At 34.0% G+C, this 57671-nt stretch carries 53 protein-coding genes and 2 tRNA genes (2 of these 55 cut by a window edge); 21 read left to right on the forward strand and 34 right to left on the reverse strand.

From position 1 onward, the window contains the following. A protein-coding gene (locus tag BM024_RS09295; protein ID WP_090679553.1) for a tRNA1(Val) (adenine(37)-N6)-methyltransferase crosses the window boundary here: on the forward strand, positions 1-103 show its 3' portion. The gene continues 605 nt to the left of window position 1, outside the view; the window shows 103 of its 708 coding nt (coding positions 606-708); the start codon falls outside the window, past its left edge; the stop codon is at positions 101-103. Positions 104-155: 52 nt separating this feature from the next. On the opposite strand, the gene BM024_RS13735 is transcribed toward BM024_RS09295, so the two are convergent. Beyond that, positions 156-326 (reverse strand): hypothetical protein, encoded by a 171-nt coding sequence (locus BM024_RS13735; RefSeq protein ID WP_177190196.1) that lies wholly within the window; start codon positions 324-326, stop codon positions 156-158. A gap of 44 nt (positions 327-370) precedes the next feature. On the opposite strand from BM024_RS13735, the gene BM024_RS09300 reads away from it, so the two are divergent. From BM024_RS09300 to BM024_RS09310, 3 genes are all read left to right on the forward strand, one after another. Continuing rightward, positions 371-1549, forward strand: a complete 1179-nt coding sequence (locus BM024_RS09300; RefSeq protein ID WP_090679555.1) for an acyl-CoA dehydrogenase family protein — start codon at positions 371-373, stop codon at positions 1547-1549. 76 nt (positions 1550-1625) lie between these two features. Further along, the gene (locus BM024_RS09305) at positions 1626-2405 is read left to right on the forward strand and encodes a DUF3050 domain-containing protein (protein WP_090679558.1); all 780 of its coding nucleotides are present in this window, start codon (positions 1626-1628) and stop codon (positions 2403-2405) included. Between the two features lie 61 nt (positions 2406-2466). Then, positions 2467-3183, forward strand: coding sequence for a 3-ketoacyl-ACP reductase (locus BM024_RS09310; protein WP_090679560.1), 717 nt, complete (start codon positions 2467-2469; stop codon positions 3181-3183). A 66-nt stretch (positions 3184-3249) separates the two neighbouring features. Here the strand turns inward: BM024_RS09310 and BM024_RS09315 are convergent, their stop codons facing one another. The 10 genes from BM024_RS09315 to BM024_RS09360 all read right to left on the reverse strand — a co-directional run bounded on the left by BM024_RS09315 (position 3250) and on the right by BM024_RS09360 (position 11454). Next, positions 3250-3585, reverse strand: coding sequence for a 2Fe-2S iron-sulfur cluster-binding family protein (locus BM024_RS09315; protein WP_090679562.1), 336 nt, complete (start codon positions 3583-3585; stop codon positions 3250-3252). Positions 3586-3588: 3 nt separating this feature from the next. Continuing rightward, positions 3589-4641: an NAD(P)/FAD-dependent oxidoreductase gene (locus tag BM024_RS09320; RefSeq protein ID WP_090679563.1), complete on the reverse strand. Its 1053-nt coding sequence runs from the start codon at positions 4639-4641 to the stop codon at positions 3589-3591. 94 nt (positions 4642-4735) lie between these two features. Further along, the gene (locus BM024_RS09325) at positions 4736-4978 is read right to left on the reverse strand and encodes a NifU family protein (protein ID WP_090679564.1); all 243 of its coding nucleotides are present in this window, start codon (positions 4976-4978) and stop codon (positions 4736-4738) included. Between the two features lie 10 nt (positions 4979-4988). Beyond that, positions 4989-6119, reverse strand: a complete 1131-nt coding sequence (locus BM024_RS09330) for an Mrp/NBP35 family ATP-binding protein (protein ID WP_090679565.1) — start codon at positions 6117-6119, stop codon at positions 4989-4991. A gap of 293 nt (positions 6120-6412) precedes the next feature. Further along, a complete protein-coding gene (locus tag BM024_RS09335) occupies positions 6413-7237 on the reverse strand; it encodes a GIN domain-containing protein (RefSeq protein WP_177190197.1) in 825 nt (274 codons plus the stop codon). A 733-nt stretch (positions 7238-7970) separates the two neighbouring features. Continuing rightward, positions 7971-8303: an MGMT family protein gene (locus BM024_RS09340; protein ID WP_090679567.1), complete on the reverse strand. Its 333-nt coding sequence runs from the start codon at positions 8301-8303 to the stop codon at positions 7971-7973. Positions 8304-8310: 7 nt separating this feature from the next. Continuing rightward, positions 8311-8943: an amino acid permease gene (locus BM024_RS09345; RefSeq protein ID WP_090679568.1), complete on the reverse strand. Its 633-nt coding sequence runs from the start codon at positions 8941-8943 to the stop codon at positions 8311-8313. Between the two features lie 2 nt (positions 8944-8945). After that, a complete protein-coding gene (trmB, locus tag BM024_RS09350; protein ID WP_090679569.1) occupies positions 8946-9617 on the reverse strand; it encodes a tRNA (guanosine(46)-N7)-methyltransferase TrmB in 672 nt (223 codons plus the stop codon). Positions 9618-9727: 110 nt separating this feature from the next. After that, a complete protein-coding gene (locus BM024_RS09355; protein ID WP_090679570.1) occupies positions 9728-10774 on the reverse strand; it encodes a sensor histidine kinase in 1047 nt (348 codons plus the stop codon). After that, entirely contained in the window at positions 10774-11454 is a 681-nt protein-coding gene (locus BM024_RS09360) for a response regulator transcription factor (protein WP_090679571.1), read from the reverse strand. Before BM024_RS09360 ends, BM024_RS09355 begins: the two co-directional genes overlap by 1 nt. 177 nt (positions 11455-11631) lie before the next feature. On the opposite strand from BM024_RS09360, the gene BM024_RS09365 reads away from it, so the two are divergent. The 4 genes from BM024_RS09365 (at position 11632) to BM024_RS09380 (ending at position 17240) form a co-directional block, all read left to right on the forward strand. Then, positions 11632-14373, forward strand: a complete 2742-nt coding sequence (locus tag BM024_RS09365) for a TonB-dependent receptor (RefSeq protein ID WP_090679572.1) — start codon at positions 11632-11634, stop codon at positions 14371-14373. Between the two features lie 125 nt (positions 14374-14498). Beyond that, the gene (locus tag BM024_RS09370; RefSeq protein WP_090679573.1) at positions 14499-15665 is read left to right on the forward strand and encodes a hypothetical protein; all 1167 of its coding nucleotides are present in this window, start codon (positions 14499-14501) and stop codon (positions 15663-15665) included. Between the two features lie 112 nt (positions 15666-15777). After that, complete coding sequence (locus tag BM024_RS09375) at positions 15778-16122, forward strand: T9SS type A sorting domain-containing protein (RefSeq protein WP_090679574.1); 345 nt, start codon at positions 15778-15780, stop codon at positions 16120-16122. A 137-nt stretch (positions 16123-16259) separates the two neighbouring features. Next, entirely contained in the window at positions 16260-17240 is a 981-nt protein-coding gene (locus tag BM024_RS09380) for a LuxE/PaaK family acyltransferase (RefSeq protein ID WP_090679576.1), read from the forward strand. 59 nt (positions 17241-17299) lie between these two features. On the opposite strand, the gene gldC is transcribed toward BM024_RS09380, so the two are convergent. Continuing rightward, the gene (gldC, locus tag BM024_RS09385) at positions 17300-17635 is read right to left on the reverse strand and encodes a gliding motility protein GldC (protein ID WP_090679578.1); all 336 of its coding nucleotides are present in this window, start codon (positions 17633-17635) and stop codon (positions 17300-17302) included. Beyond that, positions 17635-18618: a gliding motility lipoprotein GldB gene (gldB, locus tag BM024_RS09390; RefSeq protein WP_177190198.1), complete on the reverse strand. Its 984-nt coding sequence runs from the start codon at positions 18616-18618 to the stop codon at positions 17635-17637. Before gldB ends, gldC begins: the two co-directional genes overlap by 1 nt. A 52-nt stretch (positions 18619-18670) precedes the next feature. Here gldB and nadE point away from each other — a divergent pair, with 52 nt between their 5' ends. Beyond that, positions 18671-19477 carry an NAD(+) synthase gene (gene nadE / locus BM024_RS09395; protein ID WP_090679580.1) on the forward strand — a complete coding sequence of 269 codons (807 nt, stop codon included), beginning with the start codon at positions 18671-18673 and terminating at the stop codon, positions 19475-19477. Next, positions 19474-19932, forward strand: a complete 459-nt coding sequence (locus BM024_RS09400; protein WP_090679581.1) for a hypothetical protein — start codon at positions 19474-19476, stop codon at positions 19930-19932. Before nadE ends, BM024_RS09400 begins: the two co-directional genes overlap by 4 nt. Here BM024_RS09400 and dnaG read toward each other — a convergent pair. From dnaG to hemA, 18 genes are all read right to left on the reverse strand, one after another. After that, positions 19929-21917: a DNA primase gene (gene dnaG, locus BM024_RS09405; RefSeq protein WP_090679583.1), complete on the reverse strand. Its 1989-nt coding sequence runs from the start codon at positions 21915-21917 to the stop codon at positions 19929-19931. The genes BM024_RS09400 and dnaG overlap by 4 nt on opposite strands. A 36-nt stretch (positions 21918-21953) precedes the next feature. Next, complete coding sequence (locus tag BM024_RS09410; RefSeq protein ID WP_143077750.1) at positions 21954-23156, reverse strand: carboxypeptidase-like regulatory domain-containing protein; 1203 nt, start codon at positions 23154-23156, stop codon at positions 21954-21956. A gap of 10 nt (positions 23157-23166) precedes the next feature. Continuing rightward, the gene (locus BM024_RS09415) at positions 23167-24252 is read right to left on the reverse strand and encodes a hypothetical protein (RefSeq protein WP_090679646.1); all 1086 of its coding nucleotides are present in this window, start codon (positions 24250-24252) and stop codon (positions 23167-23169) included. Then, complete coding sequence (locus BM024_RS09420) at positions 24242-24892, reverse strand: hypothetical protein (protein WP_090679587.1); 651 nt, start codon at positions 24890-24892, stop codon at positions 24242-24244. The genes BM024_RS09415 and BM024_RS09420 overlap by 11 nt, the downstream gene beginning before the upstream one ends. After that, entirely contained in the window at positions 24874-25440 is a 567-nt protein-coding gene (locus BM024_RS09425) for an RNA polymerase sigma factor (RefSeq protein ID WP_090679589.1), read from the reverse strand. The genes BM024_RS09420 and BM024_RS09425 overlap by 19 nt, the downstream gene beginning before the upstream one ends. 462 nt (positions 25441-25902) lie before the next feature. After that, positions 25903-26883 carry a polyprenyl synthetase family protein gene (locus BM024_RS09430; RefSeq protein ID WP_090679591.1) on the reverse strand — a complete coding sequence of 327 codons (981 nt, stop codon included), beginning with the start codon at positions 26881-26883 and terminating at the stop codon, positions 25903-25905. 59 nt (positions 26884-26942) lie between these two features. Next, a complete protein-coding gene (gene rlmN / locus BM024_RS09435) occupies positions 26943-27983 on the reverse strand; it encodes a dual-specificity RNA methyltransferase RlmN (protein ID WP_090679593.1) in 1041 nt (346 codons plus the stop codon). A gap of 302 nt (positions 27984-28285) precedes the next feature. Further along, complete coding sequence (locus BM024_RS09440) at positions 28286-29887, reverse strand: fumarate hydratase (protein WP_090679594.1); 1602 nt, start codon at positions 29885-29887, stop codon at positions 28286-28288. Between the two features lie 216 nt (positions 29888-30103). Beyond that, complete coding sequence (locus BM024_RS09445; RefSeq protein ID WP_177190199.1) at positions 30104-35440, reverse strand: choice-of-anchor J domain-containing protein; 5337 nt, start codon at positions 35438-35440, stop codon at positions 30104-30106. A gap of 419 nt (positions 35441-35859) precedes the next feature. Further along, positions 35860-36258: a c-type cytochrome gene (locus BM024_RS09450; RefSeq protein ID WP_090679597.1), complete on the reverse strand. Its 399-nt coding sequence runs from the start codon at positions 36256-36258 to the stop codon at positions 35860-35862. Between the two features lie 65 nt (positions 36259-36323). Continuing rightward, positions 36324-37316: a porphobilinogen synthase gene (hemB, locus tag BM024_RS09455; RefSeq protein ID WP_090679599.1), complete on the reverse strand. Its 993-nt coding sequence runs from the start codon at positions 37314-37316 to the stop codon at positions 36324-36326. 89 nt (positions 37317-37405) lie between these two features. Next, entirely contained in the window at positions 37406-37762 is a 357-nt protein-coding gene (locus tag BM024_RS09460) for a four helix bundle protein (protein WP_090679601.1), read from the reverse strand. 94 nt (positions 37763-37856) lie between these two features. After that, positions 37857-38759, reverse strand: coding sequence for an oxygen-dependent coproporphyrinogen oxidase (gene hemF, locus BM024_RS09465; RefSeq protein WP_090679648.1), 903 nt, complete (start codon positions 38757-38759; stop codon positions 37857-37859). Positions 38760-38767: 8 nt separating this feature from the next. Then, the gene (locus tag BM024_RS09470; protein ID WP_090679603.1) at positions 38768-39130 is read right to left on the reverse strand and encodes a hypothetical protein; all 363 of its coding nucleotides are present in this window, start codon (positions 39128-39130) and stop codon (positions 38768-38770) included. Between the two features lie 16 nt (positions 39131-39146). Beyond that, on the reverse strand, positions 39147-40184 hold the full coding sequence (gene hemE, locus BM024_RS09475; RefSeq protein ID WP_090679604.1) for a uroporphyrinogen decarboxylase: 1038 nt from the start codon (positions 40182-40184) through the stop codon (positions 39147-39149). Positions 40185-40254: 70 nt separating this feature from the next. Beyond that, positions 40255-40917, reverse strand: coding sequence for a uroporphyrinogen-III synthase (locus tag BM024_RS09480; protein ID WP_245753882.1), 663 nt, complete (start codon positions 40915-40917; stop codon positions 40255-40257). Positions 40918-40921: 4 nt separating this feature from the next. Continuing rightward, positions 40922-41845 carry a hydroxymethylbilane synthase gene (hemC, locus tag BM024_RS09485; RefSeq protein ID WP_090679607.1) on the reverse strand — a complete coding sequence of 308 codons (924 nt, stop codon included), beginning with the start codon at positions 41843-41845 and terminating at the stop codon, positions 40922-40924. After that, a complete protein-coding gene (hemA, locus tag BM024_RS09490) occupies positions 41838-43097 on the reverse strand; it encodes a glutamyl-tRNA reductase (RefSeq protein ID WP_090679650.1) in 1260 nt (419 codons plus the stop codon). Before hemA ends, hemC begins: the two co-directional genes overlap by 8 nt. A 229-nt stretch (positions 43098-43326) precedes the next feature. Between hemA and BM024_RS09495 the strand changes: the two genes are divergently transcribed. Genes BM024_RS09495 through BM024_RS09515 form a run of 5 tightly spaced genes read left to right on the forward strand, consistent with a single transcriptional unit; the run spans position 43327 to position 48045 of the window. Then, on the forward strand, positions 43327-44199 hold the full coding sequence (locus BM024_RS09495) for an AraC family transcriptional regulator (RefSeq protein WP_090679609.1): 873 nt from the start codon (positions 43327-43329) through the stop codon (positions 44197-44199). Positions 44200-44214: 15 nt separating this feature from the next. Then, entirely contained in the window at positions 44215-45234 is a 1020-nt protein-coding gene (gene hemH / locus BM024_RS09500) for a ferrochelatase (RefSeq protein WP_090679611.1), read from the forward strand. 4 nt (positions 45235-45238) lie between these two features. Further along, positions 45239-45784: a CopD family protein gene (locus BM024_RS09505; RefSeq protein ID WP_090679612.1), complete on the forward strand. Its 546-nt coding sequence runs from the start codon at positions 45239-45241 to the stop codon at positions 45782-45784. Beyond that, positions 45781-47253, forward strand: a complete 1473-nt coding sequence (locus BM024_RS09510; RefSeq protein WP_090679615.1) for a sensor histidine kinase — start codon at positions 45781-45783, stop codon at positions 47251-47253. Before BM024_RS09505 ends, BM024_RS09510 begins: the two co-directional genes overlap by 4 nt. Positions 47254-47262: 9 nt before the next feature. Next, positions 47263-48045: an enoyl-CoA hydratase/isomerase family protein gene (locus BM024_RS09515; protein ID WP_090679617.1), complete on the forward strand. Its 783-nt coding sequence runs from the start codon at positions 47263-47265 to the stop codon at positions 48043-48045. 143 nt (positions 48046-48188) lie between these two features. Here the strand turns inward: BM024_RS09515 and BM024_RS13740 are convergent, their stop codons facing one another. The 3 genes from BM024_RS13740 to BM024_RS09525 form a co-directional block, all read right to left on the reverse strand. Continuing rightward, on the reverse strand, positions 48189-48341 hold the full coding sequence (locus BM024_RS13740; protein ID WP_218148709.1) for a hypothetical protein: 153 nt from the start codon (positions 48339-48341) through the stop codon (positions 48189-48191). Positions 48342-48568: 227 nt separating this feature from the next. Further along, positions 48569-48639, reverse strand: a tRNA-Gln gene (locus BM024_RS09520). A 61-nt stretch (positions 48640-48700) separates the two neighbouring features. Next, a tRNA-Gln gene (locus BM024_RS09525) sits at positions 48701-48771 on the reverse strand. Between the two features lie 182 nt (positions 48772-48953). Here BM024_RS09525 and BM024_RS09530 point away from each other — a divergent pair. The 6 genes from BM024_RS09530 to BM024_RS09555 form a co-directional block, all read left to right on the forward strand. Further along, positions 48954-52160 carry a glycosyltransferase family 117 protein gene (locus BM024_RS09530; RefSeq protein ID WP_090679619.1) on the forward strand — a complete coding sequence of 1069 codons (3207 nt, stop codon included), beginning with the start codon at positions 48954-48956 and terminating at the stop codon, positions 52158-52160. Positions 52161-52267: 107 nt separating this feature from the next. Then, on the forward strand, positions 52268-53323 hold the full coding sequence (gene thiL / locus BM024_RS09535; RefSeq protein ID WP_090679621.1) for a thiamine-phosphate kinase: 1056 nt from the start codon (positions 52268-52270) through the stop codon (positions 53321-53323). A 134-nt stretch (positions 53324-53457) separates the two neighbouring features. Beyond that, entirely contained in the window at positions 53458-53943 is a 486-nt protein-coding gene (locus BM024_RS09540) for an acyl-CoA carboxylase biotin carboxyl carrier protein subunit (RefSeq protein ID WP_090679623.1), read from the forward strand. Between the two features lie 3 nt (positions 53944-53946). Beyond that, complete coding sequence (gene accC / locus BM024_RS09545; protein WP_090679625.1) at positions 53947-55386, forward strand: acetyl-CoA carboxylase biotin carboxylase subunit; 1440 nt, start codon at positions 53947-53949, stop codon at positions 55384-55386. Between the two features lie 5 nt (positions 55387-55391). Beyond that, entirely contained in the window at positions 55392-56933 is a 1542-nt protein-coding gene (locus BM024_RS09550) for an acyl-CoA carboxylase subunit beta (protein WP_090679627.1), read from the forward strand. Between the two features lie 280 nt (positions 56934-57213). Beyond that, positions 57214-57671: the 5' portion of a glycine--tRNA ligase gene (locus BM024_RS09555; protein ID WP_090679629.1), read on the forward strand. The gene runs 1087 nt beyond the window's last position; the window shows 458 of its 1545 coding nt (coding positions 1-458); its start codon is at positions 57214-57216; the stop codon falls past the right edge of the window.

Genomic DNA, 57671 nt, shown 5'->3' on the forward strand with positions numbered 1-57671 from the left:
GATTCCACAAATCCCATTAGACGAACTTACTCTTGAAATAGAAAGACACCAATACACCCCTGAATTCAAAGAACTAGTTCAAGATTTTTATTTAAAGCTATAAATTTAATTCTAGCTATATCTTAATTACCAGCAATTCCATCCAACACACCTTTCTAATTCATCAATAAGAACATGAATATAGAAGCGACAAGAATACAAACTAACCACAATGTTGGACTCAACCCAGTACAACCAATTCCATTTACAAATACACTCATTAGCAACACTAAATATAATCGAACACAAACATAAAGTACATCGTTTAAAAGTTGCAAATCATTCATAATTACTTATTTTTGTTAGTATCAACCAAATACATTAAACAATTATGAAACCAGATTTATTTCAAGCTCCAGACTATTATCTTTTAGATGAACTTCTAACAGAAGAACATAAGCTAGTTAGAGATGCAGCTCGAGCTTGGGTGAAACGCGAGGTTTCTCCTATCATTGAAGAGTTTGCTCAAAAAGCGGAATTCCCAAAACAACTTATACCAGGATTAGCTGAAATTGGTGCATTCGGCCCTTACATTCCAGAAGAGTATGGCGGCGCTGGCCTTGACCAAATTTCTTATGGACTTATCATGCAAGAAATTGAAAGAGGAGATTCAGGAGTTCGCTCTACATCTTCAGTTCAATCATCACTAGTGATGTATCCTATTTGGAAATATGGAAACGAAGAACAACGCAAAAAATACCTTCCAAAACTAGCCACTGGCGAATTTATTGGGTGTTTTGGATTGACAGAACCAGACTACGGATCAAATCCAGGCGGAATGGTAACAAACATCAAAGATATGGGAGACCACTACCTATTAAACGGTGCTAAAATGTGGATTTCTAACGCTCCTTTTGCCGATATAGCAGTAGTATGGGCAAAAAATGAAGAGGGAAGAATTAAAGGTCTAATTGTTGAGCGCGGCATGGAAGGTTTCACTACACCTGAAACACACAACAAATGGTCATTAAGAGCCTCTTCTACTGGAGAATTAATTTTCGACAATGTGAAAATACCCAAAGAAAATATACTACCAAATAAAGATGGTTTAGGCGCACCACTAGGATGTCTAGACTCCGCTCGATATGGTATTGCATGGGGAGCCATTGGAGCCGCTATGGACTGTTATGATACTGCTCTTCGATATTCCAAAGAACGCATTCAATTCGACAAACCGATTGGAGCAACTCAGTTACAACAAAAGAAATTAGCCGAAATGATTACCGAAATTACTAAGGCACAACTTTTAACTTGGAGACTAGGAGTCTTGAGAAACGAAGGTAAAGCAACTACTGCTCAAATATCAATGGCAAAAAGAAACAATGTAGCCATGGCTATGGAAATCGCTAGAGATGCAAGACAAATGTTAGGCGGAATGGGAATTACTGGTGAATATTCCATTATGCGTCATATGATGAATTTAGAATCAGTAGTTACTTATGAAGGAACACACGACATCCACTTATTAATAACAGGAATGGACGTTACAGGTCTCTCTGCTTTTAAATAATATACTCCTAAAATAAACACAAAAGCTCTCCAAATTTGAAGAGCTTTTTTTATTTTCGTCCTAAAGAATCTGACTTATGACTATTCAATACATTAACGAGCAACTTGCTCCAGAAAGAAATCAACTTCTCAACCACTCTTTATATCAAAAAGTACGCACTATAGCAGACCTCCATAGTTTCATGGAAGGACACGTATACGCAGTTTGGGACTTCATGTCATTACTAAAAGCCTTACAACAAAGATTAACTTGTACAACTACTCCTTGGTTTGCCTCTAAAAATCCAGAAACACGATATTTAATAAATGAAATTGTACTAGCAGAAGAATCTGACATTGATTTAGAAGGAAATCGCTTGAGTCATTTTGAAATGTATATTGACGCCATGCGTACATCAAATGCAAACACAGAAGACATTAACATATTTCTAAGTACAGTATTACGTACGGTTTCAATATTTGAAGCAATCGAACAATCAAATCTCCACCCTCTTATTAAAGAATTTTTAAACTTTAGTTTTAAAATCATAGAAGAAGGAGAACCACATAAAATAGCAGCTGCCTTTACATTTGGTCGAGAAGATTTAATTCCCGACATGTTTTCAGAAATATTAAAGAACTTACAACTTAATTTCCCTGAAAGCGACCTCTCTAAGCTCGTATACTATTTTCAAAGACATATTGACCTAGATGGAGATGAACATGGCCCAATGGCTATGAAAATGATATCGGAGCTTTGCGGAGAAGACAACAAGAAATGGAATGACGTACTTCAAGTCTCAAAGGAAGCCCTCATAAAACGTATTGGATTATGGAATGCCATAGAACAACACATAGACTCTCAAAACAAAGCTTAACAATTGTTAAACATAGAAGATCCAAGATTAACCCTAGCTTTGTAATAAAGCATTAATTACCATGGAGAACATACAAAACAAAATAGCTATCGTTACTGGTGGCGGAAGAGGATTAGGAAAAGCTACAGCAATTGCTCTAGCTAAAGAAGGTGTACATGTAGGTATAACTGGAAGAAATGAAAAAACGCTTCAAGAAACAGTTATAGAATTAAAAAAATTAGGTGTAAATGCAGCATATGCAGTCTTTGACGTAACTGACAAATCAAAAGTAAAAGCTGAAATAGAACAACTAATCAAAACATTAGGAGGTATTGATATTTTAGTAAACAATGCCGGAATTGCTGAATTTGGAAAATTTACCGAAATGAATGCAGATCGATGGGAAGAAATCTTACTAACCAATGTCATGGGAATCTACAATGTAACCCGTGAAATTCTTCCTTTGTTAATTGAAAAAAATGAAGGAGATATCATCAATGTTGCATCAACAGCTGGATTGAATGGAAATCCAGGAACATCTGCCTATTCAGCATCTAAATTTGCAGTAATTGGTATGTCAGAATCATTGATGAAAGAGGTAAGAAAAAACAACATCCGTGTATGCACATTAACCCCTAGCACGATTGCATCAGACATGTCAATAGAACTAGGAATAACAGACGGAAATCCAGATAGCGTTTTACAACCAGAAGATTTTGCAGAACTAATAATTGCAAATTTAAAACTACCAAGAAGAGCTTTGCTAAAATCAGCCTCTCTTTGGTCTACAAACCCTTAAAACAAAAAAGCAGGTTATACATTATTTAGTATAACCTGCTTTTTTTTATATAAGGTTGAATCTTATTTATTCAGCCGGAGCCAATTCAACTTCCAAACCATCAAGTTCTTCTGAAATGTGAATTTGACATCCTAACCTACTATTATCCTGCACATTACGAGCCTCCCAAAGCATTGCTTCTTCATCTGGGTTCATTTCAGGTAAATCAACGACCTCTGCATTTAAAACGTAGCATTGACAAGACGCACACATCGCCATACCACCACAAATACCAATTGTACCTTCTGGAGCTAACTCGTATGCACGAACCAACTCCATTATATTCATATTCATATCTGTAGGAGCATCAACTATATGCTTCTCCCCCTCTCTATCAATAATAGTTATTTTAATATCTGCCATAACTTAATCAATACTTTTAACAACAGCTTTTTCCGCTTCTTTTCGAGAACCATCAAACCCATTAATCCCAGAAACAGTAGTGTATTTTAAAACATATTTCTTACCTGGATTCAATCGATTATAAACACTCTGACACATCAAAGTAGCTTCGTGAAAACCACAAAGAATCAACTTTAACTTACCAGGATATGTATTGATATCTCCAATAGCATAAACCCCCTCAATATTAGTTTGATAATCCAAAGCATTGTTAACCTTGATAGCATTTTTCTCTATTTCCAGGCCCCAATTAGCAATAGGTCCCAACTTAGGAGTAAGCCCAAAAAGCGGGATAAAATAATCGCAATCTATGATTTCGTGTTCTCCCTCACGCTCTATAATCACCCCATCCAAAGTATCATCTCCTTTCAAGTCGACAACCTCTGCAGGTGTAACTAAATGTATCTTACCAGAATCCTTCAATTTCTGAACCTTTTCAACAGAATCTAAAGCACCTCTAAATTCATTTCTTCTATGAACTAAAGACACTTCTTTTGCAATATCCGCCAAATAAATTGTCCAATCCAAAGCAGAATCACCACCACCAGCAATTACAACACGTTTATCACGAAAAACTTCTGGATCTTTTACAAAATACTCAATTCCTTTATCCTCGTAATAACTCAATTTTTCCAATTGAGGTTTCCTCGGCTCAAAGCTTCCTAAACCAGCTGCAATAGCTACAGCTTTAGCATGGTGCTTGGTTCCTTTATTAGTAGTCACTATAAAAGTACCATCGTCTAATTTATCTATAGTTTCTGCAACTTCATTCAATGTAAAACCAGGCTGAAACTGTTTTATCTGTTCCATAAGGTTATCAACAAGGTCTCCCGCTCCAACAGAAGGAAATCCTGGAATATCAAAAATTGGCTTTTTAGGATATAGTTCAGTTAATTGACCTCCAGGCTGAGGCAATCCATCAATTATGTGGCATTTTAACTTTAACAATCCAGCTTCAAATACAGTAAACAATCCAGTTGGTCCAGCACCGATTATTAAAATATCAGTTTCAATCATATCGCTAACTCTTTTATAAGCACAAAGATATTCTTTGTGCTTTTAAATTTATATGACAATTATCAATCTATCCTAAAACAATTAAGAAAGAAAACTATGCCTCTATATTCGTTACTGTTTCTATCTCTGGTGCATATTTTTTAATAGTAGTCTCAACACCTGCCTTTAAAGTCATTTGATTTACATTACATGAAGTACACGCACCTTCTAGTCGTACTGTTACATGTTTATTATCTTCGATGCCTATTAAAGTGATATCACCACCGTCGGATTGTAAAAATGGACGAATCTCATCCAACGCACGTTCTACATTCCCTAAAATTATATCTGATGTCATAATGGAATTTTTAATTCTTACCCACAGCAGAACATCCTGCCATAGTTGTGATTTTAATAGCTTCAGTAGGAGGCAAACTCGTGTTTCGCTTTACCACTTCTTGAACTACATTTTTCACGATTTTATCAAATGCGTCTGCTACTGGAGTACCCTCCTGCATAGCAGCAGGACGTCCGTAGTCGCCCGCTTCACGAATACTTTGAACAATAGGAACCTCACCTAAGAAAGGAACATTTAAATCTTGTGCTAAATGCTTGGCTCCATTTTCCCCAAAAATATAATACTTATTGTTTGGCAATTCTTCAGGAGTGAAGTAAGCCATATTTTCTACAATTCCCAAAACTGGAACATTGATACTTTCAGACATAAACATTGAAACACCTTTTTTAGCATCAGCTAAAGCTACTGCCTGAGGTGTACTCACAACAACCGCACCCGTAATAGGTAATGATTGCATAATAGACAAATGAATATCTCCAGTTCCTGGAGGTAAGTCAATCAACAAGAAATCTAATTTACCCCAATCAGCATCAAAAATCATTTGATTTAATGCTTTTGAAGCCATTGGTCCTCTCCAGATAACCGCTTGGTCAGGTTTAGTAAAGAATCCAATTGACAAAATTTCTACTCCATAACTCGTAATAGGTTTCATTTTTGAACGCCCTTCTACTTCAACAGAGATAGGTTTTGCACTTTCTACATCAAACATAATAGGCATAGACGGTCCATAGATATCAGCATCTAAAACCCCTACTTTGAATCCCATATTAGTAAGTGTAACTGCTAAGTTCGCAGTTACTGTAGACTTTCCAACACCTCCCTTTCCAGAAGAAACAGCTATGATATTACTAATACCAGGAATTGATTTCCCTTTAATCTCTGGCTTATCAGAAGCCTCAATTTTTATATTTACTTTTACTTTCGCTTTCTCGTCGATTTGATCATGAATTGCTTTCATAACATCAACCTCAGCTCTTTTTTTAATATGTAAAGCAGGAGTGCTTAAAACTAAATCAACTACCACTTCATCTCCAAAAGTCATGACGTTTTGTACTGCGCCACTTTCAACCATATTTTTTCCTTCTCCAGCTACTGAAATAGTTTCCAAAGCCTTCAAGATTTCTTTTCTATCTAATTTCATTATATACGTTTCGTTTTCAACAGATTAATACCTCTTTCTCTGTAAGGCAAATATAAGGGTTAATCTTGATAAACTAAAGTTAATATATACTAAATACAAATAGTGTAATCGATTTCATTTATAATAACCGTTACTGTTTCAATATCAATTTCAAAACCAACAACTCTTCATTTAGGCTGTTCTTAGATAACTCATACTTAGCATTAAGCACCGCATTCTTATTTTGATTAGATGCAAAAACATCTATCTTCCCTACCTCATATTTTATTTGACTAGTTAAACATTTTTTCTAATTAGCTCTGCTTTTTACTTATTACTCCTGAAGAAGAAGTATTGGATTTAATAACTTTTGCATTTCCATAATACATCAAACTACCCGAAGACGAAGCACGAGCATCTAAACTACCTGAAACTGTAAATACTCCTTTACCCGAACTACTTGCCGACGCAATCAAATCCACAACTTTCAAACTGGATGCTTCTATTTTACCCGAGCTTGATACTTTTACATTCGCCTCATGTACCTCTCCACTAATAGCTGTTTTTCCAGAACTACTAACTTCTAATGAAAGTTTATTTGCCACAATAGCCCCCGTAAAACGACCCGATGAACTCACATCCATAGAAACGTCATTTGCTACTTTAAAATCCCCCCCTATACTTCCCGAAGAAGATACTTTTACACTCATTATATCTGCAATCACCTTACCAACAAAACAACCTGATGATGAAGCACTTAAATCAAAACCTCTCGACTTCAAGTTGTTTTTCAATGTCATCTTAGCTCCACTTGAAACCTTAACTCTACTCAATTGAGGGTTATCAACATACACCAACAATTTTTTGAAATTCAAGGCATTAGATTGAAAGAAACCTTTTTTATCATCATTCTCTATAAACACATGTAATTCTTTACCTTTTACTTCTGTTTTAATATATTTAAGCATTTCTTTAGAATCAGTTTCAACTACTATTTTTCTATTCTTAGTTGTTACAAATTCTAATTCAATCCCTTGAGAGACACTAATCGAAGTAAAATCAGCTACAACTCTTTCTTCCTTTACTTGTCCTAAAACAGAAGCACTAACTAAAAGGAAAGCATACATTAGGTTTTTCATATTTTTTAATTTTAAAATATAATACAATTTTAAGTCTCCACCCATAACCTTATCTTACAAAGTAATGAACCTCTACTTGAAATAAATTCCACTAACTATTACAGACAAAGCAATAAAGATAACAGCACCACCTAAAAATAAGAAAATATTTCGTTTCTGTATTAATCTTGAAAATTTCTTTGTAAAACATTTATCTGTAAATTCATATTGAAAAGGATAATATGACACCTCTCTTATGTCTAAATATCCTCAATTTCTTTAATCATTTTACAGCCGTTGCCCCATCGCCCTTGCTCATCAATAATAATTAAAACAGACACAATATTACTTAATACTCAAGTCAGATAGAACAAGTCTACAATTAATTGACTAACTCAATAGATAGCTTGGTTAAAAGCGAAGAGAAAGAGATTCGATTTTCTGCTTTTCTCGCTTCGAAATCACACCTATCACATAAAGGTTTTTTGATGGGTGCATCTATAGTGCATCTATACTCCATCTATAGAATCAAGTGTTTTTATAGATGGAGTATAGATACGATATAGATCAGATATAGATAAATTCCTCAACTGATCACTAACTGATAATTTGAAAACAATAAAGTTTTGTATGATTGCTTTTTTGATTGTAGATAATTTTCTATTTTCTATCAATCACAACAAAAGGAAGAATAGACACTTCTCGAAAGAAACAATAAGCAATTAAAGAAAAAGGAAACTAGAAGAAAATAATATTAGCTCAAAGAGATTGAAGGATCCCAAAAATAGCGTTGCATATCTACTATCTTATTATCAACTATAACAACGCCCTCATTCTCTAGCAATTGCTGCATTAGGTTCTTACCTTGAAAATGGTGTTTACCTGTCAAAAGACCACTTCTATTCACAACTCTATGAGCAGGAATATCTGAATTTCCATGACTAGCATTTAGTGCCCAACCTACCATACGAGCAGATTGTGGACTACCCAAAACTTTTGCTATTGCACCATAAGTAGTTATCCTGCCATAAGGAATCTCTTTAACTACCTGATAAACACGTTCAAAAAAGTTATCTTCCTTAACCATAAAACAATTATCGAAGAATCTTATATAAAGTAATGATTGCCACAACAGCAGTAACGACACCAATGCAATAATTCACATTTTTCAAAACAAAAGTATTTGTTCTGGAAGACTTATTGAAAAAGGTTATATAAAGATAAAACATCAAAGCCGAACCAAGAACTACACCAATAGAAAAAATAAAATTATATGATTTCTCAAAAATTGGCAAATGGTAACTAGCTAGAGTAACGCTTAAAAACGCATAATAAGGTATTGGAAAAACATTAAGAAGCGCCAACATAGAACCATAAAAAAAACGGTTTTTCTTATGGCTTACCTCTTCTTTTTTCAACTGTTTCTTTTGGTCTATTTTTTTTGCAAATACAATAAAATAAACCGTTAAGATTGTAAATATAACAAAACCTATTTCATGTAGTGCATTCGAAATAAAGGGGTTTGAATCGATAATTTTGGCAGCAAAAATCGCAATAAATGTCTGAACAAGTATAATCGATAATGCTCCCATCACATATGAAGTAGCACTTCTTTGCCCTTCATTTTTTGAAATTTTAACTGCAGTCATATTGAGCAACCCTGGTAGAGAAACTCCGACAACAGCCGCTAAAAACCCTAGCATCAATAATCCGAATGCATCTCCCATAGCTACTTTATTCTAAACTGAATATAGGTGATTGCCTTATTCTGTTCCAAATATTGTTGCTCATAAAAAGTTTGTATCTCTGTAACAACAGCAGGAGAACCTTCATTCTTATAGACGTGATGATTGGCATATATTACTTCATGTCCCTCTCCATGCAATAATCCTAAAGTATATCCATGCATGAATTCACTATCTGTTTTTAAATTAACAATACCATCTTCTTTCAAGATACGCTTATAGCGTTGAAGAAATTCTGAATTTGTTAAACGATGTTTTGTTCGCTTGTATTTAATCTGTGGATCTGGAAATGTAATCCAAATTTCACTAACTTCTTTGGAATCAAAAGCAAATTCAATTAATTCAATTTGAGTTCTAATAAAAGCTACATTCGTAAGATTATCATCCGTTGCTGTTTTTGCACCTCTCCAAAAACGAGCACCTTTAATATCAATCCCAATAAAGTTTTTATCTGGAAATCGTTTAGCTAATTCTACAGTATACTCCCCTTTCCCACATCCTAACTCAAGCACAATAGGATTATCGTTTTTGAAAACCTCTTCATTCCACTTCCCCTTTAAAGGAAAATTATCTACTATCTCTTCTCTACTAGGTTGATATACATTAGAAAAAGTATCGTTTTCTCTAAAGCGTTTAAGTTTATTTTTACTTCCCACGTCGTCAATTAATTTTGCGGTAAAATTAAGGAATTATAATAATTAATACGAACCTATTGATACAAGTTTCCTTAAACAAGATAGATGTTGCAATAAAATTTGTGTCTAAACTACTGTTTTGATTTTTCAAGAGTAAAAGAAAACTCCGAACCAAAACCAAATCTACTTTCAACGTAAATATGTTCATTATGTGCTTCCACTATATGCTTAACGATCGAAAGACCTAATCCTGAACCACCTACCGAACGGGATCCACTTTTATCGATTCTAAAGAATCTTTCAAAAAGTCTTGGGATAAATTCTGTTTTTATACCTTCTCCATTATCTGTGATTCTAACAATCACCTTGTTATTAACAAAATTCTCTATACTGATTTCTGTTGTACCTTTATTCTTACCATACTTAATTGAGTTCTCTATCAAGTTAGTAATCAATTGCAATACTCTATCTTCATCAGCATAAACCCAAATAGGGGCATCATACTTCATATCGAAAATAAGAGAAATCTGTTTTTTTTCAGCTCTGAATTCCAACAACTCAAAAGCAGTCTTTATAGCATCAACTATATTAAATATAGAATAATTAAGATGTAGAGTTCCTGTTTCTAACTTGGCAATCATATCCAAATCTTTCACAATATATATAAGACGTTCAACTCCTTTTTCAGCTCTATCCAGGTATTTCATTCTAACATTTTCATCGTCCATGGCACCATCTATTAGTGTAGACAGATAACTTTGTACAGTGAAAAGAGGGGTTTTTAACTCGTGAGATATATTTCCCAAAAATTCACGTCTATACTCTTCACGCACTTTTAAAGACTCAATCTCCGTTCTTTTATATTTTGCAAACTTTTGAACTTCTTTGGTAAGAGTTTCCATGTCAGTTGTGATTGGACTACTCCTCAGGGCAGTTGAATCAATCAAAGCAACATCATCATAAATACTTTTAACTCGTTTATATATAAATTGCTCAACTCGATATTGTATGATAAAAAAAGAGCACCCGAACATCCAAACGGTGTACCCTAAATAAGCATACCATTTTACTTCAGGAAGAAATACAAAAATTGGAATAGTTACCAATAAAGAACATAGCGTAATAACCCATGCAGACTTTAGCGCGAATTTATACGACTTTTTAAACTGATTACTCATTATAGGTCTAATTTATACCCAACCCCTTTAATTGTTTTAAACCATTCATCACCAATTTTCTCTCTCAACTTGCGAATATGAACATCTATGGTTCTGCCTCCAACAACAACCTCATTCCCCCAAACTTTGTCCAATATTTCTTCTCTCTTAAATACTTTACCTGGTTTTGATGCTAACAAATAAAACAATTCAAACTCTTTTCTAGGTAAAACTATCTCAACACCATCTTTGACAATCTTGTATTCTTCGCGATTGATCTCAATATCACCCACATTCAAAACATCACCTTGAGATTCTTCCTTAACTCTGCGCAACAAAGCTTTAACCTTACTAACTAACACTTTAGGTTTCACTGGCTTGGTAATATAGTCATCTGCTCCTGCATCAAATCCAGCTACTTGAGAATAATCTTCTCCACGCGCCGTAAGAAATGTAATAATTGTATTTTGTAAAGAAGGGATTTTTCTAATGTGTTCACAAGCTTCCATACCATCCATTTCTGGCATCATTACATCTAATATGATTAAGTTTGGAAGCTCTTTTTGAGCTTTTTCAACTGCTTCTCTACCATTACTGGCAGTAAAAACCTGATAACCTTCTTGAGATAAATTATAACCAATAATTTCTAGAATATCTTGCTCATCATCTACTAATAGAATCTTAATCTCTTTCTTTTTCATTGTTTTTTAATTATTTGTTAAGCCAAAGATAATTATAAAACGAAACGAAACATGGAGTTTACAATTATTTAATATAGTAACATTTTCATAATACGTTAGATACAAAACGATAAACTGCAAGTAACTGCGAGTTCATAATAGGAAGCTTCCTTTGCAATAAAATTTAACAACTTACACATGAATTTTAAAGTATTAGTAATCGCTCTTTTTTCATTCTCAGGAATCTGGGCTCAAAGTTCCAAAATCAAAGGAAAGCTAGTAGACAATGACAATCAAGAAGGATTGCCTTTTGCTACCATTAGTATTAAAAATAGTGCAATTGGTGCTAATTCAGACTTAGATGGAAATTATCTGTTAGAAATACCTTCTGGAAACCAAACTATAGTGTATGATTTCTTAGGTTATCAATCAAAAGAAGTTGTAGTAAACACGAAAAATGGAGAGATTAAAGTTTTAAACATAAACTTACAATCTGACAGTTACGAATTAGAAGGTGTTGTAATACAGGCTACTCAAAACAGAAGCAAAGAATCTGCATTACTTGTCGATCAACAACGCTCACTTGAAATAAAACAAAATATAGGATCTCAAGAATTATCTAGGAAAGGCGTAAGCAATGTAGCTGCTGCAGTAGCTAAAACAACAGGAGTTTCCAAACAAGAAAGCAGTGGTAGTATTTTCGTAAGAGGTTTAGGAGACCGTTATAATACGACCTCATTAAATGGACTACCAATTCCATCTAATGATCCGGAGAACAAAAATATCTCTTTAGATATATTCTCCACCGATATTGTAGAATACATTTCTATTGACAAAACGTATTCTAGTAGAAATTATGGTGATTTTGCTGGTGGAAACGTAGACATAATCTCTAAAAAGCATAGCGGAAAACCATTTATTGACTTTTCAATTGGATCATCAGTAAATTCAAATGCAGTTCAGCAAGACCCATTCAGATTACTATCAGATAGAAGCTTCTTTGGTTTCTCTGACAACAAAATACCTAACAACCCTTTAAACTCATATTCCTTCACAAATCGCATCGCTAATGAAAACAAAGCACCGTATGGATTTAACTTCGGAATAAATACAGGAGGGACTTTAAATATAGGAAATGAAAGTCAATTAAATCTATTTGGAACGGCCTCTTTCGAGAACAACTTTAAATACAAAGAAGGTATAGCAAGAACTGCGCAAGCACAAGGTTCATATGAAAAAGACCTAACGTTTGAGTCTTTCAATTACAATACTACTACAACTGGAATGTTTAATGCAGACTATATTATTAACCCTAATCACAACATTAAATATAATTTCCTTTTCATAAATGACACCTCTGAAAAAAATGAAGAATATACAGGTTTCATGAGAGATAAAGCAGAAGGAGACAACAAAGCGTTTCTAATGCGCCAGACATATAAAGAAAACACATTGATGACACATCAATTATTAGGAAACAACAAATTAAGTGAACAGTTCTCTTTAAACTGGGGAGCTTCATACAATCAAATCACTGGAGACACTCCAGACCGTATGCAATTTACAACAAGAACAACTGATTTTAAAGACTATAAATTTGTTACAAACTCTACACCAGACAACCACAGATACTATGATCATCTGGAAGAAACAGAAATAGCTGCAAACATTGCTTTAGATTACAAATTTGCTAAGAATGAAGATCAATTATTCGATGGGAAAATTACCATTGGATATAATGGACGTAATAAACAAAGAAACTTTGAAGCTACACAATTCAATCTTAATATAAATAGAGATTACAGAAGTACAATTGTTGACCCTAGAAACCTAGACAGTTTTTTCAACGCTGAAAATTTCGAAAAAGGATACTTTGACATTGAAACATTTAGAGGAGGTAAAAACACAGTAGGTGCTTTAGAACCACAAACATATGAAGGAAACATGAATATTCATGGTGGTTTTGCAATTTTAGAATATAAATTAAATCCAAAACTATCTACGGTCTTAGGAGTAAGATTAGAACAATTAACTCAAGAAGTTACATGGAAAACACAGTTAGACAATGAAGAAACCAGTGATAAATTTGACAAAACTGCATTTTTACCAAACCTTTCTTTAAAGTACGAACTAAACGATAGAAACAACCTTCGTCTAGCGGCTTCGAAAACTTATACACTACCTCAATTTAAAGAGAGAGCTAGATTCATTTATGAAGATGTTACCACAGTTAAAGTTGGTAATCCAGATTTATATCCATCAGACGACTACAACTTGGATTTAAAATGGGAGTTTTTTCCTATAAACGATGAAATTGTATCTGTAACTGCCTTTGGAAAGTATATTCAAAACCCTATTAATGAAATTGTAATGGCTTCTTCTTCTAACGATATCACATTTGCAAACACAGGTGATTTTGGATATGCAGCAGGTATAGAATTAGAATTAAGAAAAAACATATTTGAATTCAGTGAGATAAACACTAACAAATTAACTGCTGGACTGAATGCCGCTTATATGAAAACACATCAAAAATTAGACAATGAGAAAATCACTAAGGAAACTAAGATTAGAGCATTATTCACCAACGAGACTTCTAGTTTTACAGGAGCATCAGATTTCTTAATGAATGCCGACATTACTTATATTAAAGAGTGGAAAGAAAAAAGTTTAATGGCAACACTAACATATGCTCATTTCTCAGATAAGCTGAACTCAATCGGAACAGAACGAAGTGGAAATCTAGTAGACAAATCATTTGGAACTCTAGACTTCATTCTGAAAACAAAATTTACAGAAAACTTCTCAATCGGATTAAGTGCTAAAAATTTATTAGACCCAAGAATCAAAACAGTACAAGAAAATCTTAATCAAGACATACTCGTTAACTCTTATAAGTTAGGAAGAGATTTTAGTTTAAGCTTCAACTATTCTTTCTAATAACTGTCCTTAACAATTGAGTAACAAATCAATCACAAACACATAACCATTTGTTTATAAAGGGGTAACGTACAAAAAAAAACATATTTGGATATTTGTATCAAATCATAAAAGAAAAAAAGAAAATGAAAAAACAACTTAGAAACGGATTAGCAATCGCATTATTAGCAACAACAATAATTAGCTGTAGTAGCGATGATAATGGTAATGGTCCAATAGATCCTCCAACAGGAGTAGAAGTAAATCCTGATGATTTTAGAGGAGAATTTACGAATCAAAAAATAGAATTAGACGCAAGTAAAATATACCGATTAAAAGGAAAAGTGATAATAGGAAAAGGTAGTGAATTAATCATTCCTGCTGGAACAAAAATAATTGGAGAAGGAGGAACATCTGCCTATATCGCTATAGCACAAGAAGGAAAGATATTTGTTAATGGCACAAAAGAAGCACCAGTTGTGATGACGGGAGTGGAAGCCAAAAGAGGTAACTGGGGAGGTCTAGTAATCTGCGGTAAAGCCCCAATCAACAAAGGAACTACAGCAACAGCAGAAGTTTCAGACTTAACGTATGGTGGAACAGATGCAAATGACAGTTCAGGTTCTATTCAGTATTTAAGAATTGAATACGCAGGAGCAGCTTATAACAGTGAAAAAGAGTTTAATGGAGTATCTTTCTTTGGTGTAGGTAGTGGAACTAAAATAGAATACGTTCAAACTTATGAAGGTTCTGACGATGGATTTGAATGGTTTGGTGGAACAGTAAACACAAAATATCTTGTGTCTACTCATAATGATGATGACCAATTTGACTGGACTGAAGGTTGGAATGGAACAAACGAATTCTGGTTTTCAAAAGAATCAGGTGTAGCAAACAGAGGAATTGAAGCAGATAACAACAGTAAAGACCGTTCTGCAGCTCCAATCGCTAACCCAACAATCAAGAATATAACATTAGTTGGTTTAGGGTTAAATACACCTTCTGAGTTAACAGAAACTCAAGGGATGAAACTAAGAGAGGGAACAAAAGGAATCATTGACAATGTTGTTTTATCAAATTGGAAAACAGGATTCGATGTTGAGCACGATGAAACACTTGCAAATGTTGCTAACGGTTCTCTGAAAGTAACAAATGTTAGATTTGATAACGTTGAAACAAAATCTAAAGGAAAAAACACAGCTAAAGAAACTGTAGATGTAAGTGGTGTTTTCACAGAAAAAGCGGATGCAAGTGGTGCTGGAAACGGAGCGCAAACACCTGAATGGGCAAAAGGTTGGACGGTAGGTCTATAGTCTAAAAGCACAACAATATGTTAAAAGGTCGTTTACAAAAACAAGTAAACGACCTTTTTATTTTTTTTATACTCAAAAAAACTATACATTTATCATTATTAAAATTAAAACGGTGAACAAAAACTACTTCTATATTCTATTTCTATCGATTTTCATCAGTTGCTTTAGTATTCAGGAGAGCATTGCACAAACGCAACTTCCTTCAACTAAGGCTTCAGAAAATATAGATGGATTAAACATTTATCCTAATCCGATAAGTGATGGAAGGGTATATATTGACACCAAACTCAATAACACAAAAGATATCTCACTATATAACGTGTTGGGCAAAAAGATTCTCTCAACGACCATAACTGGAAGAGAGTTAACTTTACCATACAATATAAGCCCTGGTATATATATAATTTCAATCAAAGAGAAGGAAGCTACAGCTACTAGAAAAATTGTAATTAAATAAAATTCGTCAATTTTAGATTTTTTTAAATTGTTGGCTGTCAAATTTGACAGCCTTTTTTTTATCTACTTCCATTATTTCTAGAAACTTTACCTAATCGAACAAGCAATTAAATTTGTATTTTTGACAAAAAACTCATCGTGTTCAAAGTAGAAGATATTTTTCAGATAAATAGTAAAAAGGAATTTCAACGAATTACTATGAAAGTCTATCGCTTCCAATATGAAAACAACGCTGTTTATAAGCAGTTTTGCGATTTATTGAAGCGTACACCTGAGACTGTCAAAAACACACTTGACATACCTTTCCTACCAATAGAGTTTTTTAAAAGCAAAACCATTATAAGTAGCAATTCTCCTATACAAACTACCTTTACTAGTAGTGGAACCACTGGAATGATTACCAGTAAGCATAACGTTGTTGATTTATCAATATATGAATCAAGTTATTTAAAAACTTTTTCTCAATTTTATGGAAACATTGAAGACTATGCCGTTTTAGCATTACTCCCCTCCTATTTAGAAAGAGAAGGATCTTCTTTGATTTATATGGTTGATGACTTGATAAAAAGTTCTAATCATCCTGACAGTGGTTTTTACCTACACAATTACGATGAATTAGCTAAAAAGCTAATTGACTTAGATAATGAAGGTCAAAATGTATTGCTTATTGGCGTTACTTACGCTCTATTAGATTTGATTGAAAATTATCCCTTCAATCTCAAAAACACCATTATAATGGAAACAGGTGGAATGAAAGGAAAGAGAAAAGAGATGATACGTGAAGAGTTACATCAATTACTCTGTAAAGGATTTGGAGTGTCTAAAATTCATTCAGAATATGGAATGACAGAATTGCTATCACAAGCTTATTCGCTAGGAGATGGGGTGTTTGAATGCCCGCCTTGGATGGATATAATCATTAGAGATACAGAAGATGCTCTCTCTTTTGTTGACAACGGTAAAACTGGTGGAGTAAACGTAATTGATTTAGCAAACATATATTCTTGTTCATTCATAGCAACACAAGATTTAGGTAAAAAACACAATAATCAATCATTTGAAATATTGGGAAGATTTGATCATTCCGACATAAGAGGATGTAACCTTATGGTAGTATAGATTTATAATAAAAAAGCCCATTTGATATCAAATGGGCTTTTTTATTACAAAGGAAATCTTTATTTCATTAACTCTAACTTCTCAGCAAAGTAGTCACAGAAATCGCGCATAGTAGCCGCCATTTTATCTTCTTCTGTCGCTCGTTCAAAAGTGTCTGCCATAGCAACCAAAGTTTGATGGAAGAATTTCTTCATTTCATCTACGGGCATATCTTTAGTCCACAAATCAATTCTCAAAGTTTCTTGCGTGTTGCTATCCCAAACAGACAAAAGCATTGCCTTGGAATCTGCCATATCAACTCCTCCATCTTTCGCACTCCAACGCAATTTTTCAGGTACTCTATTTTCGTCTAACTCTACCTGAATCTTAATATCCGAAACGTGTTTTTTACTCATTATTTCTTAGGTTTATATCGAGATTTTTCAAATAATTCTTTCGCTTCTATATTAAAAAGCTCCTGCAAAGTTACATTATTATTCTTCATATACGAACGAACAATCTGCCATCCTAACCAAGACCCTGTTCTTCCAGGAGAAGTTGCGTCTATTTCTAGATAAAATTTAGAAAATGGACTAGGCTGCAAAAACCGCACTTGTAACTTAGGATCTGTATCAAAAAGCAATTTTTTTTCTATAAAATAACGCCACATTTCTGATTCATTTGCAAAACACCATTCTATCTGATCAGGAGTATAAGAAATCAAATCACCTTCCTTTACCTTAGGCAATAGTTGCTCTTTTGCATAAAGTATTTTTCCCTGATAAATCATTTGAGATAAAAAATTACGGTCTTTGGGTTGCTTCAACTTAGTCAACAAAAAGCTTTCCGCTAAATCAGGTAAAATTTGTGATTCATTAAATGCTCCTCTCAGATATTCAGGAAACCCTTTATAAAATTGATGATCCTCTCCTAAATAAGTATCCAAAGAGATTAATGATATAGAATCCGCATAAATTGCTTTTGCTGTCACATCTACTTCTGAAATTAAAGTAATTACCTTCTTAGGGTTTTCATTTGGATAAAAATACTTAACATGCTTAAAGAAAAGCTCTAAATCACTTGGCAACGAACCTAAATCAGCATATTTCTTCTCAACTTCCTCATAAACTTCTTTAAACAAAGTATCTGATTTCTTCTCTATCCAAAAAGCATCATCATACTGCTCAGGAAACAAATAAGGATACGTCTTTTTCAAAACACCCATTTCTGAAACTGGTGTATTATAAAACAATTGATCAAACCTTTCGATGCTAATTTCCACTGGTACTTTAGCAACTTCAGAATCAATTGTATCAACATCCTTACACGCACTTAAAAAAAGAAGAGGCATAGCAAAAACCCCTAAATATATTTTAGTAAATTTGGACAAAATCTTCATAGTTCTTTTAAAAATTAATACTTACAAATATAACATAGAAATTGAACTCTATATGAAATCCACTTCTTTTAATACGGTTAAAATAACAGAATATATAGTAGATTGGCTTTTAAACTATGCTAAGAACGCTAATGTGAAAGGATTTGTTGTTGGAATATCGGGCGGAATTGATTCTGCGGTTGTTTCTACCTTGTGTGCTAAAACAAATTTACCAACACTTTGTGTAGAGATGCCAATACATCAACCTGTTTCTCATGTCAATAGAGGAAAAGAACATATAGATTTTTTGAAAAAAAACTTTAAAAATGTTACTAGTGTCATTGCAGACCTCACACCTACTTTTGACACATTGACAAATAGCCTACCTATTGGAGAGCAACATGAAGTACTTACTTTAACGCTTGCTAATACAAGAGCTCGTTTGCGTATGACTACTCTGTATTATTTTGCGGGTATCAATCATGCACTTGTTGTTGGAACTGGAAATAAAATTGAGGATTTCGGAGTTGGCTTTTTTACCAAATATGGAGATGGAGGAGTTGATATAAGTCCAATTGCAGATTTGATGAAATCGGAAGTTTGCAACTTAGCAACTTTTTTAGATATTCCCACAAGTATAATCTCTGCTAAACCTGCTGATGGTTTATTTGATGACGACCGTTCTGATGAAGACCAATTAGGTGCAAGCTATGACGAATTAGAAATTGCAATGATAAATCATGAAAACGGAAAGAAATCGACAGACTTTCAAGGTAGAGAAAAAGAGGTTTTTGAAATTTATAGTCGATTGAATAGAATTAACCAACACAAGATAAATCCTATCCCTGTTTGTCTTATCCCCAAAACTTTAAAATCGTGAAAAAGAGTCTTTTTTTAATTTTAATTAGTAGTTTATTATTCGCTTGTAATAATGACAACAGCACAACATGTACTACTAGAATACTTCTAACAGACAATTTAGAAACAGTATATAACTGCACAAATACTACAAATCTATTAGACGTCCCAGACCTGAATGAAGACTATATAATCATTAGAAATAACGAATCCTTTCTCGAAAAAGTTACTGGTGCTTGTGTTGCTGAAATTGATTTTTCAAAATACGACATGTTGATTGGAAAGAAACAATTGACCAATGGGCTAAACAGCATAAAGTACAATATGACAATTGATTGTAATCAAAAAGTCCCAGTAGTTGATGTAACCTTTTATCTAAACGAAACTACAGAAGCCCCTAGCGTAACCTATCATGTTTTCGTTCCGAAACTTGGAACAAATCAGAATTTGAAAGTAAATTTTCATATGGAACATTAATCCATCTTTTTGAAACGAGAAGTAACTTGTCCTAACTTCTGAGAGAAACTATTAGTCAATTTCAGATAATCAACAATAAGCTCCAAGCTCTCTCTGGCTTTAAGCTCATCAGTGCTTTTTAAGTCCTCTTTGTATTGCTCAATGATTGTGTTCACTAAATACAATCTCAAAGTAAGAATCGTTTCTGTAACATATTGAGAAATCCCCTCCTCTTTAGTTTTAACTATAATATTTTGAGAATCCCATTGGTGTAAACTATCTCTTTCTTCAGCTAGAATAATCCCTGTCACTTCCTGTGCCAAATCTGCATCAAGTCGCATCAAATATTTTTCTAAATTCCATTCTTTATTCTGATTATAGAAAGCAATTAGGTCTTCATATATCGTTCTGAATAATGGATTTGTTAATTCCACCTCATCTTCTTGAAGGCTCAAAAAAACTTGTTTATAAACCTTATTAATCACTTTATGCTCAACCTCTACTACCTCTTCGTTATCATTAGTTTCTAATAATACCTCCAAAAACTGCTCCTCAGCATTTCCGTAAATCAACAAAATCTTGATAATTTCTCGTTCCAAATTATCTAATAAATCAATTTGTTGTACTTTATCCTCAGGCGATTCATAACGTACAACTTCTAATTGTTGACGCTCTTGATTAAATTTTTTATTTGCTTCTGAAACTTCCTTTTTCCCAATCTGAGCCAAAGTATTAAACAATACGTCTTCTGAGATGTCCATAATCCTAGAACACTCTTGCACATAAACTTCTTGTTTTATAGTATCGGGAATTTTTGAAATACTCACTACCATATCCCGAATTAAATCAGCCTTTTTGATAGGATCATTCTTAGCATCTTGCATAAGCAATGATGCCTTAAAACTTATAAAGTCCTTAGAATTCTCTTCGAAATAACGTTCTAAAAAGTCTAGCGAATTCTTTCTCGCAAAACTATCTGGATCCTCTCCATCAGGTAGAGCGCATATACGCACATTCATGCCCGTTTCTAAGATTAAATCAACACCTCGAATAGACGCGCGCAGACCCGCTGCATCACCATCAAAAAGCATCGTAATATTCTTAGTCAATCTATTGACTAATCGAATTTGATCTGTCGTTAATGCAGTTCCTGAAGAAGCCACCACATTTGTTATACCTGCTTGATGCATCTGAATCACATCTGTATAACCTTCTACTAGAAAACAATTATCTTTCTTAGCGATTTCTTGTTTAGCATGAAAAATACCATATAATACTTTGCTCTTGTGATAGATTTCACTTTCAGGTGAATTCAGATATTTCGCTGCTTTTTTATCATTGGTTAAAATACGTCCACCAAAACCCAAAACCCTTCCAGACATACTTTGAATAGGAAACATCACTCGTCCTTTAAAACGGTCAAATTTCTTATCGTCTTTAACTATAGTAAGACCTGTTTTTTCTAAAAACTCTAACTTATAGCCTTTTGCTAAAGCCTCATTTGTAAAAGTGTCCCAAGAATCTGGCGAATACCCTAAATCAAACCTTTTGATCGTATCTCCAGTAAAGCCCCTCTCCTTAAAATAAGTCAAACCAATCGCCTTACCTTCTTCAACATTTAAAAGTGTATCGTGAAAATAACTCTTCGCATATTCGGATACCACAAACATACTCTCCATTTCATTAAGTTGTTCTTTTTCCTCATCCGTACGTTCAGTCTCTTCAATTTCAACATTATACTTACGAGCTAAATATCGAATAGCCTCAGGATACGAAAAATGTTCGTGTTCCATTAAAAAAGCGACAACATTACCTCCTTTTCCTGAACTAAAGTCTTTCCAAATCTGCTTCACAGGAGAAACCATAAAAGAAGGTGTTTTCTCACTTACAAAAGGACTCAATCCTTTAAAGTTACTTCCAGATTTTTTTAAACTGACAAAATCTCCAATTACTTCCTCTACACGAGCAACATCAAAAACGGTATCTATGGTACTTTTCGAAATCATATTTTCTAGGCTTGGCGCAAAGATACGAGGTATATATTAATTTTTAATTTCTTCAAGCTTGTTTAATATTCCTTGCTCCTTTATACTTAACGGTCGAATATTTCTGTTCCTCCAAAACTCCGTTTTATAATTACTATTTTCATTGAAAAGACTACCTCTAAATTGTTTCTGTTTTGGAATCTCTACATTTTTAATCACAGCATCAACGATAATCTCATTCAACAAATTAACTCTATGCTTTCCTATTCTCTTAGCTGATATAGAGACATCAATAAAATCTGTACTATAAGACAGACGATAACCAAACTCCTCACTATCCAAAAACACAGCATGTCTTTCATAATCATAAACATCGACTTTAGCCAAAATCAGATTCATTGTTTCCATCTTATCCTTATACGCATCCGAAAGCTTAAATTTATATTCTAGAACTTTGGTCAAAGATTCATCAAAAACCACATATCCTTGTTCATACTTCCATCCCTTTAACCCTTCTTTAGGCTCAAACTCCAAGATTACTGTTTCCTTTCCATTTAACTCCACTTTTCTACGAGTTATAAACTCATACGAATCTGTATCTTTCAGAATTTTCTCAATCGACCCTAAATTCACACTTTTTATCAAAGCATCTCGAACATCTCCCCCAAAAACACCAATACTTTCTTCAATCTCTGCATCTTTTCCAATATCTCTAGCGCTTCTAAAAACACGATGCTCGATAACATCAGTTAAAGGTCTATTAGCAGGTTTCTTTACATAGAAATCAACAAGACCATCCGCTACATTTACTTGTTCTTTATTTACTATATTGAATTCTCTGACATAGGTTTTATACAAATCTCCCTTCTCAACCGTCTTCATAGCATTCTTCAAAGCCATTGAAAAAACATCATACAAAGGGCGTTTAAACACTAGTATTTCTTCTAACTCTATATTTAAAACTTCAAGAACAACCACCATCCCTTCACTTCCAACAAGCTGTTTTGTTTGATAATTAATATGATTAAACACCAATTCATCCCTATTGTCAACGGATATTACAAAATCTCCATCTTCATTACTTACAGTATGCTTGTTGTTTTTAGTATTAATAATAACAGCTCCTTCAATAGACTCACCATTTCCATTATCTAATATTTTCCCTTTTATTTCTTTTGTTTGTGCAACCAATGAAGCACTCAATACTAGAGCAATCATCAAGAACCACATATTGAAATTTTTTCTTGCTTTATTCATCATAATCAAAGAATTAAAAATCCATTCTAACACCAAAAGATGCCATATTCTGTTTTACTGTATTGTTTTTAAATAGAGGTGTTAATTCATATTGCGCAAACAAGCTAAACATACCATATCCAACATAAGCCCCTAATCCGTAGCGAGTTTTATTAAGTCCCAAGTCTTCTGCCTTTTCAACACGATACTTAACTTCGTCTTCGCTATAGTGGTAAATCTGTTGACCATTTCTTTTAGTCCAAGAAAAATTCACATATCCTCCAATACCTAGCCTCCAACTCTCTTCACTTCTAAAGAATGTTCTACCTGTTTTTTCGTCTATCAGTTTTGGTGTAAAATCAAACTCTAAGTACAATGGTATTTGAAATGATTGAAGATTCAAACGTGATTTTGTCAAGTCCTTTTCATGTTTTGAAATAATAGTTTGCCCGTTTTCTACTTTAAAATAGCGATGTTCAGTAGGTTTCAAACTATTAAATTCCATATTAAAGCCATACCGAAGATACAGCAAGTTATTATTCTTGAGTACTCTCGTTTTTAAATTATAACCAGCTTGAATAAAATTAGACGAAATATATCGAATGTCAGAATTAGCAACTGAACCATTAGTTACCAAATTACTCATGCCGTATATAAAGTGTAGCCGAAAAGTAGTTCTCCTCTCTCCTAATATTCTTTTGCCAACTTTGTTCTGATTGTAATAAGCTTCTTTACCAAAAACAGTATAGTATGAACTAGAGCTTACTGTGTCAAGTTCTTCTATTAATTCCCCCTTTTTAACTGCTTGTTCTACATTGTTCTGAACCAATGAAGAAAGACTATCGTTTAACTGATTGATTTTTATCTCTAATCGTTTGGTGGACTCCTGTGCTAGTTTAAATTTTTCTTCTTGCCCTACTTCATGTGATATCTTTTTACTATCAACCAAAGCGTATAGAGAATCTACTTTAGTTTTCAATATCAACTTCTCCTTAATAGTTTCGTTTTGAATCTGGATAGCAATTCTATTTACAGATTTATTAAACTCTACTACTTGTGCTCTTACTCCTATTCCAAAAAGTAAAAAACATACTGTAATGCAACTAATTTTATTTTTCATATTTACTATTTGATATATCAACTATAACTCTCTTAGCTGTTTCATAAATTTTCTGAACTTTTGTCTCTCTAAACTCCATTTCTAATTCACCTTCAACCTGGTCCAACAATAAATCAGAATCTACCTTAATCGTCGCCGTCCTAACATCTTTATCTTTTGATATTAGCATTTCATCTACACCTATAGATTCCTTTACTAACTCTTTACTTTCATCCACAGAAACCAATGCCTTTTCTTCACCAATTATATGCTCATCGATGTCAACAATCGACACTCTCGATATTTTTTCTGAAACCACCTTGACGTCTTTTTTTACATACACATCTTCTCGAGTATTGTTTTTCTCTTTTACAATTTCTTCCTCTTGGTGAACCACAGAAGGGATCGATTGAAGTAGTTCTTCCTCAATATTAATTGTATTATCCTCCAAAGAGTTAGAGGTTAAAAATTGAAATGTAAATCCACCTAACATTAAACAAGCCGCAATTGATAACCATTGTAGATATCCAATTTTTTCTTTTTGTTTCGGTTTGTGGTTATCTAACTTTTCAGACAGCAATTCCCAAGCTTGAGCACTTGGTTTTGTCTTTTTATTTTTCTGTTTATCACGCCATTTATCTTCTACCTCATTCCATTCCATAATCCCTTTTCTTTTAGATTCAACAATTGTATTTGTAGCATTTTTCTAGCTTGAGCTAATTGTGATTTTGATGTACCTTCTTGAATTTTCAACATTTTTGCTATTTCCTGATGTTTATATCCCTCAACTATATAAAGATTAAACACCATTCTACATCCATCCGGTAATTCATCAATCAAAAGATCTAAATCCTCCATAGATACATCACACTCTGACCATGTAATCGATTCATGAAATTCATGTTCTTCCAAAAAATCTAATGGCTTTTTAGTTCGAATATACGAGATAGCTTCATTCACCATAATTCTCCGAATCCATCCTTCAAAACTGCCTTTGTTTTCAAACTTTTCAATTTGCGTAAACACCTTTAAAAAAGCACTCACCATCACATCTTCAGCAAAATGAACATCTTTTATATATTGCCTGCAAACGCTCAGCATTTTCGCAGACAACATAGCATAGACCTCTTGTTGAGCTACCCGCTTACCCAATTTCAACGGCTCGATATAATCATCTAATTTCTTCTTATGTAATCTTACTATTTTCAAAAGTTTTCTTCTAATAATTGATTGAATCCTAAAATCTGTCTTTTATTATTATAAAAAACAAATCACTTCGCTTCTTATAACAATCAGCCTAAAAAATTTTATAAACTGAATACTCAATAACTCAAATCAAACTTAAAAAATGAAGTACTAGTAAAATACACTTCATAAAAAGCAGTACTAAAAATTTCATATATCTAATTTTAAATTTCTAAAGTCAGATATTATTTCCTGATAAAACAATACTTGGCCTTAATTATAAGTTGGTTCTATTATATAGACGCTAAAAGAGAAGAAATGGTTGGTCTAAAAATAAGAAAATGTGAAGAAATAAATCAAAACACTAAAAAACAAGTGATTAAATTCAAATAAAAAAATAAAATACCCCACAAAGGGATACAATGAACACTCCCGCATATTGTAATTTAACAAAATACAGGTGAAATAGATTGAAATAAAAAGAAGTTATTTTTTCCTTGCGATGACGTAGTTCACCATTAAGATAAGGGAGTCTTTATAAACAGAAGTAGGAAAATCATGTAGAAGAGCCAATGCTTCCTGTTGAAAAGCAATCATTTTGTTCTCAGCATATACTAAACCACCGTGTTCTTTAACGAAAGTGATAACTTCCCTAACACGTTTCTTATCGGTATTGTGATTTTTAACTGAATTAATTAACCATTTACGCTCTTTGGAAGTAGCCGTATTCAAAGTATAAATTAGAGGTAAGGTCATTTTCTGCTCCTTTATATCAATACCAGTAGGTTTTCCAATAGGACCATCCGTATAATCAAACAAATCATCCTTAATTTGAAAAGCCATTCCAATTAGCTCTCCAAACTTTCGCATTCGCTCTATTAGATCTGTATCCTCAGGTTTAACAGCAGCTGCTCCTAAAGAACAACATGCAGCAATTAAAGTAGCTGTTTTCTGACGAATAATTTCATAATAGACCTCCTCGGTAATATCAAGTCGTCTCGCTTTCTCTATTTGCAGTAACTCCCCCTCGCTCATTTCACGTACAGCAACAGAAATAATTCGAAGTAAATCGAAATCACCATTATCAATAGACAACAACAAACCTTTAGATAAAAGATAATCACCTACGAGTACAGCAATCTTATTTTTCCATAAAGCATTTAATGAAAAAAAGCCACGTCGCTTATTACTGTCGTCCACTACATCATCATGTACTAAAGTAGCCGTATGTATAAGCTCTATTACAGAGGCTCCTCTATAAGTACGTTCATTAACACCTTCTGAAGACACCATTTTGGCAGTTAGAAAAACAAACATAGGTCGCATTTGCTTTCCTTTCCGATTCACTATATAATAAGTTATTCGGTTCAGCAATGCCACTTTAGACGCCATAGACTTATGAAACTTTTTCTCGAAAAGTTCCATCTCCTGCAAAATAGGTTGCTTTATTTGATCTACTGTATTCATCGAAATCAAAAATACAACTTTTTAAATCGGATTAAGATTATTAGGAAAGTAAATTAAAATTAAGACTTATTAGCCAATTGTCCACAAGCTGCATCGATATCTTTTCCTCTACTTCTTCGAACAACTACAGTAATATTATTTTGCTCTAATGCCTTTATATAAGCATCGATAGCTTCTGGATATGCCTGTTGAAATTTCCCATCGTCAATTGGGTTGTATTCAATTAAATTGACTTTACAAGGAACATACTTACAAAAACGAACTAGAGCATCAATCGACTTCTTATCATCGTTAATATCCTTCCAAACAACATATTCATATGTTATTCTACTCTTAGTATGATCATACCAATATTCCAAACTCTCTCTTAATTCTTCTAGTGAAAAGTTCTTCGTAAACGGCATAATTTCATTTCTAATTTCCTCAATTGCTGAATGCAATGAAACTGCAAGTTTATACTTCACTCCATCGTCAGCCAACTTTTTAATCATTTTTGGAATTCCAGAAGTAGAAAGTGTAATCCTTTTCGCAGACATCCCTAAGCCCTCGTCAGAAGTGATTTTCTCGATTGCCTTTTGAACGTTGTTATAATTCATAAGAGGTTCACCCATTCCCATAAAAACAATATTAGAAAGAGGTCGTCCAAAGTGCTCCTTGCTTTCTTGATGGATAGTGAGAACTTGGTCGTAAATCTCATCTGGATTTAGGTTTCTCATGCGTTTAAGTCGAGCTGTAGCACAAAACTCACAATCTAAGCTACATCCTACTTGCGAAGACACACAAGCAGTTGTTCGCGTTTTGGTAGGTATTAAAACGGACTCAACAATCAATCCGTCGTGTAAACGAACGGCATTTTTAATTGTACCATCAGAACTACGTTGAATTTGATCTACTCTAATATGGTTAATAACAAAGTTATCTTCCAAAAGTTGACGTGTTGTCTTAGAAAGATTACTCATATCTTCAAAAGTATGAGCTCCCTTACCCCATAACCATTCATAAACCTGATTCCCTCTAAAGGGCTTATCTCCCTGAGTGATAAAGAAATCCCTCAGTTGTTCCTTAGATAATGATCGTATGTCTTTTTTGTCCGTTTGCATGGTGCAAAGTTAAAATATTATTTTCACTAAACCTTATAGGTTTTACAAAGCTATAAAGTTTGAGTGTTTTTTTTAACTTTGCTTATATCTAGCTAAATAATCTCCTTCTATAGGGTAGTATCCTCCAGTTACTAAGGCAACCATACTTTTTAATTGCCCCATATCCATTTTATTTATAGCTCACTTAAATATAATAATTTCAACAAAATAGCACAAACAAAACGAATAAAACCTACAATCTAAAAAACAAAAAGCCGACACTAGGTCGGCTTTTAAATAAAACAAATTAGGTTATTTGTATCTTATAAATTTTGAAAAAAGTCATTTCCTTTATCATCCGTAATAATGAAAGCAGGGAAGTTTTTAACCTTTATCTTTCTAACAGCTTCCATTCCTAACTCAGCAAAATCAACTACTTCAACACTCAAAATATTATCCTTTGCCAATATAGCAGCTGGTCCACCAACAGAACCTAAATAGAAACCTCCGTATTGCGCACAAGCATCTGTAACTTCCTGAGAACGATTCCCTTTTGCCAACATAATCATACTACCTCCTTTTGACTGAAACTCGTTCACATAAGGATCCATACGTCCAGCTGTTGTTGGCCCAAAACTTCCTGACGGCATACCCTCTGGAGTTTTTGCAGGTCCTGCATAATAAACTGGATGGTTTTTAAAATAATCAGGCATCTCTTCTCCGTTATCTAACATTTCTTTGATTTTAGCATGTGCAATATCACGTGCTACAATCACAGTTCCGTTTAACATTAAACGAGTTTTAATAGGATACTTTGTCAACTCAGCCAATACCTCACTCATAGGTCTATCTAAATCAATTTCAACCGGCGCCTCTAAATGTGGAGGTGTAGCAGGCAATAAACGAGCTGGATTTTCTTCTAATTGCTCTACAAATATACCTTCAGCAGTAATTTTACCTTTGATATTTCTATCCGCAGAACAAGAAACTCCCAAACCAACAGGACAAGAAGCAGCGTGACGTGGTAAACGAATTACTCGAACATCATGCGTAAAATATTTCCCTCCAAATTGAGCCCCTATATGCGACTCTTGGCAAATTTCTTGTAAACGTTTCTCCCACTCTAGATCACGAAAGGCTTGTCCTCCCATATTTCCAGTTGTAGGTAAGTTATCATAATATCCCGCAGAAGCTTTTTTCACCGCTGCAAGGTTTGCTTCTGCCGAAGTTCCTCCAATAACTAATGCTAAATGATATGGTGGACATGCAGCCGTCCCCAAGTCCATTATTTTTTCTTTTATAAAAGCTGTCATACTCTTTTCGTTCAAAAGAGATTTCGTTTTCTGATATAAAAATGTTTTGTTTGCAGAACCACCGCCTTTAGCCAAAAACAAGAACTCATAAGAATTACCTTGAGTAGCATAAATATCGATTTGAGCAGGTAAGTTTGAGCCTGAGTTCTTCTCCTCAAACATACTGATTGGAACTATCTGAGAGTAACGTAGGTTTTTCTTTTGATAAGTATTGAAAATACCCTTTGAAAGACTTTCTGCATCGTTTGCTCCAGTATAAACATTTTCTCCCTTTTTCCCTACAACAATAGCTGTTCCCGTATCCTGACAAGAAGGTAATTGACCTTCAACAGCCACTACAGCATTCTGAAGTAAATTGTAAGCAACAAAACGATCGTTATCAGTTGCTTCTGGATCATCAAGAATAGCTCTCAATTTCTCCAAGTGAGAAGTTCTCAATTTAAAAGAAACCTCTGTCATAGCAGTTTCTGCTAAAAGTTCCAAAGCTTCTGGAGCAACAGTTAAGATTTCTCTATTTCCTAATTTTTCAATTTTTATGAAGTCCGAACTAATTTTTCGGTATTGCGTATCGTCTTTTTGAATAGGATAAGGATCCTGATAAAAAAAATCCATAGGTAAAGTATTTTATTTTAGAGTAGTAAAATTACAAAATAGACCATTTAGAATTACTCTAAATAAAGCCCCAAGTATTTACTTAAAACCATAGATTATACTACTTCTACAAGACAAATACAGAAACACAATAATATTGTAAAAAACATACATCTAACAAAAAAGGGTTACTTCTCTAATAGAAAAGTAACCCTTTTATATGCTAACTTATAGTCATTATTTATTAATCTGTACCCATCCACTACGTGTTTCACCACGTGCAATAATTACATAGTAATAAGTTCCGTCTGGCAAAAGATTTCCACCTTTATCTTGCCCTTTCCACTCATTAGTATAACCAACTCCATAAGAATATACTTCAGAGCCATATCGATTAAAGATTTTCAAACTATAAACACCATGAGCACTTAAATCAAAAACATCATTAATTCCATCTCCATTAGGAGAGATACCTTTTTGAATAGGACATTCTTCGTACTCAATTGTAAAACTACTTTCATCTACGCATAATCCATCTTCTGAACTAGCATACACATAAAACGTTCCACCACTTTGTAAATAAGTTCCCTCTAAGAGCTTATCTCCTTTTCCATTTGGTTCTGTATGATAACTATTATTTGGTGAAAGTTCATTTAGCTTATACAACTCACATCTTAAAACCCTATCCTTAAAAACATCTGCTACAATTGGTTCTGTTATAGTAACTTTAAAAGAAACCTCTTCATAACAACCTTCTTCTCCATTTCTTTGTAGAACGAACATCGTGTGTTCTCCAGAAACATCTAATACATCCCCTGCCTTAAACTCAATTCCTGTAGCTTCGCTACCACTGAAATAATATTGATTATCCGCTAATTCAGGTAATGTATATGAAGCACAAACGAAAACATCTTCTGGTTTAACAGGAATTTCTCCACTTTCCGGATTAAGACTCAATTCAAAAACCTCAAAACATCCAGATCTTGTGTCTTCAACACGAATATAAAACTTTCTAGAAACCCCAAACTCAGAAAGTTCATAAGACGATTCTATTGGATTAACAGCTTCGATAGCTTCAACCTCTGAATTGTAGTAAAGAGTTTTATAATGATTTCTATCCACTTTCTTAAACATCTCTTCCTCCACAGAACTTAAATCAACAATCTGAGCATCAGTACTATTTCTACAAACAGCAATGTTTTTAGGAGCAGAAACCACTAATGAAATCGGAGGAAACATCTCAACTCTCACTTCACCTACTGACTCACACCCTAAGTCTGGGTATTTTACCACAACCTTATAATCTCCAGTATGCGTAACATTTAAGTTTGGACCTGTTTCACCACCTAACGCAATTCCATCTTGAAACCATTGAATTTCAGCTCTTATTTCATCTGACAAAGCGATATCTGTTTTAATCTCAACAGCTTCACCATCACATAGCGCATTTCCAGTCTCTATCAATAAGTCTTCTCCTAAATCTAAAGTCCCTAAATCAAAGCTCCCTGCATTAAAGAAAACAGCAGAAGAGTGTTCAGGTGTTGTACAAAAATCCATAACTGCAAGTTTTATACGGTATGTACGCCCTGGAATAACTGCAGTCATCGCTGACTTCATAGGCACTGTATAACCTACAAAATCAATTGGAGATTCTGCTGGCTTATCAACACCATCATAATGTTTCCAATAATATTCTGCATTTTCATTTCCACATTCAGTACCACTCATATTTGCATTTCGAATCGTATTAATACTGATTGGTAAATTTGTTCCAGGAACTTTAGCTAAATTTTCACCTTCATCTGTAGTTGTATCAATCAACCAAGCAGCAAATAAGGCTGCAACATCACATGCAACAATACAGTTTTTATGATAACTATTTGATGCAAATAAATATTCAAATTGAATAGAGTCTTTTAAAGGAACAAACTCGAATTCAACTTGAGTAACACGTTTTGTCGAATATGGTCCACCGCCTGCACTATTAATTGCATCATTAATATCTTTATCTCCAATCCATCGCTCATTATTATCTCCTCTAGGAGGATTATTATTTCCTCTCCAAGGTCCAGCTACATAATCTATTTCATTCGTTGACAATACAATTCCTTTTTCAAAAGGAAAAGAAGAGTCCCCCTTTTCAAACGCACCAAACGTATTATACTTCTGTGCCACTACTCCACCATTTCCATTTTGATAATGAACATTTGAAACCAAATCACAGCTAGAAGTTACAAAAACATCTTTTATCAACTCATCAACCGTATATTCTGTACCACTAGCACTAACCTCTAAAGGAGTAGGAGTAGTTAAGCAAAGATCAAATAGATAACTATCACCCGATTTAAATCCAAGCTTCAAATAATATTTTTGCCCTACAACTAAGTTTCTATAAACAAATTCATAATTTTCAAGCCCTAACAATCTACCACAATGTGAAGGAATTGCAGTAGTTCCTAAATTTTGACTACAGTCTTTATCATATAAAAGAGCATAAATATCCCCCCCTATACCAGAAGTTACTTCAACATTATTAGCTTGTAATATATGCATAGTTGAAGTAGCAGTAAACTCAAACCAAAGGTCATTAACCACATTAAAATAAAGACAACTTGTTGTATTAGAATCTTTATCAGAAAGTGACGCTCCAATGTTTGTTACAGACAACTTATCAACACAATCCAATGTTGGATTAACAGGTAAATTTAGAGCTCCAGTACAAAAATCATTAGGACCAATTTTTGTAATCACATTAATCCCAGTCCCCCAGTCACTATACGATTTCCCATCTTCACATACTGCTCTTACATACAAAGTATATCCTCTCCCAGCTTCCAATCCAGAAATAGTCGTTTTAGGGTCAGTCGTTACAATCTTAGTACTTATGGGTGTTGAACCAGCAGTTTCTTTATAATCGACCAGTATCACTTCCCAGCTAGTAACCCCTCCGTTCTGGTTCCAGTCAACATCAACAGAATTAGATGTTACATTATCTGATTTCAAATAGAAAGGTTCTGGACAAGTCTCTACTTTCTTTAAAATCACATTGTCAATATAAACATGTGACTCGTTTGATTTAGAGGTTACGTGCCAACTCAAATTTACATTTCCATTAATACCACTTAAAAAAACAACTTCTTCTACATAGTTACCTACTTTATAAATTTTACTTGGAACCAAAACAGTTGTAAAATCTTTAGTATCTATTCCATTCTTTGACAATAATACCTCAAATTCATTTTTCTGATTACCACCTAAATCGTTTGTAGTTTTATAGTGGTATTTTAAAACATAATCACCCCCATCTAATTTTATACCAGGAGATATTAACCAATCATTCGACACTCCATAAGTACTGAATCCCATTCCTGCATCTCCTTCATAAGGTATTTTTATTTGCTTCCACTTCCCTCCTGGAGGCACTTGATTTCCTTTAGAATCAATAACTGTCCAACATCTAATCCCTAACTCACCCGTATTAAATCCTTCCCAAAATGGTGCTTCATAAATATCACAAACCGTAGTAAAGACAAACGGTCCAGACCAAATACTAAATCCAGTAGGAGTACATTTAGATCTTACATAAAATTCGTAGTCAGTATTAGGTTTTAGATTATCACCTTTATTATCTTTTAAAATCTTATTATCAGTTTTACTGGTTTCTATTCCACTAGTTGTTGGCACTCCAGCCCCTGTAGGTTGCACAAAATATTCCCATTTAGTAGCTCCAGATTTATCTTCCCAAGAAATAACAGCTTCTTTAGACAACACATCATCAGCAGCTAATTTAATAGGCTCTTCACACCCTAAAACTTCTTCTACAAATACATTGTCAATAAAAATCTCTTTATCATTTTTCCCAGAAATTAACCATGCTAAATTAACTGTACCTGAATATCCCTTTATAAAAACATGTTCTCCAAGCCAATTCGTATTGCTATACTTTTTTGACGCAACAATTACATTAGTAAATGATTTTTTATCTATTCCTGAATCAGATAATAAAACTTGGAAATCACTTTGTCCTTCCGTACCTACTCCTATTCTATAGTGGTATTTCAACCTATAAGTTTTATTCGCTTCAAATTTTATTGGTGGCGATATTAACCAGTCATCATCTGTATTATAACTTTCCTCAAACCTTTTAAATTTTACAGAACTATCACCCTCATACTTATCTCCACCATAATTTGTAGCTGGAACTCTAAACCATTTATCTTCAAAAGAACCTTCGTATCCATCACCATTTCCATCATAAACAGTCCAACAACTCCAGCTTCCAGAATCGTTATTAAACCCTTCCCAGAATGGCGTTTCATTTATTCCACAAAGTGTTTTAAACTTATAAGGACCTGACCACATACTTAAACTTCCATCAGTACATTTAGAACGAACGTAAAACTCATAGAAAGTACTTGATTTTATATTATTTCCTGAATTATCTTTAGTTACATTAACATCTTTCAAAGAAGTTGTAACGCCGACAGTACTCTTTGAAATACTTGACCCTGCATTCTGAACTACATATTCCCATTCAACACCTAAATCGTCAGACCAATAAATGGTTGCATCATTTTGTCCTACATTTTTAACACCCAATGCCATAGGTTCTGCACAGCCTACAAACTCTTCAATATTAATATTGTCAACAAACAAATTATTACCGCTAATAAATCTCCAAGCAAGATTAACATCGCCTTTTATATTTCCAACAATAATTTTTTCTTCCACCCAAGAACTGTTACTCTCGTCCGTTTTTTTTAGTAGAACTTTCTTAAAATCATCAACCTTATCCCCAGAACTAGAAAGTAAAACTTCAAAACTGTTTTTACTCGTCGTATTTGTTCTATACTGATAAGTAATTCTATAATATTTAGTATCTTCTAAAGTGAAAGTAGGGGAAATCAACCAATCATCATGAGTAGTTTTATTATCACCAGTAAAAGCCATTGAATGTTTCCCCTCATATTTGGTAGTACTTTGTTTCCAAATATTACTTTTAGAAGTTGTTTCATCTTTATTATTATCGATTATTTGCCAACAATTTAAAGTTACAGAGGACAATTCAAAAGATTCTTTAAAAGGAATTGTCTGAACATCACACAATGTTCGGAACAAAATTGGTCCAACCCATTGACTATAATCTAATCCCGAACATTTAGCTCTAACGAAAAACTCATATTCTGTATTGGGGATCAGTGGAGTTTTACTCCCAGATAACTGTATAGCAGTATGTGTTTTAACTTTAGTTAAATTACCACTTCCAGATGGTAACGCAGATACTCCTGCAAGTTGAACGTAGTATTCCCACTCACCATTCACATCATCTTCCCATTTAAATGTTGCCGAGTTTTTAGTTATATTTTCCACAACAACCTTAGAATCAGGTGCAATACATGGAACATCCTCAAGCGTATTAAATGAGAAGAAATCTCTAATGTTTTCAAATTCGAAATTCGAAAATAGTGCATTACTATAATATTCTAATTTTCTTGTACTATCACTCTTAGCTGTCACAAACAGACTAAAAAGTGTAAAGAAAATCAACAAAATAATTAAATTGATTTTTTTCATATTATGATATTTTTTTGTTAGCTGCGCAAATCTAACTTTAAATTTTAACACGACATTATGCCTCATTGTTAAAGTGAAATGTAAAAATATATCAGCAACACCTAAGAATATTTTAGGTGTTTTAAACAAAAAAAGATATCAATACCCAACAATAGCAATATACTTAAACAAAAAGTTAAAATAAAAATCTAAAACCCATGTAAATCATATTAAAAATAAAATTTAACCATATTTAACAAATGAGATGCCTTTGTAATTTATTCACTAATAGATAACATCTCTTGCTTGATTTACTCGAAAGAGAAAACATAACAACACTATTCATATTTTCTTCTTTACAACTCTGTTAGAGTAATCAAAAAAAGGCTATCCTTAAAAGGATAGCCCAAAGCATTTTACTTTTACATTTATTTTTGCCATTACAAACTTCTCATATAAACTTCTATCGCTTGTAATTCTTGATTTGTCATCTTTTTAGTAATAACAAAGTTAGCTTGCATTACCATAAATTGTTTTGGATCGACTATAGGCTCCCCTTCCCCTTTCAAGAAAGTTACGATACTTGCTTTGTGTTCATCGTAAATCCTTACTACTTCCTTAACACTCGGCCCCACTCCTTTACTGTCTGATTGATGACACGCATTACAAGTTCCTTTTCCATTAAACAACTTTTGTCCAAGTTGTTTCATTTCTAATTCTGAAAGTTTTTTCTCTTCCACCAAAGTACTCGGATCCACTTCTACTTCCTTGGTTTTACCACAAGAAAATAAAGCTAACACCAAGGCTAATGATGATATCCACTTAATTGTTGTTTTCATTTTGTTGTTTGTTTCTTACAAAACTAAACAATTAGTGAAGCAACTGCCCCACTATAATACTGCTTTTATTTATTTAAAAACTGTGCCGCTTCCTTGGCAAAATAGGTAGAAATGATACTAGCTCCTGCTCTTTTTATACACATTAGTTGTTCCATCATAATTAAATCATGATCTAACCATCCTCTTTCGGATGCTGCTTTAACCATTGCATATTCTCCAGATACTTGAAAAACTGCAACAGGAACATTTACTGCGTCTTTAACCTCACGTACTATATCCAAATACGCTATTCCTGGTTTAACCATTACAATATCAGCCCCTTCTTCAACATCATAAATCGCTTCTTTTATCGCTTCAATCCTATTGGCATAATCCATTTGATATGTCTTCTTGTCTTTTGGGATTTCCTTATTATCTACAGGTGCACTATCCAAAGCATCTCTAAAAGGTCCATAAAAAGCTGAAGCATATTTTGCAGAATAACTCATAATACCTACATCTGTATAACCAGACTTGTCTAAAGCTTCTCGAATACGCAACACTCTTCCATCCATCATATCACTTGGAGCAACAAAATCTGCACCCGCCGCCGCATGAGAAACACTCATCCTCGTCAAAGCATCCACCGTCTCATCATTTAAGACTACTCCTTTTTCAACAATCCCATCATGCCCATAGATTGAATAAGGATCCAATGCCACATCAGGCATTATAACCATTTCTGGACATGCATCTTTTATAGCTTTAATTGCTGTTTGCATTAATCCATTTGGGTTCCAAGCCTCTATTCCCGCATTATCTTTCAAAGAGTCATTAACTTTTACATAAATATTTATCGCTCTAATACCTAAAGCATAAAGCTCCTTTACTTCTTTAACCGTTAAATCAACCGACCTTCTAAACATTCCTGGCATAGAAGGTATCGCCTCTTGTACATTAGTTCCTTCTGCGATGAACATAGGAAACATAAAATCCGAAGGAGTAACTATTGTTTCTCGAACCAAACTACGTATTGCTTCATTGGTTCTTAATCTTCTTCCTCTTTGTATTGGAAACATATTTTTATATTTTATAAGGTTTCAGCCATCAGGTTTCAGCTATGAGCTATTGGCTGAATGCTGATAGCTGTCAGCTGAATGCTAATTATTTATCTTTCACTTAATGCACTCATAAATCCATGAAGCATTTTTCTTATCTCTTGAATTCTTCCAATCAATTCCTCTCCTTTTTGTCTTTCTAAAGACCCTAAATCAACACTTAAAATAATTTGATATTCTAATTTATTTGTAGAACCATACGAAATAGACAAGAATCTTGCAAAGTCTTTATCCGTTCTTCTCCCTGCACCTTCAACAATATTTGTAGGAATAGAGCTCACAGACCTTTTCATTTGACTAACTAAACTAAATAACTCTTCTTTAGGAAATGTTTTTAACACACGATATACTTCTAAAGTGAGTTCATGACTTTTTTCCCAAACTAACAACTTTTTGAAATCTCTCATAACTTAATCTGTTCGATTATCTTAATCTAAATTTCCCTATTTAGCCAGCTATCAGCCGTCAGCTCTAAGCTGTTAGCTGACGGCTGATAGCTAATCAAACCCAATCAACTGGTTTTCTTAAAACTTCTAGTAACTTCTCTTCTTCAGAATCAATTTCAGGATGATGATCATATACCCATTGCACGCGAGGAGGTAAACTCATTAAAATAGACTCGATACGACCATTCGTTTTGAGTCCGAACAAAGTACCTTTATCATGAACTAAGTTAAACTCAACATATCGCCCTCTTCGAATCTCTTGCCAAGTTCTGTTCTCTTCTGTAAATGACATATCCTTTCGTCTCTCTACAATAGGGATATACGATTTTAGAAAACTATCCCCCACTTCTCTAACGAAATCACACCAATTATCCATTGTCATTTCTGAAGTTTCTTGAAGATGATCAAAAAACAAACCACCTACGCCACGAGCTTCTTCGCGATGAGAATTCCAAAAATATTCATCACATACTTTTTTGTATTTAGAATAAAAGTCAGGATGATGCTTATCGCAGGCCGATTTACAAACTGTATGAAAATGAATTGCATCCTCTTCAAACAGGTAATAAGGTGTTAAATCTTGTCCACCGCCAAACCACGAACCCACTTTAACCCCTTGCTTATCGTACATTTCAAAATAACGCCAATTCGCATGAACAGTAGGCACCATCGGATTATTAGGATGAATAACTAAACTAAGTCCACAAGCAAAGAAGTCCACATCACCAACATTAAAAGCTTTTTGCATAGTATCTGGCAAAACACCGTGAACAGCAGAAATATTAACTCCTCCCTTTTCAAACACAGCACCATTTTCAATAACGCGAGTTCTTCCACCCCCACCACCTGGTCGATCCCAAATATCTTCTTTGAATGTTGCTGAACCATCAACCTTTTCTAATGCAGCAGTAATCTCTTCTTGTAACTGTTGTATGTATTTATAAAAACGCTCTTTCATACCCATCATTACAGTTGATTAATCTTATTCATAATTTCAAAAGAAAAAGATTTACTCTCAGACTGAATATAGAGATACATTCCTTTTGCCTTCTCTTTAAAACCTAGAAGTCCTTCATTAGAAGACCACACTAAAAGTAAATCTGCAAAACGTTCGAAATGATCCCATCCGAAATTAAATTTTCGCAGATGAGCATTTAATTTTTCAGACGAAAATTCTTTTAAATCTTTAAAAGACATACCTAATTTATGTAGATACACTTCAATATTCTGAATTCCTTCAGGATTAGGAACAAATGTTAAAGTCATCAATTTCTCCAAAATAGAGTTGATACGTTGATCTTGTTCATTTTGCATTCCTTTACTTAACATACGCTATAAAATAATATTAATAGGATAACGGAGCTCTATATTCCTTCACTGCATCGATAAAAGCTTTAGCATGATCAACAGGGATATGTGGTAAAATTCCATGTCCCAGGTTAACGACATACTTGTCTTTTCCAAACTCATCAATCATTTCATGCACCATCTTCTTAATCGTTGGAATCGGCGACATCAAACGGCTTGGGTCAAAATTACCTTGTAGTGTTTTCTCTCCTCCTGTAAATAAACGAGCATGTTTTGGACTACATGTCCAATCTACACCAATAGCAGACGCCTTAGACTGTGCCATTTCTGGTAATGCAAACCAACATCCCTTTCCAAACACAATCACCGGAACACTATCCGCCAATGCCTCAACTATCTGATTCATGTATTGCCATGAGAACTCTTGATAATCTACAGGAGATAACATACCTCCCCAAGAATCAAAAATCTGTACAGCATCTACTCCTGCTCTAACTTTTTCTTTTAAATACAAAATAGTAGTATCCGTTATTTTCTGCAATAAAGCATGTGAAGCTTCAGGTTGTGAAAAACACATCGCTTTGGCTAAATCAAAATTCTTAGATCCTTTTCCTTGAACTGCGTAACAAAAAATAGTCCATGGTGAACCTGCGAACCCTATTAAAGGAACTTCATCATTCAACATTTCTTTTGTTACTTTAATAGCTTCCATTACATAGCCAAGTGTTTCCTCTATATTAGGAATACGAACTTGTTCAACATCTTTTGCAGAACGAATAGGGTTCGGTATCCATGGACCTATATCTGGTCTCATTTCTACGTCAATTCCCATCGCTTGAGGAACCACCAAAATATCTGAAAATAAAATCGCAGCATCTGGTTTAACTATTCTGATTGGTTGCACTGTTATCTCAGCTGCAATTTCAGGCATCCTACAACGCGTAAAAAAATCATATTTATCTCGTAGGGCACGGAATTCTGGTAAGTATCTACCCGCTTGACGCATCATCCATACTGGTGGGCGTTCAACAGTCTCTCCCTTTAAAGCTCTTAAGAACAAATCATTTTTTATCATTTCATCTAAGTATTTAAGTTCTCAGTTAAAATATCTGAATAGCTTTAACTATCAATATAGTATCCTGAAATTATTTATAATAGGTTACACAAGCTTGTAACGTTTTTTCTATGGTTGGTTGTTTTGCTAATATTATTTTATTAGTATTGTTCTTTAAAGCTTCCGCAGTAGTATCACCTATACAAAAACAAACCTCATCAGTAATCTTATTTTCTTTCAAATAACTATCTACTCCAGATGGACTATAAAAGCAAATACCATGAGGTTTTTGAGATAGTGCAATCGGAGTTAAGTCGGTTTGATATACTTGAAACTCATTGAATTTCACATTCACACCATTAAATGCGTTCGGCAAAACTTCGCTTCTTAGATTACCATTAAAAAACGATATACTATTTGTAGAAAAAGACTTTATTAGAATAGGAGCTAATTCCTTAGCATAATCTGCCCAAGCAACTACTTTCCATCCACTTTTTTCAAGAAGCTCTTTAGTTTTTACTCCAACACAAAAACTCAACTTTGATTTTAAAACAGCTATATCCTTATGTTTTAAAACACTTCGAACAGCATTCTGACTAGTAAACAAAAGAAATTCATTAAGTTCAGATATCTGAAAGTCTATTGGTGAAACAGATATAAAATCACATTCAACCAATGAGATGTTTACACCTTCTAGTATAGCTCGATGCTCTTCATTCAAAACTCTTGTAGAAACAACTATAGGTGTATCCATAATTTTATTTCAATTGGCTTCTTAGCCGCTGCATTAAATCAGCTCCTCCATTATCCAATATTTCTTTTGCTGCAAAAAAACCGAGTTTTTTCCATTCTTCAATAGACACTGTCTTATCATAATCATACTTTTCAGTACCATCTAAAGACAACAATACTCCTTGTAATCGAATAGTATCTTCCTTTTCATTATAACTAGCATAAGCTCCAATAGGTGCAGAACAGCCTCCTTCTAAAGTTCTCAAAAACTGACGCTCAATATGAGTGGTCATCTCGGCTTCGAAATCATTCAGCGATCTCAGTGTCTGTAAAGTAAACTCATCATCAGCCAAAGCAACGACAACCATTGCTCCTTGAGCTGGTGCAGGAATCATCCAATCCAAATCGATACTATTAGCTGGCTTCTTTCCTATTCTATCCAATCCAGCAGATGCAAAAACAGCCGCATTCCAATCATTATCTTGAAGTTTTTGCATTCTAGTATTCACATTCCCTCTCAAATCAACTAGGTTATGTTTTGGATATCTATGCAGCCATTGCGCTTTTCTTCTTAAACTCCCTGTAGCTACAGTAGCCTCTTGTTCTTCCAAAAAAGACAAATTACCCTTATGCAACAATATATCAATAGCACTCGATCTTTTCAAAACAGCAGCTTGTACTATTCCTTGAGGTAAAGCAGTTGGAACGTCTTTCATAGAGTGAACAGCTATATCAACCTTCCCCTGTAACATAGCTACATCAAGGGTCTTGGTAAATATTCCTGTAATACCCATTTCATATAAAGGTTTATCTAAAACCAAATCTCCTTCTGATTTTACAGCTATTATTTCTGTCTTTACCCCTAGCCCATTCAATGCGCTTGCAACTGTATTGGCTTGCCAAAGTGCTAATTCACTATCGCGGGTACCTATTCTTATAACCTTACTCATGACTTATCGTTTCTATTTGGAAAACTTTTTCAATCCACTCAATACTTGAATCAACAACAGTATCTTCATGTCTTAAATGGTTAGCAAATTGCGTAGTAATTTTCTGGATAATACGCATACTGATCAATTCCGCTTGTTGCTCGTCGAAGTTTTCTATTTTTTTTCTTTGGTAATTTAATTCATTTTCTTTTATCAACTCTAACTTTGATTTCAACGCATGAATTGTAGGCGCAAACTTTCTCATTTTTGTCCATTCAATGAACTCCGATTTCACTTCATCAATGATAGTTTCTGCTTGTGGAATAAATTGTTTTCTGCGATCTAGTGTCTTATCTGTCATTTGTGATAAATAATCCAAATGAATTAACTGAATACCATTACATTCTTCTACATTCAAGTCAACATTTCTAGGTATAGATAAATCTAGAATCAATAAAGGTTTATCATTTTTCAGAATAGACTTAGAAATAGTTGGTAAAGAAGCCCCTGTTGCCACAATTAAAACATCCGCTTTTCCAACCTCCTCTTCTAAATCTTCAAAATCCTTGACAATCAAATTAAACTTACCGGCTACTTCAACAGCCTTATCTCTAGTTCTATTTATTAAAGTAATATGATCATTTTTAGTGTGCTTAACTAAGTTTTCACAAGTATTTCTACCTATTTTCCCCGTTCCAAACAACACTATGTTTTTAGAAAAAACATCTTGAACATGCTCCATTATATACTGTACAGATGCAAAAGAAACCGAAGTAGCACCTGAACTTATTTCCGTTTCATTCTTAATACGTTTACTCGCCTGAATAACTGCATTAATTAAACGTTCAAAGTAATTTGTTGTTAACCCTAGTGCTTTTGACTGTATAAATCCGCTCTTAATCTGACCTATAATCTCAAAATCACCAAGTATTTGACTATCAAGTCCAGTTCCAACGCGGAAAAGATGATGAATAGCATCGTTGTTTTTATGAACATAAGCTACTTTCTGAAAATCATCTACAGTACCATTACTGTGGTCACACAACAACTTTATCAATTCAAATGGATGTTGAGCAAATCCATATAATTCAGTTCTATTACAAGTTGAAATAATAATTAAGCTAGGTATACCTTCTTCTTTGGCTTGCTTTAATAGGCCCTCTTTGGAAAACTCTCCAAGGCTAAACTTCCCTCTAATCTCTGCATCTGCCTTCTGATAATTTAGTCCGACTACGTAAAAAGTACTCGTTTTCACCTTATTCAAATTTTCCATATTCATGCACTATTTCTAAAAAGTACACAAATGTATTATTTAAGTATCTATAAAAACAACGCTACAAGGACTATTTGTAACGCTACAAGAATATACGGTTAAAAGGTTTGGTTTTCAATTAAAAAAAGTAATTTTGCAGTCATACTAAGGCTTTAAAGCATCCTTATATAGACTTATTCTAAATAACATATGTTTAAAAAGTATCATATCAAAAATAAAAAACAACGCTATGGGTACTCACGAAGAAATTAAAATAACGGAAGGTTTTACCCTTCATAGATTTGAAACAAAAACAGGAGACAATTTCCGTTTTGAACAAAATATGGAGCTAGGAATTATTCAATTTTATTTCGCATTACGTGGTAACGCCAATTTTAGCTTCAATCAAGGCAACTACATCTTACCTCTTACTGAAGATAAAGCCATGATACTTTACAACCCAGAAAAAAAACTTCCTGTTCTTTTAGATATTGAGGATAACTCTTGGGTAGTTTCTATCTTTATTTCAATCACTAAATTTCACGGTTTGTTTTCATCCGAAGCTGAATTTATCGGTTTTTTAAATGAAGAAAATAAAAATAAGAAATACTATGCAGAAGAAGCTATATCACCCTCAATGGCAATCGTGTTAAATCAAATTTTCAACAACACTATAAATCCCTCACTCAAAAATCTGTATTTAAAAGGAAAGACTTTTGAACTACTAAGTTTATTTTTTAATAGAAATGAGGATCAAAATGCAGAAAACTGTCCATTCTTATCTGATGAAGACGACGTAATTAAAATTAAAAACGCCAAAGACATTATTATATTACGAATGGCTGAACCACCAACATTACAAGATTTAGCAGATGAAGTTGGCGTAAATATAAAAAAGCTTAAACTAGGTTTCAAGCAGGTTTATGGAGATACCGTTTATGGTTTTTTATTTGACTACAAAATGGAATATGCTAGAAAATTATTAGACCAAGGCAACTACAACGTAACAGAAGTTGGCTTAAAAATAGGTTATAGTTCCGCCAGTCATTTTATAGCAGCTTTTAAGAAAAAGTACGGTACTACACCTAAAAAATATCTGATGTCTATAACTCCAAATCTTTAAACAAACACTTAAAACATGAAAGGGATATTATTAGTAAACTTAGGATCGCCACAAAGTCCAACCGCGAAAGATGTCAAACCATATCTAGACGAATTCTTAATGGATGAACGTGTTATAGATATGCCTTATCTCTTGCGTGCGTTTGTAGTAAAAGGGATTATTTTGAACACAAGACCAAAAAAATCAGCCGCTGCCTATCAAAAAATATGGTGGGAAGAAGGCTCTCCATTAATAGTACTATCCCAAAGGTTACAAAGCAAAGTACAATCCTTGACAGACCTACCAATCTCATTGGCTATGCGCTACGGAGAACCGTCTATCAAAACAGGACTAGAAGAACTTAAAAACAAAGGAGTAACCGACGTTTTGATGATTCCCCTATATCCACAGTTCGCTATGGCAACTACGGAAACGATTAATGTTTTAGCTGAGCAATTACGCATCAAGCATTTTTCAAATATGAAAATTACCAGCTTACCAGCTTTCTATAACAAACCGGAATATATTGATGCTTTAGCTCAATCTATTAAAAATCATCTAAAGGGTTTTGAATACGACCATATTGTGTTCTCTTATCATGGAGTACCGGAACGTCATATTAAAAAGTCAGATATAACAAAACAACATTGCAAAATTGACCAATCTTGTTGCAATACCCTCTCTAAAGCATATGAGTTTTGCTACCGTCACCAGTGCTTAGAGACCACTAAACAAGTTGTGGCTACATTACAAATCCCCGAAGAAAAATACACTAACTCATTTCAATCTAGATTAGGTTTAGACAAATGGTTACAACCTCCAACAGATATTACTATTAATAATCTAGCGGAAAATGGCACTAAAAAAATAGCAGTAATCACCCCTGCCTTTGTAGCTGATTGTTTAGAAACCCTAGAAGAAATAGGCATGGAAGCAGCAGATGAATTTTTAAAACACGGTGGAACGGAATTCAAAACCATACCTTGTTTAAATGACGACGACCAATGGGCAGCTGCTTTAGCAACATGGATTAAAGAATGGCAAAACAAAGCGTAAAACTATGGCTTACCTATATCTAAAAGCATTACACATCATTTTTATCGTCTGCTGGTTTGCAGGTCTTTTCTATATCGTACGTCTTTTTGTGTATTATGCAGAAGCACAAACACAACATGAACCAAAGAAAGAAATACTTTCAGAACAACTCCGTCTCATGACAGAGAGATTATGGTATATAATAACATGGCCGGCTGCGATTCTAGCTACTGCTTTTGGAATAGGGCTACTCATCGTTATGCCTCATTTTCTATCCCAACCGTGGATGCATGTAAAACTCCTCTTCGTCTTATTACTTTTTATATATCACATAAAATGTCAACAATTCGTTTCTCAAATCAGCAAAAACAAACTTGAGAAAACATCGAATTTCTTTAGACTTTGGAATGAAGGTGCTACAGTAATTTTATTTGCAGTAGTTTTTTTAGTAATTTTAAAAAATGCAATTAATTGGATATTTGGAGTTATTGGAATTCTATGCTTTATCTTTCTATTAATGCTTGGATATAAGTTATATAAAAAATTAAGAGAGCGAAAAATCAACCAATGAAAGAAGAATTTATATTAAAGAATTTCTCTTTGCGAAATAGAATTTTTTTATCCCTAATCTTTCTAACACTAATCTCTTCCGTATTGATAGCAGCTGTATCTGTTTATCAATTTAAAAAAGAAGCCAGAGGATATCATCAAGATCGATTAGAGCGAAAAGAAAATGCTATAAACGAACACATAAACTTTATTTTAAGTACAACAACTTATCCACTTACAACCGAAAATCTACCACTGATATTCAAAAGTAAAATACATGAGTTAGCAACTATTCATAGCACTGAAATCAACATCAATGACCTAAACGGTAATTTGCTAATTTCTTCTAAAGGTCGTTTTTCTATAGACGAGCAACAGACTCCCATATCCCCGACTATCATAAAGATTCTACAATCCTCTCAAAACAAAAGGTTCGTTGATTTAAAAATAGTTGATGACAAACGCTATCGAACAGCCTATTCTTATCTGAAAGACAGCCGTTTTAAACCACTGGGAATCTTAAAAATCCCCTATTTAGAAGAAACAGAATTCTATGAAAACGAAATACAAAACTTCTTAATCAAATTCGGACAAGTATATATTTTTATGCTATTAATGTCTATCACAATTGCGTATTTCTTATCCAACTATATCACCAAAAGCTTAAAGTCAATTAGTATTAAAATGACTAGTACGCAACTTGACCACAAAAACGAAAAAATAGGAGCAACTTCATCCAGCAAGGAAATCAACTCACTCATACAAGCTTATAATGAAATGGTTGACAAACTTGAAGTAAGTGCCGATAAACTAGCTCAGAGTGAAAGAGAACAGGCTTGGAGAGAAATGGCTAAACAAGTAGCTCATGAAATCAAGAATCCGCTAACCCCTATGCGATTAACTGTTCAAAGTTTCCAAAGAAGATTCGACCCCAACGACCCCAATATTCGTCAAAAAATAAACGACTATTCCGATACACTAATACAACAAATAGACACTATGAGTTCTGTTGCAACAGCTTTTTCGAACTTTGCTTCCATGCCGGCTCAACAAAGTGAAATGCTGAATATTGTAAAAATTGTACAACTTGGATTAGAAATTTTCAATGAAGATTATATTCATTTTGAATATAGTGACGAAGAAATCATCTCAAAGATGGATAGAACACAATTAATCAGAATAATTACAAATTTGGTTAAAAACGCTATTCAAGCAATTCCAGAAGAAAAAGCAGATCCAAAAATCATTGTATCTATACACAAAAAAGATAACTGGGCCCAGATTCAAGTAAAAGATAACGGAATAGGAATTAGTATTGAAAATAAAAATCGTATTTTCGAACCTAAATTCACCACCAAAACAAGCGGAATGGGATTAGGGTTGGGAATTATTAAAAATATAGTAGAAAATTATGGTGGTACGATTAGCTTTGAATCTAACAAAGATGAAGGAACAACCTTCTATGTCAATCTACCCATTATTAACACCTAGAATAATATTATGAATTTTGAGAACATTTTAGTTGATAAAGAAGAACAAATCGCCATTATCACAATTAACAGACCTACAAAACTAAATGCATTAAACAAGGCGACAATAGAAGAACTGCACCAAGCTTTAAAAGCATTAGAAAACGACAAATCTGTTCGTGTTATCATCTTAACAGGTTCTGGAGAAAAAGCATTTGTTGCAGGAGCAGATATTTCGGAGTTTGCAAGTTTCAATTCAAGCGAAGGGTCACAATTAGCTGCAAAAGGGCAAGAATTGTTATTTGACTATGTACAGAACCTTGGAAAACCTGTAATCGCAGCCGTTAATGGATTTGCTCTTGGAGGTGGACTAGAACTAGCTATGGCATCCGATTTCAGAGTTGCTTCTACTAACGCAAAAATGGGATTACCAGAGGTAACTCTTGGTGTCATTCCAGGATATGGAGGAACGCAGCGTTTACCACAATTGATTGGTAAAGGACGCGCTATGGAAATGATTATGACTGCATCCATGATAGATGCTGAAACTGCAAAGAATTATGGATTGGTGAACCATGTAGTAGAACAGGAAAATCTCTTGAGCTTCACAAAAGATTTAGCTAAAAAAATTGCCAACAATTCTCCTACAGCTATTGCTAAAGCCATCAAATCAATTAATGCCAACTTTAAAGATGGAGTAAACGGTTTTCACGAAGAGATCAAAAGCTTTGGAGAATGCTTCGCAACTGAAGACTTTAAAGAAGGAACCACTGCATTTTTAGAAAAGAGAAAAGCAAATTTTAAAGGTTTATAATACCTAGAAGCGACCTTCCAAACATTTTATTTAGAAGGTCGCTTTCTAATAACACTACTAAATCCTACTCTATCTTTACAATAAGACCGGTCTTTTAAATCCCTTATAAAGAAATAAAAAGAGCTATTTTCATTCTACTGTGATTATGCTTTAATTATAACTTCCTTCTTAGCTTCCTTCTTAGCTTCCTTAGGGATGAAGCATAGATCAAGTATGGATGCTTCTACTCTTAAGCGTAGTATAACCGTATTCTGAACGTACTCTGAACGAGGTAAGTCCATATACCCACGGGACAAATGTTGCTTATACAACCTACATAAGACGTCAAAGCCTTATCTTTTCTACAAGAGAGCACTAGTAGCTTAACAAATCAACAAGAACTACTATGGACTCAAGTAATAATATTATTTATTTCTAAACTTAGAAATCTTCACAACAAGGATTATCACGGCCAGCTTCTTAAAAAATCTCCTTGAATTTATTCCATAAAAAAAGTCCTTCTGTTTATACAAAAGGACTCTTGTTGGCCTACTAGGACTCGAACCTAGAACGACTGAACCAAAATCAGCTGTGTTACCATTACACCATAGGCCAATTAAAACTGGCATTCATAATCTTATAAAAAAAGACCCTTTAATAAAAAAGGATCTTTTTGTTGGCCTACTAGGACTCGAACCTAGAACGACTGAACCAAAATCAGCTGTGTTACCATTACACCATAGGCCATTAACCTTGCACTCTTGAAGTAAATACTTCGGTAATGCGGATGCAAAAGTAGCACATTTTTTTAATCTTCCAAACTTTTGTGCTGAAAAAATTAAAAACTACATTTTTTTTTACTGTGCCAAAAAAAATAAGTTTATTTGTATCTTCACACATTTAATATAAATTCAAGTATTTAATTATTTATGTCTTCATTTAACTTTAAAAAGTGGGATTTAATTGTAGGTTGGTCTGTATTTCTTATAGCTCTTATCACATATTCCTTGACAGTAGAACCTACAGTTAGTTTCTGGGATGCCGGAGAATATATTGCAACATCTGCTAAACTACAAGTAGGCCACCCTCCAGGAGCACCACTTTATCAAATGCTCGGAGCCTTTTTCTCTATATTTGCCGCCTCACCTGAAAAGGTTGCTTTAATGGTGAATATGGTCGCAGTAGTCTCTAGTGCATTTACCATACTTTTTCTTTTTTGGTCTATTACTCATTTACTAAAAAAAATCGTAAGTAGTTATACAGAGTTTAACTCCAACAATGCTTTCGCTGTAATTGGAAGTGCTGCTGTTGGTGCTTTAGCCTTTACTTTTTCTGATAGCTTTTGGTTCAGTGCCGTTGAAGCAGAAGTATATGCAACTGCCACCCTACTTATTTCTACTCTGCTTTGGTTAGGGCTTAAATGGATTGAAGACATTGACAAACCTAGAGGAAACCGTTGGCTTTTATTAATTGCTTTAATTATTGGTTTCTCTTTCGGTGTTCACTTAATGGCACTTCTTACAATACCTTCAATAGGTTTTTTATACTACTTTAAACGTTACCCTAAAGTAACCATTTTAAATTTCATAGTTGCAAATGTTGTTGTTGTTGCTATATTGTTCTTTGTATTCAAATTTCTTTTCCCATATGCTCTAGCACTATTTGGAAAAACAGAGATTTTCATGGTCAACTCTATAGGTTTACCTTTTAACTCTGGTACAATCTTCACATTTTTACTTATAGTATCTTTCTTTATATTCTCCTTAAGATATACTAAGCAAAAAAACAAGCCATTGGCAAACACAATTATTCTATCTATAATTTTTATCCTAATAGGATTATCATCGTGGATTATGTTACCTATTCGTTCCAACGCCAATGTAATTATCAATGAAAATAGACCATCGGATGCCGCTGAACTTCTAGCTTATTACAATCGTGAGCAATATGGTTCTGAGAGCATTGTATATGATGCGTTTTACACAGCAAAATATACCGGACTTGACAAAGAAAATCCATACATAGACGCAAAACCAAACTATGAACGTGATTATAAAACAGGTAAATATGTAATCATAAACAACTATAAAAACGCAGAACAGAATTACGACAGCAACCAAAAAGGCTTTATGCCGAGAATGTGGAGCAAAGACACTAGTCATCGTATTAACTATATGCGTTTCTCAAAAGTACCTAATTTCCATATAAACCCTAACTATTCTCAAGACCCTGAACTTGTAGAGATAGTTACTGGGGTTCGCCAAGCATTAGCATCCGGAGATATAGGACTGGATGGGCTAGACAAATTTTTTGACCAACTTGGAGAATATCTAATTATTGAAAAACCATCTTTTGCCGACAACATGAGTTATATGTTCGATTATCAATTCGGATATATGTATTGGAGATATTTAATGTGGAATTTTGTTGGTAGACAAAACGATATACAAGGAAATTATGACAATGAAAATGGAAATTGGATAAGTGGTATTAAGTTTCTAGATGAAATTAGACTTGGCTCACAAGACAATCTACCTTCAGATGTTATGAATAATAAAGGAAGAAATACTTACTTCTTCTTACCTTTCATACTAGGTCTTATTGGATTTATATTTCATTTCAGAAAGGATCCAAAAACCTTCTATGTTATTTTAGCATTGTTCCTCTTCACGAGTTTTGCTCTTAAGATATTCCTTAACGAAAGACCTTTCGAACCTCGTGAACGAGACTACGCAGTTGTAGCATCTTTCTTGGTTTTTGCCATCTGGATTGGTTTTGGTGTATATGCTATCTATGACGGATTAAAGAAATACCTATCACCTAGAATCGCAGGACCTGCTGTTGTAGCAGTTTCTTTATTGGCCGCTCCACTTTTAATGGCTTCACAAAACTGGGATGATCACGATCGTTCTAACAGATATACAGCTCTTGCGAATGCACGCGCTTATTTAGACTCTTGTGATGAAAACGCTATTTTATTCACCATAGGTGATAACGATACTTTCCCACTGTGGTATGTCCAAGAAATTGAAGGTTACAGAACAGACGTCCGTATTGTTTGTACTAGTTTATTTCAACAAGATTGGTACATCGACCAAATGAAAGTACAAGCCTATGAATCAGCTCCTATGCCGATCAACTTTACGCACGACCAATACGTTGGAGGAACTAGGGATGTAGTGCTAATCCAGGAAATGACTAATGAACGAATCGACATCAAGCTTTTCTTAGACTTTATAAAATCTAACGATCCAAAAACTAAGAGAATGATGGAATCAGGTCAGGAACTTCAATTAGCTCCTACTAGCAAAATAAGAATACCAGTAGACAGCACAGTTATTGTTAAAAACAATATAGTTTCTGATTACTTACATGATCAAATTCTACCATACTTAGACGTTGATATCAAAGACCCTTTCTTATACAAAATGCGTGTGATGATGTTAGAAATTATCGCAAACAATAATTGGGAAAGACCGATCTACTTCTCTGGAGGAGCAATGGGTGATGAAGACTTCTTATGGATGAAAGACTACCTTCAACTAAATGGTTTAGTTTACAAACTCGTTCCAATTAAAGCTGAACAAGGTCCTAGCAACCACCCTATAGACATGGGTTCTATTGACGCTGACCGTATGTACAAAACAGTAATGAATTGGTACTGGGGCAATATGGGAAGTGACCAAATTTATCATGATCCACAAACAAGAAGAAATAGCTTACAATATCGTATTAATCTCGCTCGTTTAGCAGAGAAATTAATACAAGAAGACAAACTAGACAAAGCTAAAAACATAGCCGACTTAGCCATGACAAACATGCCTTTAGAACATTACGGTTATTATCAACTTATTGACCCATTCGTTGAAACATATTACCAAGTTGGTGATAAACAAAAAGCAAGGACTTTAATCGACCAATTAGCGATTAAATATCAGGAAAAACTAAACTATTATAAAGGTCTAGATTTACAAGCACAAAACGAATATGCAATGGAAATCATGAAAGAAATTGAAACCTATAGACAAATGATATTAATCGCTGAAGCTAGTGATAAGGAATATTTTCAGAAACTAGCAACTGACTTTAATACATACAATGGCTATTTCAAACGATTTGAGAGACCAGCGTTATAAAACATAATTTAAAAAACTAAAGAACAGTAGGCAAAGAAGCAAAGAAAGTAACATATTACAATCTTTGTTATTTTGCCTATTTGCTTCTTAATACAACAAAAATTACAATGATTGAAAATAAAAACCAATCTAAAACGGACCTATCTCAACTAGGTGAATTTGGATTAATACAACATTTGACAAAAAATCTAAAAATCCAACAAGAATCAACCACAAAAGGGATAGGTGATGACGCTGCTGTATTGAATTTTAAAGATAAAAAGACGGTTATATCTACTGACTTATTAATAGAGGGAGTTCATTTTGACTTAGCCTATATGCCTCTTAAACATCTTGGTTACAAAGCTGTGGTTGCAAATATTTCAGACATTTGTGCCATGAATGCAACTCCAACGCAGATAACTGTATCACTAGCTGTTTCAAACCGATTTCCACTAGAAGCCCTTGAGGAACTATATGAAGGTATTACATTGGCTTCCAACTTTTACAAAGTTGATGTAATCGGAGGAGACACCACCTCTTCACAAAAAGGACTTATTATTAGCATTACAGCAATAGGTGTAGCAGATGAAGAAGAGCTGATTTATAGAGATGGCGCTCAAGACACAGACTTATTAGTCGTAACAGGTGACATAGGTGCTGCTTATATGGGATTACAGATACTTGAACGCGAAAAACAAGTTTATTTAGTAAACCCAAACAGTCAACCAGATTTAGAAGCTTATGAATACTTAATCGAAAGACAATTAAAACCAGAAGCAAGAACAGATATCAAAAAACTTTTAGAAGAACTAGATGTAAAACCAACATCTATGATTGATATATCAGACGGATTGTCTTCTGAAATTATGCATCTGTGTACTCAATCAAAAGTAGGCTGTAATCTTTACGAAGACAAACTACCTTTAGATCCACAATTTATAAATACGTGTGAAGAGTTTAATATAGATAGTACAACTATCGCTATTAATGGAGGTGAGGATTATGAACTATTGTTCACTATTAAAATGGGGGATTTTGAAAAAATAAAAGGCAACCCCAACCTATCAATTATTGGTCATATGACACAAGAAAGCGAAGGTGTTCACATAGTGACTCGAGCAAACACTAAAATACCTTTAAAGGCACAAGGTTGGAATTCTTTAAAAGAATCAGAAGAATAAAACAAAAAGCATTGTAATCGAATCATTACAATGCTTTTTTTATTAAAAGTGGTGCTAGTTCGTTAAATACTAAGCTTCACTTGTTTATATCATAGTCAAATAAGTATATTTACGCACCGTTAAAAAACCTTAAAATGAATGATTCATATCAATTAAAAGTCAATTCAGATTTAGTTTTGGAAAGTTCAGAATTCGACAACCAAAATATAGACCTTGTTCGCATTGACAAAAAGAACCTACACGTTTTAAAAAACAATCAGTCTTTTAAAGCTGAAATCGTCTCAGAGCAGTTTGACGATCGAAGCTATACTATAGCCGTAAACGGGAACAATTATCAAGTAAAAATTCAAAATAATCTTGACCAATTAATTAATCAATTGGGTTTCTCATTAGCAAATGCTAAACAAGTTAATTCGGTTAAAGCACCAATGCCAGGACTAATACTTGACATAAATGTTAGTGTAGGGCAAGAAGTAGCTGAGAATGATAACTTGTTAATCTTAGAAGCGATGAAAATGGAAAACAATCTAAGTTCTCCACGAGCAGGAATAATCAAATCTATAAATGTTTCCAAAGGAGACACTGTAGATAAGGGCCAGTTGCTAATTGAATTTGAATAAACCATGAAAAAGATATTAATTGCCAATAGAGGCGAAATTGCTGTTCGTATTATGACGACAGCACGTAAAATGGGTATTAAAACTGTAGCTGTTTATTCAACTGTAGACCGTAATGCTCCACATGTTAAATTAGCAGATGAAGCAGTATGTATTGGAGAAGCACCTTCTAGCCAATCATACTTATTAGGAGATAAGATTATCGAAGTAGCCAAACAACTTCAAGTAGATGCAATACATCCAGGATATGGATTTTTAAGTGAAAACGCACGTTTCTCGGAAGCTTGTGCTAAAAACGGAATTATCTTTATAGGTCCCAAAGCTCACGCTATAGATGTAATGGGTAACAAATTAGCTGCAAAAGAAACAGTTAAGAATTACGACATTCCAATGGTACCAGGATTAGATGAGGCTATCACCGATGTAACTAAAGCCAAAAGAGTAGCTGTTGAAATCGGATTTCCGGTACTTATAAAAGCAGCAGCTGGAGGTGGTGGAAAAGGAATGCGTATTGTTGAAAATGAAGGTGAATTTGAATCACAAATGCAAAGAGCCATATCAGAAGCAACTTCGGCTTTCGGAGATGGTTCTGTATTTATTGAAAAATACATAGGAGCTCCTAAACATATTGAAATACAAGTCTTAGCAGATGAACATGGAAATATTGTGCATTTATTTGAAAGAGAATGTAGCGTACAACGTCGTCATCAAAAAGTAGTTGAAGAAGCACCATCAACAGCTTTAACAACTGAAATTCGTCAAAAAATGGGAGAAGCTGCTGTTAAGGTAGCCGCATCTTGTAATTATGTAGGAGCTGGTACAGTTGAGTTCCTTTTAGATGAAAATAAAAATTTCTATTTCTTAGAGATGAACACTCGTCTTCAAGTTGAACATCCTGTTACAGAACTTATCACTGGAATGGATTTAGTAGAAATGCAAATCAGAGTAGCTCGTGGAGAAAAATTACCTTTCACACAAGAAGACTTAAAAATAAATGGACACGCAATCGAATTGCGTATCTATGCAGAAGACCCTTTGGACGATTTCATGCCAAGTGTTGGAAATCTTGAAGTATACCAATTACCTGTAGGAAAAGGAATTAGAGTTGACAATGGAATAGAAGAAGGAATGGATGTTCCTATTTACTACGACCCAATGTTAGCAAAACTAATTACCTATGGAAAAACCCGTGAGGAAGCTATTCAATTAATGGTTGAAGCTATTAAAAACTACAAGGTAAAAGGTATTGAAACAACCTTACCATTTGGTAAGTTTGTTATGGAACACCCAGCTTTTCAATCAGGACAATTTGATACGAATTTCGTAAAAAAATACTACAGCGCTGAATTATTAAAAGCTCAGAGAGCAGAAGAAGCTGAAATAGCTGCTTATATTGCTTACAAACAGTATTTGGAAGATAAAAAACAACTTCGCCTACCAAACTAATAATTATGGAATCGAAAATAAAAACATTACAAGATAAAATTACTCAAGCCCATTTAGGTGGTGGAGAGAAAAGGATACACAAACAACACGAAAAAGGAAAACTTACTGCTAGAGAACGTATTGAGTATCTAATGGATGAAGGTTCTTTTGAAGAGGTTGGTATGTTGGTTACGCACAGAACTACTGATTTCAACATGCAAAAAGAAGTATATCTAGGAGACGGAGTAGTAACAGGTTATGGAACTATAAACGGTCGTCTAGTATATATTTTCGCTCAAGATTTCACTGTGTTTGGTGGAGCCCTATCGGAAACACATGCAGAGAAAATTTGCAAAGTAATGGATATGGCTTTAAAAATGGGAGCTCCAATGATTGGATTAAACGACTCAGGTGGAGCACGTATTCAAGAAGGAGTTCGTTCATTAGGAGGATATGCGGATATCTTTCATAAAAACGTACAGTCATCAGGGGTTATTCCTCAAATTTCTGCTATCATGGGACCTTGTGCGGGTGGAGCAGTATATTCGCCAGCTATGACCGATTTTACCATGATGGTTGAAGGTTCTAGTTATATGTTTGTAACTGGCCCTAATGTTGTAAAAACCGTTACTAATGAAACTGTTACTTCAGAAGAATTAGGTGGAGCAAGTACACATTCTACAAAGTCAGGTGTTGCCCACACTACTTCACCGAATGACGTAGCTTGCTTAGAAGATGTTAAGAAACTACTTTCATATTTACCGCAAAACAATACGGAATTTGCTCAGAGTTTACCATTTGAACTTGGAGAAGAATACCGCATGGAATTAGATAGCATTGTACCAGAAAATGCTAACAAACCTTATGACATGAAAGAAGTAATCAACAACATTATTGATGAAGATTCTTTCTTTGAAATACATAAAGACTTTGCAGAAAATATTGTTGTGGGTTTTGCTCGATTAGGAGGCCGAAGCATTGGTATTGTAGCGAACAACCCAATGTTTTTAGCGGGATGTTTAGATGTAAACAGCTCAATTAAAGCAGCTCGTTTTACACGTTTTTGCGATGCGTTCAATATTCCATTATTAGTATTAGTAGATGTACCAGGATTCTTACCAGGTACTGATCAAGAATGGAATGGAATTATTGTTCATGGAGCAAAACTATTGTATGCATTAAGTGAAGCAACTGTTCCAAAAGTGACTGTTATTACTCGTAAAGCTTACGGAGGAGCATATGATGTTATGAACTCTAAACACATTGGAGCTGATTTAAACTTTGCTTGGCCAACTGCTGAAATTGCAGTTATGGGAGCAAAAGGAGCTAGTGAAATCATCTTTAAAAAAGAAATTTCAGAAGCAGCAGACCCAGCAGCAAAACTATTAGAGAAAGAGTCGGAATATGCAGAAAAATTCGCAAATCCTTATCGCGCAGCAGAACGTGGTTTTATAGATGAAGTTATTCTTCCAAACCAAACACGTCGCAAGCTGATAAAAGGTTTCTCTATGTTAGAAAATAAAGTAGTAGATGCACCGAAAAGAAAACACGGAAACATTCCACTATAATACATAAAAAACAATCTCACCCCCCCCTTTTGACGACTATTAAAAGGGGTTTTTTTTGTTTAATAAAGTCAAGAAGTATCATTTATAAATCTTCATATAACAATAAACTTCTTATCCCACAAGGCAAATATTAAATCTTAAAAGCAGATTATATCCTTTACTATTCAAAAAAAACAAATCTCTCTAAAATAACAGTACAAAAGCTCTCAAACACCGAAGATTAAAGTAAAATCAGACGTTTACAGTTCTTAATGTTAAAGTCTTTTATTACTTTTGCATTATGGCAAAACAAGATGATATTTTTAAGAACGTAATTTCGCACGCAAAGGAGTACGGATATATATTTCCGTCAAGTGAAATATACGATGGTTTAAGCGCAGTGTATGACTACGCACAAAACGGTGTTGAGTTAAAAAGAAATATACGTGAATATTGGTGGAAATCCATGGTACAAATGCATGAAAATATTGTAGGAATTGACGCCTCAATCTTTATGCATCCAACAACATGGAAAGCATCAGGTCACGTAGATGCTTTTAACGACCCCTTGATTGACAATAAAGACAGTAAAAAAAGATACAGAGCAGACGTTTTAATCGAAGATTATTGTGAGAAGCTACATCAAAAGGCACTTAAAGAAATCGAAAAAGCACAAAAGCGTTTTGGAGATTCTTTTGACGAAGCTGAATTTGTAAATACAAACCCAAGAGTAATAGGGTACCATACTAAAAAGAAAGA

It is taken from the genome of Myroides guanonis (genome assembly GCF_900114085.1).
Taxonomy (GTDB): Bacteria; Bacteroidota; Bacteroidia; order Flavobacteriales; family Flavobacteriaceae; genus Flavobacterium; species Flavobacterium guanonis.

Excerpts from the sequence above, each read along its gene's own strand:
- BM024_RS13735 (WP_177190196.1), bottom strand. The coding sequence starts at position 326 with ATGAATGATTTGCAACTTTTAAACGATGTACTTTATGTTTGTGTTCGA.
- BM024_RS09300 (WP_090679555.1), top strand. The coding sequence starts at position 371 with ATGAAACCAGATTTATTTCAAGCTCCAGACTATTATCTTTTAGATGAA.
- BM024_RS09305 (WP_090679558.1), top strand. The coding sequence starts at position 1,626 with ATGACTATTCAATACATTAACGAGCAACTTGCTCCAGAAAGAAATCAA.
- BM024_RS09310 (WP_090679560.1), top strand. The coding sequence starts at position 2,467 with ATGGAGAACATACAAAACAAAATAGCTATCGTTACTGGTGGCGGAAGA.
- BM024_RS09315 (WP_090679562.1), bottom strand. The coding sequence starts at position 3,585 with ATGGCAGATATTAAAATAACTATTATTGATAGAGAGGGGGAGAAGCAT.
- BM024_RS09320 (WP_090679563.1), bottom strand. The coding sequence starts at position 4,641 with ATGATTGAAACTGATATTTTAATAATCGGTGCTGGACCAACTGGATTG.
- BM024_RS09325 (WP_090679564.1), bottom strand. The coding sequence starts at position 4,978 with ATGACATCAGATATAATTTTAGGGAATGTAGAACGTGCGTTGGATGAG.
- BM024_RS09330 (WP_090679565.1), bottom strand. The coding sequence starts at position 6,119 with ATGAAATTAGATAGAAAAGAAATCTTGAAGGCTTTGGAAACTATTTCA.
- BM024_RS09335 (WP_177190197.1), bottom strand. The coding sequence starts at position 7,237 with ATGAAAAACCTAATGTATGCTTTCCTTTTAGTTAGTGCTTCTGTTTTA.
- BM024_RS09340 (WP_090679567.1), bottom strand. The coding sequence starts at position 8,303 with ATGGTTAAGGAAGATAACTTTTTTGAACGTGTTTATCAGGTAGTTAAA.
- BM024_RS09345 (WP_090679568.1), bottom strand. The coding sequence starts at position 8,943 with ATGGGAGATGCATTCGGATTATTGATGCTAGGGTTTTTAGCGGCTGTT.
- BM024_RS09355 (WP_090679570.1), bottom strand. The coding sequence starts at position 10,774 with ATGAGTAATCAGTTTAAAAAGTCGTATAAATTCGCGCTAAAGTCTGCA.
- BM024_RS09360 (WP_090679571.1), bottom strand. The coding sequence starts at position 11,454 with ATGAAAAAGAAAGAGATTAAGATTCTATTAGTAGATGATGAGCAAGAT.
- BM024_RS09365 (WP_090679572.1), top strand. The coding sequence starts at position 11,632 with ATGAATTTTAAAGTATTAGTAATCGCTCTTTTTTCATTCTCAGGAATC.
- BM024_RS09370 (WP_090679573.1), top strand. The coding sequence starts at position 14,499 with ATGAAAAAACAACTTAGAAACGGATTAGCAATCGCATTATTAGCAACA.
- gldC (WP_090679578.1), bottom strand. The coding sequence starts at position 17,635 with ATGAGTAAAAAACACGTTTCGGATATTAAGATTCAGGTAGAGTTAGAC.
- gldB (WP_177190198.1), bottom strand. The coding sequence starts at position 18,618 with ATGAAGATTTTGTCCAAATTTACTAAAATATATTTAGGGGTTTTTGCT.
- nadE (WP_090679580.1), top strand. The coding sequence starts at position 18,671 with ATGAAATCCACTTCTTTTAATACGGTTAAAATAACAGAATATATAGTA.
- dnaG (WP_090679583.1), bottom strand. The coding sequence starts at position 21,917 with ATGATTTCGAAAAGTACCATAGATACCGTTTTTGATGTTGCTCGTGTA.
- BM024_RS09410 (WP_143077750.1), bottom strand. The coding sequence starts at position 23,156 with ATGATGAATAAAGCAAGAAAAAATTTCAATATGTGGTTCTTGATGATT.
- BM024_RS09415 (WP_090679646.1), bottom strand. The coding sequence starts at position 24,252 with ATGAAAAATAAAATTAGTTGCATTACAGTATGTTTTTTACTTTTTGGA.
- BM024_RS09420 (WP_090679587.1), bottom strand. The coding sequence starts at position 24,892 with ATGGAATGGAATGAGGTAGAAGATAAATGGCGTGATAAACAGAAAAAT.
- BM024_RS09430 (WP_090679591.1), bottom strand. The coding sequence starts at position 26,883 with ATGAATACAGTAGATCAAATAAAGCAACCTATTTTGCAGGAGATGGAA.
- rlmN (WP_090679593.1), bottom strand. The coding sequence starts at position 27,983 with ATGCAAACGGACAAAAAAGACATACGATCATTATCTAAGGAACAACTG.
- BM024_RS09440 (WP_090679594.1), bottom strand. The coding sequence starts at position 29,887 with ATGGATTTTTTTTATCAGGATCCTTATCCTATTCAAAAAGACGATACG.
- BM024_RS09445 (WP_177190199.1), bottom strand. The coding sequence starts at position 35,440 with ATGAAAAAAATCAATTTAATTATTTTGTTGATTTTCTTTACACTTTTT.
- BM024_RS09450 (WP_090679597.1), bottom strand. The coding sequence starts at position 36,258 with ATGAAAACAACAATTAAGTGGATATCATCATTAGCCTTGGTGTTAGCT.
- hemB (WP_090679599.1), bottom strand. The coding sequence starts at position 37,316 with ATGTTTCCAATACAAAGAGGAAGAAGATTAAGAACCAATGAAGCAATA.
- BM024_RS09460 (WP_090679601.1), bottom strand. The coding sequence starts at position 37,762 with ATGAGAGATTTCAAAAAGTTGTTAGTTTGGGAAAAAAGTCATGAACTC.
- hemF (WP_090679648.1), bottom strand. The coding sequence starts at position 38,759 with ATGAAAGAGCGTTTTTATAAATACATACAACAGTTACAAGAAGAGATT.
- BM024_RS09470 (WP_090679603.1), bottom strand. The coding sequence starts at position 39,130 with ATGTTAAGTAAAGGAATGCAAAATGAACAAGATCAACGTATCAACTCT.
- hemE (WP_090679604.1), bottom strand. The coding sequence starts at position 40,184 with ATGATAAAAAATGATTTGTTCTTAAGAGCTTTAAAGGGAGAGACTGTT.
- BM024_RS09480 (WP_245753882.1), bottom strand. The coding sequence starts at position 40,917 with ATGGATACACCTATAGTTGTTTCTACAAGAGTTTTGAATGAAGAGCAT.
- hemC (WP_090679607.1), bottom strand. The coding sequence starts at position 41,845 with ATGAGTAAGGTTATAAGAATAGGTACCCGCGATAGTGAATTAGCACTT.
- hemA (WP_090679650.1), bottom strand. The coding sequence starts at position 43,097 with ATGGAAAATTTGAATAAGGTGAAAACGAGTACTTTTTACGTAGTCGGA.
- BM024_RS09495 (WP_090679609.1), top strand. The coding sequence starts at position 43,327 with ATGGGTACTCACGAAGAAATTAAAATAACGGAAGGTTTTACCCTTCAT.
- hemH (WP_090679611.1), top strand. The coding sequence starts at position 44,215 with ATGAAAGGGATATTATTAGTAAACTTAGGATCGCCACAAAGTCCAACC.
- BM024_RS09505 (WP_090679612.1), top strand. The coding sequence starts at position 45,239 with ATGGCTTACCTATATCTAAAAGCATTACACATCATTTTTATCGTCTGC.
- BM024_RS09510 (WP_090679615.1), top strand. The coding sequence starts at position 45,781 with ATGAAAGAAGAATTTATATTAAAGAATTTCTCTTTGCGAAATAGAATT.
- BM024_RS09515 (WP_090679617.1), top strand. The coding sequence starts at position 47,263 with ATGAATTTTGAGAACATTTTAGTTGATAAAGAAGAACAAATCGCCATT.
- BM024_RS09530 (WP_090679619.1), top strand. The coding sequence starts at position 48,954 with ATGTCTTCATTTAACTTTAAAAAGTGGGATTTAATTGTAGGTTGGTCT.
- thiL (WP_090679621.1), top strand. The coding sequence starts at position 52,268 with ATGATTGAAAATAAAAACCAATCTAAAACGGACCTATCTCAACTAGGT.
- BM024_RS09540 (WP_090679623.1), top strand. The coding sequence starts at position 53,458 with ATGAATGATTCATATCAATTAAAAGTCAATTCAGATTTAGTTTTGGAA.
- accC (WP_090679625.1), top strand. The coding sequence starts at position 53,947 with ATGAAAAAGATATTAATTGCCAATAGAGGCGAAATTGCTGTTCGTATT.
- BM024_RS09550 (WP_090679627.1), top strand. The coding sequence starts at position 55,392 with ATGGAATCGAAAATAAAAACATTACAAGATAAAATTACTCAAGCCCAT.